General features: G+C 60.6%; 51 protein-coding genes and 2 pseudogenes (1 of these 53 running past the window's edge). 29 read left to right on the top strand and 24 right to left on the bottom strand.

Annotation, left to right across the window (positions count from 1 at the left end):
- Window positions 1–129: 129 nt before the first annotated feature.
- The 3 genes from ssuD to F3H58_RS07430 form a co-directional block, all read right to left on the bottom strand.
- The gene (ssuD, locus tag F3H58_RS07440) at window positions 130–1299 is read right to left on the bottom strand and encodes an FMNH2-dependent alkanesulfonate monooxygenase (protein WP_020808882.1); all 1170 of its coding nucleotides are present in this window, start codon (window positions 1297–1299) and stop codon (window positions 130–132) included.
- A gap of 167 nt (window positions 1300–1466) precedes the next feature.
- A complete protein-coding gene (locus F3H58_RS27160) occupies window positions 1467–1664 on the bottom strand; it encodes a hypothetical protein (RefSeq protein ID WP_188128813.1) in 198 nt (65 codons plus the stop codon).
- Between the two features lie 187 nt (window positions 1665–1851).
- The gene (locus F3H58_RS07430; RefSeq protein WP_149741744.1) at window positions 1852–2454 is read right to left on the bottom strand and encodes an alpha/beta hydrolase; all 603 of its coding nucleotides are present in this window, start codon (window positions 2452–2454) and stop codon (window positions 1852–1854) included.
- A 399-nt stretch (window positions 2455–2853) separates the two neighbouring features.
- Between F3H58_RS07430 and F3H58_RS07425 the strand changes: the two genes are divergently transcribed.
- Window positions 2854–3924 carry an LLM class flavin-dependent oxidoreductase gene (locus F3H58_RS07425; protein ID WP_149741743.1) on the top strand — a complete coding sequence of 357 codons (1071 nt, stop codon included), beginning with the start codon at window positions 2854–2856 and terminating at the stop codon, window positions 3922–3924.
- A 60-nt stretch (window positions 3925–3984) separates the two neighbouring features.
- Here the strand turns inward: F3H58_RS07425 and F3H58_RS07420 are convergent, their stop codons facing one another.
- Window positions 3985–5160 carry an acyl-CoA dehydrogenase family protein gene (locus tag F3H58_RS07420; protein ID WP_149741742.1) on the bottom strand — a complete coding sequence of 392 codons (1176 nt, stop codon included), beginning with the start codon at window positions 5158–5160 and terminating at the stop codon, window positions 3985–3987.
- A pseudogene (locus F3H58_RS07415) lies at window positions 5157–5870 on the bottom strand (ABC transporter substrate-binding protein); the annotation flags it as partial. The pseudogene F3H58_RS07415 and the gene F3H58_RS07420, both read right to left, overlap by 4 nt.
- On the opposite strand from F3H58_RS07415, the pseudogene F3H58_RS07410 reads away from it, so the two are divergent.
- Window positions 5864–7085, top strand: a pseudogene (locus F3H58_RS07410) (NtaA/DmoA family FMN-dependent monooxygenase); the annotation flags it as partial. The pseudogenes F3H58_RS07415 and F3H58_RS07410 overlap by 7 nt on opposite strands.
- Before the next feature lie 77 nt (window positions 7086–7162).
- Here F3H58_RS07410 and F3H58_RS07405 read toward each other — a convergent pair.
- Entirely contained in the window at window positions 7163–8191 is a 1029-nt protein-coding gene (locus F3H58_RS07405) for an LLM class flavin-dependent oxidoreductase (protein WP_149741741.1), read from the bottom strand.
- Window positions 8192–8626: 435 nt separating this feature from the next.
- On the opposite strand from F3H58_RS07405, the gene F3H58_RS07400 reads away from it, so the two are divergent.
- The 3 genes from F3H58_RS07400 (at window position 8627) to F3H58_RS07390 (ending at window position 12091) form a co-directional block, all read left to right on the top strand.
- Window positions 8627–9775 carry a mandelate racemase family protein gene (locus tag F3H58_RS07400; RefSeq protein WP_065657151.1) on the top strand — a complete coding sequence of 383 codons (1149 nt, stop codon included), beginning with the start codon at window positions 8627–8629 and terminating at the stop codon, window positions 9773–9775.
- Between the two features lie 6 nt (window positions 9776–9781).
- Window positions 9782–10411: an SGNH/GDSL hydrolase family protein gene (locus F3H58_RS07395; RefSeq protein WP_149741740.1), complete on the top strand. Its 630-nt coding sequence runs from the start codon at window positions 9782–9784 to the stop codon at window positions 10409–10411.
- Window positions 10412–10492: 81 nt separating this feature from the next.
- Entirely contained in the window at window positions 10493–12091 is a 1599-nt protein-coding gene (locus F3H58_RS07390; protein WP_149741739.1) for an ABC transporter substrate-binding protein, read from the top strand.
- 384 nt (window positions 12092–12475) lie between these two features.
- On the opposite strand, the gene F3H58_RS07385 is transcribed toward F3H58_RS07390, so the two are convergent.
- The 4 genes from F3H58_RS07385 to F3H58_RS07370 are packed head-to-tail and all read right to left on the bottom strand — an operon-like array spanning window position 12476 to window position 15984.
- Window positions 12476–13234: an ABC transporter ATP-binding protein gene (locus tag F3H58_RS07385; RefSeq protein ID WP_149741738.1), complete on the bottom strand. Its 759-nt coding sequence runs from the start codon at window positions 13232–13234 to the stop codon at window positions 12476–12478.
- Window positions 13234–14070 carry an ABC transporter ATP-binding protein gene (locus tag F3H58_RS07380; protein ID WP_149741737.1) on the bottom strand — a complete coding sequence of 279 codons (837 nt, stop codon included), beginning with the start codon at window positions 14068–14070 and terminating at the stop codon, window positions 13234–13236. The genes F3H58_RS07385 and F3H58_RS07380 overlap by 1 nt, the downstream gene beginning before the upstream one ends.
- Window positions 14071–14074: 4 nt before the next feature.
- Window positions 14075–14962, bottom strand: coding sequence for an ABC transporter permease (locus F3H58_RS07375; protein ID WP_003524723.1), 888 nt, complete (start codon window positions 14960–14962; stop codon window positions 14075–14077).
- Entirely contained in the window at window positions 14962–15984 is a 1023-nt protein-coding gene (locus F3H58_RS07370) for an ABC transporter permease (RefSeq protein ID WP_020813122.1), read from the bottom strand. The genes F3H58_RS07375 and F3H58_RS07370 overlap by 1 nt, the downstream gene beginning before the upstream one ends.
- Window positions 15985–16300: 316 nt before the next feature.
- Here F3H58_RS07370 and F3H58_RS07365 point away from each other — a divergent pair, with 316 nt between their 5' ends.
- Window positions 16301–16936: a LysE family translocator gene (locus tag F3H58_RS07365; protein ID WP_149741736.1), complete on the top strand. Its 636-nt coding sequence runs from the start codon at window positions 16301–16303 to the stop codon at window positions 16934–16936.
- 27 nt (window positions 16937–16963) lie between these two features.
- Here the strand turns inward: F3H58_RS07365 and F3H58_RS07360 are convergent, their stop codons facing one another.
- Together F3H58_RS07360 and F3H58_RS07355 are read right to left on the bottom strand one after the other, a co-directional pair.
- Complete coding sequence (locus F3H58_RS07360; RefSeq protein WP_149741735.1) at window positions 16964–17695, bottom strand: FadR/GntR family transcriptional regulator; 732 nt, start codon at window positions 17693–17695, stop codon at window positions 16964–16966.
- 96 nt (window positions 17696–17791) lie between these two features.
- On the bottom strand, window positions 17792–18778 hold the full coding sequence (locus F3H58_RS07355; RefSeq protein ID WP_149741734.1) for a GlxA family transcriptional regulator: 987 nt from the start codon (window positions 18776–18778) through the stop codon (window positions 17792–17794).
- Window positions 18779–18907: 129 nt separating this feature from the next.
- Here F3H58_RS07355 and F3H58_RS07350 point away from each other — a divergent pair, with 129 nt between their 5' ends.
- From F3H58_RS07350 to F3H58_RS07320, 7 genes are all read left to right on the top strand, one after another.
- Window positions 18908–19735 carry an alpha/beta fold hydrolase gene (locus tag F3H58_RS07350; protein WP_003524728.1) on the top strand — a complete coding sequence of 276 codons (828 nt, stop codon included), beginning with the start codon at window positions 18908–18910 and terminating at the stop codon, window positions 19733–19735.
- 26 nt (window positions 19736–19761) lie between these two features.
- Entirely contained in the window at window positions 19762–20553 is a 792-nt protein-coding gene (locus F3H58_RS07345) for an SDR family NAD(P)-dependent oxidoreductase (protein WP_149741733.1), read from the top strand.
- A gap of 13 nt (window positions 20554–20566) precedes the next feature.
- The gene (locus F3H58_RS07340; protein ID WP_149741732.1) at window positions 20567–21052 is read left to right on the top strand and encodes a hypothetical protein; all 486 of its coding nucleotides are present in this window, start codon (window positions 20567–20569) and stop codon (window positions 21050–21052) included.
- Between the two features lie 265 nt (window positions 21053–21317).
- On the top strand, window positions 21318–22613 hold the full coding sequence (gene blh, locus F3H58_RS07335) for a bifunctional sulfur transferase/dioxygenase Blh (RefSeq protein WP_149741731.1): 1296 nt from the start codon (window positions 21318–21320) through the stop codon (window positions 22611–22613).
- On the top strand, window positions 22607–22963 hold the full coding sequence (gene bigR / locus F3H58_RS07330) for a sulfite-sensing transcriptional repressor BigR (RefSeq protein WP_149741730.1): 357 nt from the start codon (window positions 22607–22609) through the stop codon (window positions 22961–22963). The genes blh and bigR overlap by 7 nt, the downstream gene beginning before the upstream one ends.
- Entirely contained in the window at window positions 22960–23367 is a 408-nt protein-coding gene (locus F3H58_RS07325) for a YeeE/YedE family protein (RefSeq protein ID WP_149741729.1), read from the top strand. The genes bigR and F3H58_RS07325 overlap by 4 nt, the downstream gene beginning before the upstream one ends.
- Window positions 23364–23801 (top strand): YeeE/YedE family protein, encoded by a 438-nt coding sequence (locus tag F3H58_RS07320; RefSeq protein ID WP_149741728.1) that lies wholly within the window; start codon window positions 23364–23366, stop codon window positions 23799–23801. Before F3H58_RS07325 ends, F3H58_RS07320 begins: the two co-directional genes overlap by 4 nt.
- 55 nt (window positions 23802–23856) lie before the next feature.
- Here the strand turns inward: F3H58_RS07320 and gpmI are convergent, their stop codons facing one another.
- From gpmI to F3H58_RS07285, 6 genes are all read right to left on the bottom strand, one after another.
- Complete coding sequence (gene gpmI, locus F3H58_RS07315; protein ID WP_149741727.1) at window positions 23857–25374, bottom strand: 2,3-bisphosphoglycerate-independent phosphoglycerate mutase; 1518 nt, start codon at window positions 25372–25374, stop codon at window positions 23857–23859.
- A 209-nt stretch (window positions 25375–25583) separates the two neighbouring features.
- Window positions 25584–26855 (bottom strand): dihydrolipoamide acetyltransferase family protein, encoded by a 1272-nt coding sequence (locus F3H58_RS07305; protein WP_149741725.1) that lies wholly within the window; start codon window positions 26853–26855, stop codon window positions 25584–25586.
- 2 nt (window positions 26856–26857) lie between these two features.
- A complete protein-coding gene (locus F3H58_RS07300) occupies window positions 26858–27871 on the bottom strand; it encodes an alpha-ketoacid dehydrogenase subunit beta (protein WP_059753514.1) in 1014 nt (337 codons plus the stop codon).
- 2 nt (window positions 27872–27873) lie between these two features.
- A complete protein-coding gene (locus F3H58_RS07295; protein WP_149741724.1) occupies window positions 27874–29112 on the bottom strand; it encodes a 3-methyl-2-oxobutanoate dehydrogenase (2-methylpropanoyl-transferring) subunit alpha in 1239 nt (412 codons plus the stop codon).
- Between the two features lie 44 nt (window positions 29113–29156).
- Window positions 29157–30284: an acyl-CoA dehydrogenase family protein gene (locus tag F3H58_RS07290; protein ID WP_149741723.1), complete on the bottom strand. Its 1128-nt coding sequence runs from the start codon at window positions 30282–30284 to the stop codon at window positions 29157–29159.
- A gap of 12 nt (window positions 30285–30296) precedes the next feature.
- Complete coding sequence (locus F3H58_RS07285) at window positions 30297–31412, bottom strand: acetyl-CoA C-acyltransferase (RefSeq protein ID WP_502706415.1); 1116 nt, start codon at window positions 31410–31412, stop codon at window positions 30297–30299.
- A 231-nt stretch (window positions 31413–31643) separates the two neighbouring features.
- Between F3H58_RS07285 and F3H58_RS07280 the strand changes: the two genes are divergently transcribed.
- The 8 genes from F3H58_RS07280 (at window position 31644) to panB (ending at window position 40529) form a co-directional block, all read left to right on the top strand.
- Window positions 31644–32117: an Lrp/AsnC family transcriptional regulator gene (locus F3H58_RS07280; protein ID WP_035221263.1), complete on the top strand. Its 474-nt coding sequence runs from the start codon at window positions 31644–31646 to the stop codon at window positions 32115–32117.
- A gap of 80 nt (window positions 32118–32197) precedes the next feature.
- The gene (locus F3H58_RS07275; RefSeq protein WP_149741721.1) at window positions 32198–33370 is read left to right on the top strand and encodes an isovaleryl-CoA dehydrogenase; all 1173 of its coding nucleotides are present in this window, start codon (window positions 32198–32200) and stop codon (window positions 33368–33370) included.
- A 7-nt stretch (window positions 33371–33377) separates the two neighbouring features.
- A complete protein-coding gene (locus F3H58_RS07270) occupies window positions 33378–34979 on the top strand; it encodes a carboxyl transferase domain-containing protein (RefSeq protein WP_149741720.1) in 1602 nt (533 codons plus the stop codon).
- Window positions 34980–34986: 7 nt separating this feature from the next.
- Entirely contained in the window at window positions 34987–36978 is a 1992-nt protein-coding gene (locus F3H58_RS07265; RefSeq protein WP_149741719.1) for an acetyl/propionyl/methylcrotonyl-CoA carboxylase subunit alpha, read from the top strand.
- Between the two features lies 1 nt (window position 36979).
- Window positions 36980–37906, top strand: a complete 927-nt coding sequence (locus F3H58_RS07260; protein WP_149741718.1) for a hydroxymethylglutaryl-CoA lyase — start codon at window positions 36980–36982, stop codon at window positions 37904–37906.
- Window positions 37896–38666, top strand: coding sequence for an enoyl-CoA hydratase-related protein (locus tag F3H58_RS07255; protein WP_149741717.1), 771 nt, complete (start codon window positions 37896–37898; stop codon window positions 38664–38666). The genes F3H58_RS07260 and F3H58_RS07255 overlap by 11 nt, the downstream gene beginning before the upstream one ends.
- Window positions 38667–38814: 148 nt before the next feature.
- Window positions 38815–39693 (top strand): pantoate--beta-alanine ligase, encoded by an 879-nt coding sequence (gene panC, locus F3H58_RS07250; RefSeq protein ID WP_149741716.1) that lies wholly within the window; start codon window positions 38815–38817, stop codon window positions 39691–39693.
- Complete coding sequence (gene panB, locus F3H58_RS07245; RefSeq protein ID WP_149741715.1) at window positions 39690–40529, top strand: 3-methyl-2-oxobutanoate hydroxymethyltransferase; 840 nt, start codon at window positions 39690–39692, stop codon at window positions 40527–40529. Before panC ends, panB begins: the two co-directional genes overlap by 4 nt.
- Window positions 40530–40667: 138 nt before the next feature.
- On the opposite strand, the gene rhaI is transcribed toward panB, so the two are convergent.
- Window positions 40668–41960: an L-rhamnose catabolism isomerase gene (gene rhaI, locus F3H58_RS07240; RefSeq protein WP_149741714.1), complete on the bottom strand. Its 1293-nt coding sequence runs from the start codon at window positions 41958–41960 to the stop codon at window positions 40668–40670.
- 150 nt (window positions 41961–42110) lie between these two features.
- Complete coding sequence (locus F3H58_RS07235) at window positions 42111–44207, bottom strand: bifunctional rhamnulose-1-phosphate aldolase/short-chain dehydrogenase (protein WP_149741713.1); 2097 nt, start codon at window positions 44205–44207, stop codon at window positions 42111–42113.
- Window positions 44208–44407: 200 nt separating this feature from the next.
- Here F3H58_RS07235 and F3H58_RS07230 point away from each other — a divergent pair, with 200 nt between their 5' ends.
- The 7 genes from F3H58_RS07230 (at window position 44408) to F3H58_RS07195 (ending at window position 51772) form a co-directional block, all read left to right on the top strand.
- A complete protein-coding gene (locus F3H58_RS07230; protein WP_149741712.1) occupies window positions 44408–45238 on the top strand; it encodes a DeoR/GlpR family DNA-binding transcription regulator in 831 nt (276 codons plus the stop codon).
- 47 nt (window positions 45239–45285) lie between these two features.
- A complete protein-coding gene (gene rhaS, locus F3H58_RS07225; RefSeq protein ID WP_149741711.1) occupies window positions 45286–46296 on the top strand; it encodes a rhamnose ABC transporter substrate-binding protein in 1011 nt (336 codons plus the stop codon).
- Between the two features lie 215 nt (window positions 46297–46511).
- Entirely contained in the window at window positions 46512–48044 is a 1533-nt protein-coding gene (locus F3H58_RS07215; protein ID WP_149741710.1) for a sugar ABC transporter ATP-binding protein, read from the top strand.
- A gap of 13 nt (window positions 48045–48057) precedes the next feature.
- Window positions 48058–49059 (top strand): ABC transporter permease, encoded by a 1002-nt coding sequence (locus tag F3H58_RS07210; RefSeq protein WP_149741709.1) that lies wholly within the window; start codon window positions 48058–48060, stop codon window positions 49057–49059.
- The gene (locus tag F3H58_RS07205; protein WP_149741708.1) at window positions 49056–50066 is read left to right on the top strand and encodes an ABC transporter permease; all 1011 of its coding nucleotides are present in this window, start codon (window positions 49056–49058) and stop codon (window positions 50064–50066) included. The genes F3H58_RS07210 and F3H58_RS07205 overlap by 4 nt, the downstream gene beginning before the upstream one ends.
- A 3-nt stretch (window positions 50067–50069) precedes the next feature.
- Window positions 50070–50393, top strand: coding sequence for an L-rhamnose mutarotase (gene rhaM / locus F3H58_RS07200; RefSeq protein WP_149741707.1), 324 nt, complete (start codon window positions 50070–50072; stop codon window positions 50391–50393).
- Entirely contained in the window at window positions 50390–51772 is a 1383-nt protein-coding gene (locus F3H58_RS07195) for an FGGY-family carbohydrate kinase (protein WP_149741706.1), read from the top strand. The genes rhaM and F3H58_RS07195 overlap by 4 nt, the downstream gene beginning before the upstream one ends.
- 55 nt (window positions 51773–51827) lie before the next feature.
- Here the strand turns inward: F3H58_RS07195 and F3H58_RS07190 are convergent, their stop codons facing one another.
- The 4 genes from F3H58_RS07190 to F3H58_RS07175 form a co-directional block, all read right to left on the bottom strand.
- Window positions 51828–52664 carry an alpha/beta fold hydrolase gene (locus tag F3H58_RS07190; RefSeq protein WP_149741705.1) on the bottom strand — a complete coding sequence of 279 codons (837 nt, stop codon included), beginning with the start codon at window positions 52662–52664 and terminating at the stop codon, window positions 51828–51830.
- 247 nt (window positions 52665–52911) lie between these two features.
- A complete protein-coding gene (locus F3H58_RS07185; RefSeq protein ID WP_149741704.1) occupies window positions 52912–53607 on the bottom strand; it encodes an FkbM family methyltransferase in 696 nt (231 codons plus the stop codon).
- Between the two features lie 161 nt (window positions 53608–53768).
- A complete protein-coding gene (locus tag F3H58_RS07180) occupies window positions 53769–55703 on the bottom strand; it encodes a putative bifunctional diguanylate cyclase/phosphodiesterase (RefSeq protein ID WP_149741703.1) in 1935 nt (644 codons plus the stop codon).
- A gap of 9 nt (window positions 55704–55712) precedes the next feature.
- Complete coding sequence (locus F3H58_RS07175) at window positions 55713–56219, bottom strand: putative pterin-binding protein (protein WP_003522565.1); 507 nt, start codon at window positions 56217–56219, stop codon at window positions 55713–55715.
- Window positions 56220–56836: 617 nt separating this feature from the next.
- On the opposite strand from F3H58_RS07175, the gene F3H58_RS07170 reads away from it, so the two are divergent.
- A protein-coding gene (locus tag F3H58_RS07170) for an NAD-dependent succinate-semialdehyde dehydrogenase (RefSeq protein ID WP_149741702.1) crosses the window boundary here: on the top strand, window positions 56837–57671 show its 5' portion. It continues 602 nt past the right edge of the window; 835 of the gene's 1437 nt are visible here — the first part of the coding sequence; it begins with the start codon at window positions 56837–56839; its stop codon lies off the right edge, out of view.

The raw sequence follows: 57671 nt of genomic DNA, 5'->3' as shown, positions 1-57671 counted from the left end.
ATAGACATCGTTTTCCATAATGATAATATTCTATAGAAATAATGTTTTATGTGCCGCCGTCCGATTTCGTCCCACTCCAAGGTTATCTGCCGAAAAGTTGGGAGGCACAGGTCGCCTCCCGTCGAGGGATCAGGATCCGGACACCAGCTTGACGTTGCCGCCATGACCGCCGCCACCGAAAACCTGTTTCGCGCCGAAAGAAGATCGGATCTGGTTGCGGGGCCCGCCAAGCCCGATTTCCGGAAACAGCAGTTCGGATAGCCGATAGGCTTCCTCCAGATGCGGATAACCCGAGGCGATGACGGTATCGATGCCCAGCGCCTGATATTCCCTGAGCCGCGCCGCCACCGTCTTCGGCGAACCGACCAGTGCCGTGCCCGCACCCGAACGGACGAGACCGATGCCCGCCCACAAATTCGGAGAGACTTCGAGCCGGTCGCGCCGGCCATTGTGCAGCGCCTGCATTCTCGCCTGTCCGACGGAATCCGAAGCCCTGGAGAAGACCTCCTGAGCGGATGCGATGGTTTCGTCGGAGAGCTTCGAGATCAGCCGCTCGGCATCTGCCCATGCTTCCTCGTCGGTTTCACGAACGATGAAATGCAGACGGATGCCGAAGGTAACCTTGCGCCCCTTTTTGGCGGCGGCGGCGCGCACCTTGGCGATTTTTTCCGCCACCTGCGCCGGCGGTTCGCCCCAGGTGAGATATTTGTCGGTGATACCGGCGGAAAACTCGATGCCGGCATCGGAAGAACCGCCAAAATAAAGCGGCGGGCGCGGTTCCTGCACCGGCGGCAGCCCGAGTTTCGCGTCCACCGCCTTGATATATTTGCCGTCGAGGCTTCCCTTGCCGGTTTCGATCAGCGAATTGAACACCTGGAAGAACTCATCGGCGTGATCGTAACGCTCGTCATGCGGCAGGAAAATGCCGTCACCGGCCAATTCCTGCGCGCTGCCGCCAACCACAATGTTAAGAAGCAACCGGCCATGGGAAACGCGATCGAGCGTCGAAGCAAGCCGCGCATAATAGGCGGGCGAAGCGACGCCCGGACGGATGGCGACGAGGAATTTCAGCTTCTCGGTATAGGCAGCGAGATTGGCCGCAAGGATGAAGGACTCTTCGCAGGCGACGCCGGTGGGGATGAGCACGCCTGAATAACCGAGCCGATCGGCAGCCTGGGCTATTTCCCGGAAATAGCCGGGATCGGCAGGACGCGAAAGATCATCCGAGCCGAGATAGCTGCCATCGCCTGAGGTGGGTATGAACCATAGAAAATCGAGTGGTTTATCGGATGTGCTCATCGGCAGGTCCTTTGCAATCTGCCCTTGGGCAATGCGCTTGATGATAAAAGGGTAGTCAATTCCCCGGCGCGTTTAAGAAATTTTGTTCCAATTTCCATCCGGCGAGGAGAGTTTCTCTCCCGGATAAACGGCGCTTCGAAGGGAAAAGGAACCCTCGCTGGTGGTCGTCAGAAGACCGGATAAAGGCCGAGCATCGCAAAGTTCATTTCGCAGATCTCTTCCCGTTCGAGTTCGAGATCGCTTTTCTCCTGCCTGACGCGTCCGGAATGATCCAGAGGATGAAGGCTGACCTGTTCCTCTTCCCGCGGCTGACGCCGGGTCAAACCGAACAGATCGAAAGTAAACGCATGAAGTCCCTGCGGCATGTGCGCCTCCTTTGCTCAACTCCCCTTATCCTCAGGCGACCGTCCGAAATCGTCAATATTTTCCATAAAATTACTATTCTATAATTGGAGGATCGCCGGCAAATGCGGACTAAGGTTGCGGCGGCGGGAAAAAATCCGTTTCCGGCTGCTAATAATCGGGCACGGAACCGAACGATCAGTCATTTCCTCAAAAATGTGCTTCGCCCAGGGCAGTCAATCTACGCAATCTCGATCCGGACACCGCCTTTGCCGATGCGCCATCTGCCTTCAACCGTTCGAAAAGAGCATAACCTTCAGGCCATCGTCCGTAGCCGCTGGCAATATTGATATGTCCAACGGCGCCGAGATTGATGAGATCGCTCCCCCACAGGCTCGCACTGCGCGCAAGCTCTTCGGCATCCATGTAGGGATCGTTCATGCTGCCCACGACGAGGCTGGGGAAAGCAAGCGGTTGCTGCGGAAACGCGCCGAACCGGACGATACAGGGATGCATCGCCTCCACGCGGTCGAGATGGGCGGGTGCGACCAGAAGCGCGCCCCTGATTTTGGCGGCGAAGGGGCGAGACGCCATATTCGCCACCAGCAGGCAACCGAGGCTGTGGGCGACGATATAAGCGCTTTCGACTGTCGCCAGCGCGGCCTCGAGACGATCGAGCCAGTCCTCGAGAACCGGGCATTGCCAATTGTCCTGATCGACGAGCTTCGAGTCGGGATCATCCAGCAACCAGTGCCGCTGCCAATGTCCTTCATCCGAACCATTCAGGCCAGGGACAATCAAGGTGGTACACATGCCTGCTCCATGGGTTGTGGGCGGTATGCCGCAAGCATGGTGAATTTCGCGATTTCCGTCGACTATTGACTTGCTCACCTTTCGTGGCCTCACGAAAAATCGATCCAGACAATTTCGATCATGCAGAAAATGCGTTCTCCAAGGCGGAAATAATTTCGTCCGGAGGGAATCATTTCCTCAAATTTATTATATAGAAAATATGTGCAATATAGTCTTTCCAGACGGAAAGCTTTTCCTCCGCCGCATGACAAAAAAAACGTCGCTGCTTCGCCGGGCCGCCGCCGCTTTGCCATTCTCGCACCTGCGGAGGCTTGCGCCTCCCGTAGGCCCAAGCGGTGAAGGCCAAACGTCAGCAGGGCCATTCCACTGCAAGATAAAACGAAAATTCAGGCGGATAATGTGAGCAGCACGAGCGAATTTCTCTGGTACATCCCCAATGACGTCAAACCGGGCCACCGAGGCGACGCCGTCAGCGAAAACCACAATAGTCTCGACACATTGACGAGCCATGCCAAAGCGCTTGAAACCCATGGCTGGAAAGGCGCGCTGATCGGCACCGGCTGGGGACGTCCGGATACATTTACGGTGGCGGCGGCGCTTGCGGCCCGCACCACGGCATTCGAGCCCCTGATCGCTATCCGTCCCGGCTACTGGAAGCCTGCCAACCTCGCATCGGCCGCCACCACGCTCGACCAGCTTTCCGGCGATCGAGTTCGGATCAACATCGTTTCCGGCAGGGATGAGCTTGCCGCCTATGGCGATGAAGAAGGCGATCAGGCGCAGCGTTATGCCCGCACGAAAGAATTCATGCGGCTGGTGCGGCGGCTCTGGACCGAGGAAAACGTCACTTTTAACGGCGATCATTTCCGGGTCACGAACTCCACGGTTTCGCCGCGCATCGCCGCACGCGAAGGCCGGCCGCATCCCAAACTCTATTTCGGCGGCGCTTCGGAAGCAGCCGAGCAGGTTGCAGCAACCGAGGCCGACGTGCAGCTTTTCTGGGGAGAACCGCTCGCCGGCGTGCGCGAAAGGATCGAGCGGCTGAGAAACTTCAGCGAAAAGCTCGGCCGCGATCTGCCGCCGCTGCAATTCGGCCTGCGGATCACCACGCTGGTGCGAAAAACCACAGCCGAGGCATGGCGGGATGCGGAAGCGAAAGTTGCCGAAATGGCCGCAAACAATGGGGTACGCTGGAACGACCATCTTCAGGCCGTGGCGGTCGGCCAGCGCCGCCTGCTAGATTTGCACCGTCAGAGCGACGTGCTGGACGACAATCTCTATACCGCCCCGGGCAAATTCGGCGGCGGCGGGGCGGGAACCACATGGCTTGTCGGCTCGGCGGAAGATGTCGCCGCGTCACTGCGCAAATACCGCGCGCTGGGCATCAGCCATTTCGTGCTTTCCGACACGCCCTATCTCAAGGAAATCGAGCGGCAGGGCGAGAGCTTGCTGCCGCTGCTGCGGGATTGATGGGCGTGACCTGAAAATGGGCGGCCCGCCTCGGACAGGGCCGCCCTTTTGCTTCATCGGTCAACCACCCGCCGCCTTGATGCTCCGACGACCGAGAATCGTTCGGATCATATGGCTCTGCGGCGCATGCGCCCTTGCCGTAATGGCGTCGCGGTGATGGCGCTCAAGATCGTAATCCCGGCGCAGGCCGCGATTGCCGCCAAGCTCCAGCGCCAGATCCGTCACCGCCACGGCATTGTCGATGACCACATGACGAACGGCCAGTGCATCGGTTCCCACCCTCTCCCCCGCATCGACATCGCGGGCGACGGAGAGAAGGAGGCGTAGGTTCGCCGCCAGCAGCACTTCGATCTGGCCGAGACCTTCCTGAATGCGGGGGATGGAGGACAGCGATGCGCCAAGACTTGCCGGAACATGGCCATTCAGATGGCGCAACAGATCGTCCCGCGCCGAAAGCGCGACACCGTGATAGACGGAAGCCAGCAGAACGAAGAAATTATACCCGTCCGCTTCATCGCGCCGCAGCGGCTCCGCCGGCTGCTCGGCGACGATATCGGCAAGCGGCACCTTCACGTCTTCCAGCACCAGATCATGGCTGGCTGTGGCGTACATGCCGGTCGCCTCCCATGCTTTTTTCTGGGCGATGCCAGCCGCATCGAGAGGAACAAGAAGCTGGATAAGGCGCGGCGTCTCTTCCGCCGTCACGGCAAGCACGATCGCCCATTTCAGGCCCGGCAGGCCGGTGACGAAGCTCTTGCGGCCATTGACTACCCAGAAATCGCCCTCGATCCGCGCCGTCGTTTTCGGCAGGCCGCCATGGGCGGGCGAACCGACACCCGGCTCCGCCTGCGCATTGTTCAGGAGCGCCGGTTCCCTGCTATTGGCGGCCAGTACCTTTGCAGCAAGTGCTGCCGGCCACTTGCTGCGCCGGATCGCGGCATGAACGCTGTAATGCATGGCGAGGATGAGGGCGGTCGACGGATCGCCCCTGGCAATGGCCGTAATGACGGCATGTGCCGTTTCCATGCCCTCGCCCCAGCCGCCATCCTTTTCAGCCGTGACGAGACCCAGCAGACCGGACTTGAAAAGCGCCTCGAAATTACCGGCGGCGAATTCGCCGCTTTTATCATGGTCCGCTGCGGTCAGGCTGAAATCCCTGACCAGCGCGGTTGCAACGGCGACCGGATCTGGCCGCTGCGCCGGCGCGGTCGCAACGGCGGAAAGTGCAACGCTCATGCCACCGCCCTTTCATTTGCCGGGACGAAACGGTCGTCGATCCAGTCGCCCAGATCGAAGTCGTTTTCAAGGAAGCCCCATTGGTGCAGGAAGTCCTTGTAATGGCGCACAGCGCCGACAAGGTCGGCATCGAGGCCGAGACCGAGATGGCGGTGAACCTCAGCGCCATTGGCGGCCAGAACCTGTTCCTCCGTCGCGCCAGCCTCGCGCGCGATGAAACGGCGCGTCTCGTCCGGGTGCTGTTCCGCCCAGAGCGAGGCCCGGGCGATGGCGTCAACCAGCCGCTGCACCAGATCGGGGCGCTCATCGGCAAGCCGTCCATCAACCGTCAGCACCCGCGGCGAACCGGAATTGATGCGGATCGTCGGGTCGGGGTGAAAACCGAACTCGGCCACCTGCACCGCACCGATCAGGTTCGCGGCGGCAATACCGGCCGTTCCCTTGACGAACATCGCATCGACCTCGCCCCGCAGCAGCGCGATGATTTCCTTACCGAAGGACTGCCGGCGCTTCAGGCCGAACAGCGACGGCCCTTCCTGCGAGGCCAGTACCGAATCCTTGATGACAATGTGCTTGAGTTCGACATCCTCAACCTTCAGCCCTTCCAGCGAAAGCGCCGAAACGATGCCCTTCAGCGCCGTCGCGCGCATGAAACCGACAATGCCTTCCGGCCGGCGCGGCACACCGAAACGGCGGCCGACGAGATCGGCACGACATCAACGACATAGGCTATTATCGCCGGCTGACGGAACTGGCCCACAAAGGCCGGTTCGACGCGGTTTTCCTTTCCGACCACCCGGCACTGCTGACCGACCCCACAAGCCGCCCGTTTCACACCATCGATCCACTCATTCTCTCGACATCGCTTGCGGCACAGGTGCCGGATATCGGTTTTGTGGCAACGGTATCCTCCACCTATAATTCGCCCTATAATTTCGCCAGACGGACCCAATCCATCGACCTCGTCACCGGCGGCAGGCTGATCGTCAACATCGTCTCTTCCTTCAATCCCAATGTCGCCGCCAATTTCGGCAACGATCCGCTGCCGCCGCGCAGCGAGAGATATGCCAAGGCCACCGAATTTCTCGATGTGGCGAAAAAAACTCTGGTCGAGCTGGGATCCGCGCCGCGAAGGCGAGGTGCCGGAAGAGCGTTTCTGGGATGCGGCGACCGCCGAAACCATCGATCACGAGGGGCAATATTTCCATGTCAAAGGCCCGCTCAACGTTCCGCGTGGGCCGCAGGGGCATCCGGTCATCGCGCAGGCCGGCGCCTCCGAAGGCGGCATCGATCTGGCGGCACGCCATGGCGAGATCATCTATTGCAACATCCTGTCCCGACCGGCGGGCCAGGCCTTCGGCAAGAAGGTCCGGGATCGCGCCGTCTCCCTCGGTCGCGATCCCTCCGGCATCCGCATCGTTCCGGGCCTCGTTGTCATTCTCGGCGAGACCCGTGAGGAAGCATTGCGCAAACACGAACTGTATAGCGGAACAGGCTCCGAAGACGGTCTGCTGGCGCGCTTCGCCAGGGAAAACGGCATCGATCCCCGCGATTTCAATCCCGATGTGAAACTCGATGCGGAACGTTTCGTCCCGGACCAGAACCGGCAATGGGCGGTGGGCATGGGGCTTGGCCTTTCCGACCTGCTGAGCCATGAAAAACTCACCGCCCGCGAGGCCGTTCGCCGCTCGGAGGGACATCACCGGCTGCTGCTCGGTACGCCGGAAGAGGTGGCGGATGGCATTATCGACCTCTGGCAGGACGGCACGGTGGATGGTTACACCCTGCAGCCGCCGCGCGCGCCCGACGACATTGCTGAATTCGTCGAAAAGGTCGTGCCGGTGCTGCAGGATCGGGGTGTTTACCCGCGCCAACATGAAGGCGTGACGATCCGCGACCGCTATGGCCTGCCTTATCCAGATTAACAGCAGCGGTAGCGCTATCGCAAATGTCGATCTCCCGCCCCTCCCGCAGGAGGCGGGAATGGCGGGAACGGAACATATTATTGGCCCGTCGCCACTTTCAAAACCGGCTGCCCGCCTGAAAGCTGCGGCAGGACGGAGGCGAAATCCGTGACGATTTGGCGATAATCGTCCGGCTGGAATTCATAGGGCAGTTCGAGACGGAATTCCGAGACGTGCGGCAGAACGGGATCGCGCGACAATCTCTCCAGAATTTCGTCCGTCGTTCCAACGATATCGGGCAGGAAAAGCGTGCGCCGCGCCCCATGCGGCGTGGTCGTGCGCTTGTCACGCTCGGCGGCGAATTCCTTGTAACGGCGGCGGGTCGCGGGGCTCGCGCTATCGGTCGGCAGGATCACGCGGCCAAGAGCGACACGCGGCTGGCGCTCATGCGCCCATTCCTGCCGGAAGCGGCTGACCAGCGCCGCCTGCGCGGTCAGAAAATCATCGGTATTTTCGCCGCTGACAATATTGCCCGTCAGAAGATTGAAGCCCGCCTTCCCCGCCCAAAGCGCGGAATTCTGCGATCCGCCGCCATACCATAGCCGGTCCGTCAGCCCCTCGGCGACTGGACGCAGGCGCGGCACCTGCGCGCCGGCCGCATTGCCCGCTTCCGTCTCGCTGGATAGCGGTTCCGACCGCAGGGCCCTTGCCAGCTTTTCGGCGCGGGCATGGCTGTAGTCCGCATCCGGAACCGTATCGACATAATCCGAAATAAGATGGGCGAAGGGCGGCGCGCCCACCGAAACCCCGACATTCAACCGCCCGCGCGACAGGACATCCACGGTGGCCAGATCTTCCGCCAGCCTGAAGGGATTTTCGTAACCAAGCTGAATGACGGCGGTGCCGAGGCCGATTCGTTTCGTGCGCTGCGATGCCGCCGCGAGGAAAGTGGCCGCCGATGAAACGCCCCGTTCCAGATGGCGCTGGCGAACCCAGGCGCTGTGATAACCCAGCGCCTCTCCGGCTTCGAAAAGCTGCAGGGTTTCTTCCAGCCCCTCAGCAGGATCATCATCTTGATAATTGCCGGGAACCAGAAATGCGAAGTGGGAGATATGGGAAAGAGGCATGGCTGTACATCCGGAAATGACTGTTGAAGCTCAGCAGCGCAGATGCAGCCATCCCTGTTCCAGACAGCCGTTCAATGCGGCGCATTCCCACGCAGAATGCATGATGACAGGCACGGCTGGCACGGCATGTTCGTTTATAGTCCCGGCCTTTGTTGAAAGATCATTGCGCGATTCAATAGTCTACTAAAATCATGGATTACATCCCATTCGGCATAGGTCGCGCTCATGCCTCCCGTCAGATTTTCTTCCGCCAAGACGCAAAATTTCACTCAGGAGCCCGGTCTCACCGATGAGCTGTGCAACACCGTGCGCAAATGGCCTTGATTTTTGGCACCAACATGTAATACAGATTATCATACATGTTGACAAATAACGCATACATGTATGACATTACAGCAATCGCAAACGCTGCCATACCTGCATGAGGGAGGAATTATGATCATCACCGACGTCGAGGTCCGTGTTTTCCGCACGACGACCCGTCGGCACTCGGACAGTGCCGGTCACGCGCATCCGGGTCCGGCGCATCAGGTGGAACAGGCCATGCTGACAATCCGCACCGAGGACGGTCAGGAAGGCCATTCTTTCACCGCGCCGGAGATCGTTCGCCCGCATGTCATCGAAAAATTCGTCAAGAAAGTCCTGATCGGTGAAGACCATCGCGACCGCGAACGGCTATGGCAGGACCTTGCTCACTGGCAGCGTGGTTCGGCCGCGCAGCTGACCGACCGCACATTGGCGGTGGTGGACTGCGCATTATGGGACCTTGCCGGCCGCTCGCTCAATCAACCTGTATACAAGTTGATTGGCGGTTATCGCGACAAGGTGCTCGCTTATGGCTCCATCATGTGCGGCGATGAGCTGGAAGGCGGGCTTGCGACACCTGAGGACTACGGCCGCTTTGCCGAAACACTGGTGAAGCGCGGCTACAAGGGCATCAAGCTGCACACCTGGATGCCGCCCGTCAGCTGGGCACCGGATGTGAAGATGGACCTCAAGGCCTGCGCGGCCGTGCGCGAGGCAGTCGGACCCGATATTCGCCTGATGATCGACGCCTTCCACTGGTATTCCCGCACCGATGCGCTGGCGCTGGGCCGTGGTCTCGAAAAACTCGGTTTCGACTGGATCGAGGAGCCGATGGATGAGCAGTCGCTGTCTTCCTACAAATGGCTTTCCGACAATCTCGATATTCCGGTCGTCGGCCCCGAAAGTGCGGCCGGCAAACATTGGCACCGGGCCGAATGGATCAAATCCGGCGCCTGCGATATTCTGCGCACCGGCGTCAACGATGTCGGCGGCATCACCCCGGCGCTGAAGACCATGCATCTGGCTGAAGCCTTCGGCATGGAATGCGAGGTGCATGGCAACACGGCCATGAACCTTCATGTTGTCGCCGCCACCAAGAATTGCCGCTGGTATGAGCGCGGCCTGTTGCACCCCTTCCTCGAATATGATGACGGCCACGATTATCTGAAATCGCTGTCCGACCCGATGGACCGCGACGGCTTCGTCCACGTCCCTGACCGGCCGGGTCTTGGCGAGGACATCGATTTTACCTTCATCGACAATAACCGGGTGAGGTAAGGGGCGATGAAAACGGTGCTCGCCTTCGGAGACAGCCTCACCTGGGGCGCGGACCCGGCAACGGGTCTGCGGCACCCCGCCGAACACCGCTGGCCGGAGGTTCTGGAGGCCGCGCTTGCCGGAAAGGCAAAGGTTCACCCGGAAGGGCTTGGCGGGCGCACGACCTGTTACGACGACCATGCCGGCCCGGCCTGCCGCAATGGCGCGCGGGCGCTTGAAGTCGCGCTGTCCTGCCACATGCCACTCGATCTCGTCATCATCATGCTGGGCACCAACGATATCAAGCCGGTGCATGGCGGGCGGGCAGAAGCCGCCGTTTCCGGCATGCGGCGGCTGGCGCAGATTGTCGAGACCTTCATTTACAAACCGCGAGAGGCCGTGCCGAAACTGCTGATCGTCTCCCCGCCGCCCTGCGTCGCAGGCCCCGGCGGCGAACCTGCCGGCGGGCGGGATATCGGGCAATCGCTCAGGCTTGCGCCGCTTTACCGCAAACTCGCCGCCGAACTCGGACATGCCTTTTTCGATGCCGGATCGGTGGCCAGCGCCTCACCGGTGGATGGCGTGCATCTGGATGCGCCGGCAACGGCGGCAATCGGCCGGGCGCTAGTAGCTCCGGTCAGAGAGATTCTTGGCTGATCCTGCGACACCCGAGGAGGAACCGGGCGTGTGGATCAAAACGTGGAAAGGCCGTATGAACCGGCCGTATTGGGAGGAAAGATGAAACATTTTCTTGCAACCGCAGCACTTGGCGCCCTGCTGATCGGCGCCATGCCGCTCAGCGCCTTTGCCGAAACGCCGAAAGACCAGCTCATCGTCGCCACGACCATGAGCAATATCCTCACCCTCGATCCCGCCGCCATTACCGGCCGCGAGACCGTGCAGGTGCTGAACAATGTCTATGACACACTGGTCGTGCTTTCCCCGAAAGATCGCAGCGTTCAGCCTCGCCTTGCCGAACGCTGGGAGATTGCCGAAGACCGGAAATCCATCCGTTTCCATCTGCGTGCCGATGCCAAATTCGCTTCCGGCAACGCCGTGACGGCCAAGGACGTGGCGTGGAGCCTGAAGCGGCTACTCGCCCGCAACCTGGCGCAATCCTCCTTCCTGAAAACCCGCGGTTTCAAGCTGGAAGAGGCCGACAAGCTGTTCGTTGCCGAAAACGACCAGACCTTCGTGCTGAATATCCCGAAGCCTGACGACCCCAACCTTCTGCTGATGATCCTTGCGCAGAACGGCCCCGGCTCGATCATCGACAGCAAGACCGCGCTTGAGAATGAAAAGGACGGCGATCTGGGCGGCGCATGGCTGACGCTGAATTCAGCCGGCTCCGGCCCCTTCAAGCTGACGCAGTGGAAATCCAACGAATATATCATCCTCACCCGCAACGACGATTATTGGGGTGAGAAGGCAAAAATGAAGCGCATCCTGATGCGCCATCTGCCGGAATCGCAATCTCAGCGGCTGATGCTGGAAAAAGGCGATATCGACGTTGCCTATTCCCTTCAGGCCCCGGACCTGAAATCGCTCGAGGCCGACAAGGCTGTCACCATCGAATCCACACCCGGTTCCGGTTTTTATTACCTCAGCGTTTCGATGAAGGATGAGCGGTTCGCGAACAAGAAGGTGCGCGAGGCCCTGCGTTACCTGATCGACTACGACGGTCTCGACAAGGCGGTCATGCCCTACTACGGCAAGCTGCATCAGCGCTCCCTCAGCACTGGCGTCATGGGCGCGCTGCCGGATCAGGGCTACAAGCTCGACATCGAAAAAGCCAAGGCGCTTCTGGCTGAGGCCGGTTATCCGAACGGTTTCAAGACCACGCTGCGCGTGCTTTCGGAAGACCCCTTCATGAAGGCGGCGACGGCGATCCAGAACACGCTGGCGCAGGCCGGCATTCAGGCCGAGCTGATCAGCGGCTCCGGCGACCAGATCTATGGCGCCATGCGCGAGCGGAATTTCGAACTGCTGCTCGGCCGCGGCGGCGGCGGCCAGCAGCCGCATCCGGACAACAACCTGCGCTCCATCGCCTATAATCCCAACAATGCCGATGACGCCAAGCTCACCAATTACCAGAGCTGGCGAACCAGCTTCTTCGATGAGAAGCTGAACAAGATGATCGAGGCAGCGCTGGTCGAGCGCGACGTGGCGAAACAGACGAAGCTTTATGAGGAGCTGCAGGGTTATATGGACGAGATTGTCATGTCCATTCAGCCCTTCTCCGAAGTCATCGACACCGCCGCCTTCCGCAGCGATGTCAAGGGCATGATCGTCAGCCCCTGGCTTTCGCGCTTTGAAGAGGTGAGCAAGGAGCGGTAATTCGCCGCCTATTCTCGAATAAGAAAAGGCGTGGCTAACCCCGCGCCTTTTTGCTGTAACAAAGCCCCACGCACCCAATATGTTAGGCACAAGCGAAGCCTCCGCACTCCGTCACCCCGGACTAGATCCGGGGTCTAGTGCGATCAAGTCCTTGATCGCGATAGAGTCCATTCACGGCGCAGACGCGCCATGGCTGGATGCCGGATCTAGTCCGGCATGACGGAAGGCGGGTCTCGCACTATGTCAGTAGCCTACGCGTAATTGGCGGCCCGCCATCCCCGCCGTAGCCATTCCAAAAAAATGCCCGGCAGGGAGGCCGGGCAAGGAAGGAGGATGTTATTATCCGTGACGCCCCGGAGGAGGACGGTCACGGTCTTGGAGCCGTCACGCGCCTTCATATTCCAGCGAGGCGCCGATCAGTTCGCGCGCATAGGGATGCGTCGCGCCATTGCCGGCGATAGCCTCGCGCGGCAGGATTTCGGTGATTTCACCACGCAGCATCACCGCGAAGCGGTCGCACATGTGATCGACGACGGCGAGATCGTGGGTCACCATGATATAGGTGAAGCCACGCTCTTTCCGCAGGCGCTGGAGGAGGTTGAGGATTTCCGCCTGCACCGAGACATCGAGCGCAGACGTCGGCTCGTCTAGCAGCAGCAGCGACGGTTCGAGGATCAGCGCCCGGGCAATCGCCACGCGCTGCCGCTGACCGCCGGAAAGCTGGTGCGGGAAGCGGTCGAGAAAAGAGATGGGCAGTCCGACATCCGTGATGACCTTGCGCATCCGCTCTTCACGATCGCCGAGCTTGTGGATCGCAAGCGATTCCGAAAGCACGGTGCGCACCGACTGGCGAGGATGCAGCGATCCATAGGGGTCCTGAAACACCATTTGCAGCATGCGGCACCGTTCGATCAACGGCATATCGCGCACCGACCTGCCGTCGATGAGGATATCGCCGGTCCAGAAATCGTTGAGCATGGAGACGCAGCGAAGCACGGTGGATTTGCCCGATCCGCTTTCGCCGACCAGCCCGAAGCACTCGCCCGGCTCGACGCGGAAGGATACGGAAGGCAGCACTTTCAGCGCCGTATGGCCGCTGCCGAAGGTGATGGAGAGATCGCGGGTTTCAACGGAAACGGCCATTATACGTTCTCCTCCAGCCATTCGGGGCGGCGATCCAGCACCGCAAGCGGCGCGCGCGTGCCGCCGATGCGCGGCTGCGCCGCCAGCAGGCCGCGCGTATAGGGGTGCTGCGCCTGATCGAGATCGCGTGCGGCAAGCGTTTCCACCACCCGGCCGGAATACATGATGAGCACACGGTCGCAGAAATTGCGCACGAGATTGAGGTCGTGGCTGATCATGATGAGGCCGATGCCGCGATCACGCACCAGCCCGTCGAGAATATTCAGCACCTGCAGCCGCACCGTCACATCAAGCGCCGAGGTCGGCTCATCGGCGATGACGAGATCGGGATCGGCAAGCAGCATCATGGCGATCATGACACGCTGGCCCATGCCGCCGGAAATCTCATGCGGATATTGTTCGTAAACACGGGCGGCATCGCGGATTTTCACCGCATCGAGCATGGCCAGCGCCTTTTCCCGGGCCTCGGCTTTCGAAGCCTTGAAGTGGCGCAGATAAGTCTCCGTCACCTGGTCGCCGACCCGGCGGATGGGGTTGAGGGAGAATTTCGGATCCTGAAGGATCATCGACATGCGCCGGCCGCGAACCTTCAACATCTCTTTCTCATCGAGCGAAAGAAGATCGAGGCCATCGAAATCCAGCCTGTCGGCGGTGATTGTCGCCGACGGCAGAAGGCGCAGCAGGGCGCGGCCGACGGTGGATTTGCCCGAGCCGCTTTCGCCGACGATGCCGAGCCGTTCACGCCCGAGTGTGAAGGAGATACCGCGCACCGCCGCAGTCGGCGAGCCGCCATAGCGAATGCGGAGATTTTCGACGTCGAGGATTGGTTTTTCCATGGCCCTATCTCCGGTTCATCTGCTTCGGATCGAGCGCATCCCGCAGGCCATCACCCAGAAGATTGAAGGCGAGGCTGACGGAGAGGATCGCAATGCCGGGGAAGGTGACGAGCCACCAGCTATCCAGCATGTAACGCCGGCCGGTGGCGATCATCGCCCCCCATTCCGGCAGCGGCGGCTGCGCGCCGAGGCCGAGGAAGCCGAGGCCGGCGGCGGTGAGGATGACGGTCGCCATGTTCAGCGTCAGGCGGATGAGGACCGAAGGCAGGCACATGGGCATGATCGACTTGACGATGATGCGCAGCGGCGATGCGCCCTGAAGCCGCGCGGCGGCAATATAATCCGCCTTGCGAAAGGTCATGGCTTCGGCACGGGCAAGGCGCGCAATCGGCGGCCAGGAGGTGAGCGCAATGGCGATGATCGCATTGTTGAGGCTCGGGCCGAGTGCTGCGACGAAGGCGAGCGACAGGATGAGGCTCGGGAAGGACAGGAAGATATCCGTGATGCGCATCATCACCGTATCGAACTTGCCGCCGAGATAACCGGAAGCCGTGCCGACCAGAAGGCCAACGGGACCGACGATGATCGAGACCAGCGAGATGATGGTGAGTGTGATGCGTGCGCCCCAGAGAAGGCGGCTGTAGATATCGCGCCCCAACTCGTCCGTGCCGAAGACGTGGCCATTACCCGGCGCCTTCAGCGTATTGGCGAGATCCTGTGCGTAGGGGTCATGCGTCGCAAGCCAGGGCGCGAAAATCGCGGCGATGACCAGAAGCAGCAACACAGCTAGGCCGAAGGCCGATGTCGGGCTTTTCAGGAGGAAAACCACGATGTTCTTCAGCGCATTCAAGGGCACCGGAAGGCGGAAGGAGGTTTCTGTACGGGCCGTCATCAGCGGGTCCTCGGATCGAAAAAGCGGTAAAGAATGTCGGACAGGAGATTGAGCCCGATGAAGATGACGCCAACGATAAGCACGCAGGTCATCACGGCATTCATGTCGCCGATGATAAGATTGCTGGTGAGATATTGCCCGAAGCCCGGCCAGGCGAAGACGGTTTCAATGAGAACCGCCCCTTCCAGCAGCGAACCGTAAGCAAGCGCAATAATGGTGACGAGCTGCACGCGAATATTACCGAAAGCATGCAGCCACACCGTCTGCCGCTGCGACAGGCCCTTGACGCGGGCGGTCGTCACATATTCCTGGCCCAGCTGGTCCAGCATGAAGCTGCGCGTCATGCGGGTGATATAGGCCGACGAGGAATAACCGAGCAAAGCGGCGGGAAGGATGAGGTGGTTGATGGCCGACCAGAAGACCTCCATATCGCCCGCAAGCAGGCTGTCGATGAGCAGAAAGCCCGTCCGCTCCTCGACCAGACCGATATAGAACTGGTCCATGCGTCCACCGCCGCCGACAAGGCCGAGATGGGCGTAAAAAACGATCAACGCGATCATGCCGGTCCAGAAGATCGGCATGGAATGGCCGAACAGGCTGAGCACCCGCACCAGATGATCCTGCCAGCGGTCTTTATTGACGGCGGCATAAACGCCCATGGGAATGCCGAGGCCGGCGCCGATCAGGATCGCGAAGGTCGCCAGCTCCATCGTCGCCGGCATGACCCTGATGATGTCTTCGATGACCGGACGCCCGGTGCGGATCGAGGTTCCGAAATCGCCGGTGAACACGTCTCCCAGATAATAGAAGAACTGTTGCCACAGCGGACGGTCGAAACCGAGCGCGTGATAGACCTGTTCATAGGTTTCGCGCGTCGCATCCTCGCCCACGATCGCCCGCACGGGATCGGCGGGCATCAGGCGGCCGATAAAAAAGGTCAGCAGCAGCAATCCAAGCAGCGTAACCGCAATACTTCCGATCTGGCCGGACAGGCCATATAGCGAAAGGCGTCTTTTTGACATGATTCCTCCCTTGCCAGAGATCGACCGCGCAAGTGACCAGGGCGCAATCCTGTCTGACAACTATCCGCAAGTTGTCACAGGTGTTGGAGGCTGTCAAGCGCATGCCAGCGAAATCCGTATTGGTCAAGGTTCCGAAATATGTGTCCGGGGTGGAAATTTCAGACCGGGCTCACCCAGCTTTCGTTTTTGTTTTTGGGGAAAGGTGCCTGCGTTGCCGCAACCGCAAATGCCTGTATTCTCCGCCTTACGGAATGCGCGGATACCTGTCCCCCGGCTATGATGCCGATGACGTCCGTGCCTTCAAGGGGAGGAAGATATGGCTGACATGACGCTTCTGGCATTTGCCGTCGTCGCCTTTATCGGCATTGCGACGCCCGGCCCCACCGTTTTGCTGGCGCTTGCCAATGGCTCGAGATTCGGAATACGCCGCGCGATGATCGGCATGGCTGGTGCTGTCCTCTCGGATTTCGTCCTGATCGGCGCGGCTGCGCTGGGACTAGGCGCCCTACTCACGGCCTCCGAATTCTGGTTCAGCGTCGTCAAATGGGTGGGCGTCTGTTATCTTGCGTTTCTTGGCCTCATGCTTTTGCGCTCCAAAGGCACGCTTGATGGCGTCCTTCAACCGGCAGAGGCCAGCGGTGCCGCCTCCACCCGCTCGATTTTCCTCAAGAGCTTTCTCGTGGCGGCGACCAACCCCAAGGGATATCTGTTCTTTTCGGCTTTCCTGCCGCAATTCATCGATCCAGCAGCGCCGCAACTCCAGCAATATGCGGCGCTTGCGCTGATCTTCGCCGGCATCGATTTTATCGTGATGTTCGGATATGCCCTGCTCGGCTCGCAGGCCGTCCGGCTGTTGCGGAAATCCGGAGCCCTGTGGCTCGACCGGGTTTGCGGCGGCGCGCTTCTCACACTCGCCGCCTCGCTGGCCTTCTATCGGCGAGCGAGCGCGTAACCCATTGGCCTATAGGCCATTTCGGGATCACTCCGTGGCAGTGCGGGAGCGCAGAAGCACCTTGTAGCGCTCAAGGCTGCCGCGCAGATGCGCCGCCATATATTGGCGGGCGGCATCGGCATCGCCTTCGATGATGGCGTCGACAATCCTCGCATGCTCCTCCTGGAGATGCAGGTTGTAGTCCTTCGGACGCGACCCGGGCGCCGCACCCTGCAATTCGCCGCGGGGAATGATGCCGGAGCGAATGAGCTGAAGAAACTCTGGAAACCGCCGGTTCTGCGTCGCCTGTGCAATGGCCAGATGGAACTCGAAATCGGCGTCCCGCGTCGGCAGGCCGGCGGCGAGACAATCACCAACGCGCCGATGCGCATCCACAATCGCCTCCACCTGCACGGCGGAACGGCGCGATGCCGCAAGCCCGGCGGATTCGACCTCGAAAACGGTGCGCAATTCCAGCAATTCGATCACCGAGGAAATTCGCCCGACGGCCAGATCGTTAAAGGGCAGCTCCTTGGCCGGTTTTACTTCGACAGCAAAAACGCCCGCACCCTTGCGGGCTTCAACAAGGCCATCGGCGCGCAGAATGGCGATGGCCTCGCGCACCACGGTTCGGCTGACGGAATATTCACGCGTCAGTTCGCTTTCGCTTGGAAGACGGTCGCCGGGGCGGAACACACCCTCCGACAGATCCCGCCGTAATGCCGAACTGATTTTCGCCGCGAGCGATACCCCCTGCTTCGTGCTGCTCTCAACGTCCATTCCGGCCCACCTGTTTTAAACTTGTCTGGCATGTTAGCAAACGCCCGCCACATTGCAAGGGCCGGGCCTCCGCACCGCCGGCACGGTTGGCCGCCCTCACGCCGCAGCCATGGCCGCACTGCTGGAAAAGCGGCTTCTATATTCACCCGGTGAGAGACCGAGAATGCGGTGAAACACCCGACGAAAGGCGGCTGAATCTTCATAACCCACCGACCATGCGATCTGATCGACCGAACGGCGGGTGAATTCCAGCAATTCCCGCGCCTTGCCGACCCGCAGATGCTGGACATATTCGATGGGCTTCATGCCGGTCGCCGCCTTGAAGCGACGCAGGAAGGTCCGCTCCTCCAGACCGGCATGGCCGGCCATGTCGGTAACGCTCGTCGCCCGCCCGGCGCGGGTCTGCAGCCAGTGCTGCACTTTCAGGATCGGCTCATCGCCATGCGTCAGCCTTGGAGCAAAGCTGCTATAATGACGCTGTTCGCGCCCCGAAGGATCAATCAGCAGGAATTTGCCGGTCTCGATCATCACCGAAGGTCCGAGCAGTCGGTCGACGATGCGCAGGCCAAGATCGGTCCACGCCATCAATCCGCCAGCCGTGATGATATCGCCGTCCTCGATGACGATCTTGTCTATCTCCAGCCGGACATCAGGAAATCGGTCCCGAAAACGTTCCGCAAACAGCCAGTGGGTCGTCGCCGGGCGGCCAGCCAGAAGCCCGGTGGCCGCGAGCATGAAGGACCCACCGCAACTGGCAGCCAGCGTCGCGCCCTGGGCGTGCCGGTTCAGCAGCCAGCGGGCGTAAGGCTCGGCTTCCTCGATTTCAGCCGGCCCGGTCAACCGGCCCGGCACAACGAAGATATCGGGATGCCCCGGCCCGCCGGGTTCCGTGTCATAGGAGCGGGAAAAATCACCGCCTTCGCCCATGCTCCAATGGCTAACCCGCAATTTAGGCCCGCCGCGATCCTGTGAAAATACCGACGCGATGGCGAAAAGATCGGTGATGCCATGCACCATGGCGATCTGACAGTCCCGATAGAGGACCAGCCCCACTTCCAGCGCGCTTCCCGTTACACCTGCCATGCGCCCACACCCCGTTTTGTCAGTTTCGGCTCGTTTTCTGTCAGAAGCGCCAATCCAGCCCCGGCACCCTCCAGAGTATCTCTATTCCCACGGGACGCAAGCAAGCTCCCTGCAACAGGAGAGAGAGCCATGACAACGATCACCACCAGAGACGGAACGCATATTTTCTACAAGGACTGGGGCCGCAAAGACGGCCAGCCCATCATCTTCTCCCATGGCTGGCCGCTCAGCGCCGATACATGGGATGCGCAGATGGTGTTCTTCGCTAACAACGGTTTCCGCACCATCGCCCATGACCGCCGCAGCCACGGCCGCTCCGATCAGGTCTGGCATAACAATACCATGGATCAATATGCCGACGATCTGGCCGAGCTGATCGAACAGCTCGATCTTCACGACATCATTCTGGTCGGCCATTCCACCGGCGGCGGCGAGGTCACCCGCTATATCGGCCGCCACGGCACGGCCCGCGTCGCGAAAATCGCCCTCATCGGCGCGGTGCCGCCGCTGATGCTGAAGACGGAAAGCAATGCCATCGGCCTGCCGATCGATGTTTTCGACGGTATCCGCAAGGGCACCTATGACAATCGCAGCCAGTTCTTCAAGGATCTGACCATTCCCTTCTACGGCTACAACCGCGAAGGCGCCGTGATATCCGAAGGCATCCGCGACGAATTCTGGCGGCAGGGCATGATGGGTGGCCTGAAAGGCCAGCTCGACAGCATTCGCGCCTTTTCGGAAAGCGATTTCCATCAGGACCTGAAGGCCTTCGACAAACCGACACTGGTTCTGCACGGCGATGACGACCAGATCGTGCCGGTCGGCGCATCCGCGCTTTCCACGGTCAAAATCGTCAAACACGCGGTCCTCAAAATCTATGAAGGCGCCGACCATGGCCTGACGCAGACCCATCAGGACCGGTTCAACGCCGACCTTCTCGCCTTCATCAACGCCTGAAACCGCCGCACAAAGGAGACACGGACATGACACAGAATACATTTCTCATCACCGGCGCATCCGACGGCATCGGCGCGGTCTATGCCGAACGTCTGGCAAAACGCGGCCATGATCTCATTCTCGTGGCGCGGCGCGCCGAAAAGCTGAAGGCGCTCGCCGCACAGCTGGAAAAGGATCATCGCATCGCGGTCGAGGTTCTCTCCGCCGATCTTTCCAGGGCGGAAGACCTCGAAAAGGTGGAGGCGCGGCTGCGTGACGACCGGCGGATTACCGGCCTCGTTAACAATGCCGGCATTGCCGGCGAGGGCGCAATCACGGCGCTCGACCCGGCCTATGTGACGACGATGATCAACCTCAACATTCTTGCCGTCACCCGGCTTGCGGCAGCCATCGCACCGCGCCTTGCCGCCGATGGCAAGGGTACGATCATCAACATCACCTCGGTCACGGCCCTGATGCCGGCGGCCTTCACCGCTGTCTACCCGGCCACCAAGGCCTTCGTGCTTGCCTTCACCGAGGCGCTGCAGGCGCAGCTTTCGCCCTCCGGTGTGCGGGTTCAGGCCGTCCTGCCGGGCATCACCCGCACGGCGATCTGGGAAGAGGAACGGCTCGAAGCCATTCCGGCCGCCATGGTCATGGATGTTTACGAGATGGTGGATGCGGCCCTTGCCGGCCTCGACCTCGGCGAAACGCTTACCATTCCTTCCCTGCCGGATACGGCCGATCTCGAAAATTTCCTTGCAGCGCGCGCGGCGTTAAGGCCCAATCTGTCGCATGCACTTGCCGCCAGCCGGTATCGTGCAGCCAAAACCGAATAGAGGGAGACGTATCATGATCCTCGGACTGACCATTCCCCAATTCACGGCATTGCATGTGGGCTTAAGCTTCATCGGCATTGCCACTGGACTGATCGCCCTGCCAGCTTATGCGGCGGGGCGGTGGATGCCCCGCATGATGGCGTTTTTCCTCGTCACCACGCTCGCCACCACACTTACCGGCTTCCTGTTTCCAATCGGAAATTTCACACCGGCACTCGGCGTCGGCATCATCTCGACCCTCGTTCTGGCAATCGCACTGGTTGCGCTTTATGGATACGGTCTGAATGGCAGGGCGCGCATCATTTATACGATCACCGCCACGATCAGCCTTTATCTCAATATGTTCGTGTTGATCGTTCAGGCTTTTCTGAAGGTCGAAACACTGAACAACCTGGCGCCGAACGGCAATGAACCACCCTTCGTGGTCGCCCAGACGGTTCTGCTTGTTGCAGCCATCTGTCTTGGCTGGAAGGCGACACGCCGCAGGCTCGCGGTCTGAAGCGAGCCTGAATTCGAACCGGTTTTCGCGAACATGCCTTGTGCCCCAATATTTCGGGCACAAGGCATGTTTTTGCATGTCAGATACAGGCAATCTCCGCCCACCCGTCACAAAACGAAGAAATCCCGTCTCTAGGATTTCCTTCCGAACCTTTCCTGAAAATACGGCAGGGGACATTCGGAAACGAGGGCAGTCCGCGCCCTTGCAAACATACAATATACATTATATAATAATATATATTAAATTATTACAACAGGAGGTGCCGATGGATGCCGTGAAGATCAACGAGCGTCTGACAGTTGCGGGCCAGCCGATGATCGGCGATTTCCCATCGCTCTCCGCCCAGGGTTATAAAAGCATCATCAACGCCCGGCCTGATGGTGAAGAGCCCGGCCAGCCGGGCAATGCGCAGGAAAAAAGCGCCGCCAGCGCGGCGGGCATGGATTATGGTTTCATCCCGGTCAGCGGCCCTACTATTACCGAAGCCGATATCCGCGCCTTCCAGCAGAAAATGGCGGAAGCGGAGGGCCCCGTTTTTGCCCATTGCAAGGGCGGCACCCGCGCGCTCACGCTTCATGTTCTCGGGGAAGCGTTGGATGGGCGCATCGAAAGGGACGATATCGAGGCTTTTGGCAAGGCGCATGGCTTTGACCTTTCCGGCGCCACCCGCTGGCTGGAACGGCGCGCTGCGGCGGTTCCGCACGTCAAGGCATTCTTCGATCCGCGCACATGGAGCGTGCAATATGTCGTTTCCGATCCGGCGACCAAGCGTTGCGCCATTATCGACCCGGTCTATGATTTCGATGAGAAATCCGGCGCAACCGGAACGATGAATGCCGACGCCATTCTGGATTATGTGGAGAGCAAGGGCCTGTCGGTGGAATGGATTCTCGATACCCACCCGCATGCCGACCATTTTTCCGCCGCCCATTATCTGAAGCAGAAGACCGGCGCGCAGACGGCGATCGGCGCGAAAGTCACCGGCGTGCAGAAGCTCTGGCAGGAGAAATATAACTGGCCGGATTTCAAAACCGACGGCTCGGAATGGGACCGGCTGTTCGAGGCGGGCGACAGGTTCAATATCGGCTCCCTTGAAGCGCGCGTGCTGTTTTCGCCCGGCCACACGCTCGCTTCCGTGACCTATGTGGTGGGTGATGCCGCCTTTGTGCACGATACGCTTTTCATGCCCGATTCCGGCACCGCGCGCGCCGATTTCCCCGGCGGCAGCGCCAGGGAACTCTGGGCGTCGATCCAGGACATTCTCGCCCTTCCCGATGAAACACGGCTTTTCACCGGCCACGATTATCAGCCCGGTGGCCGCGCGCCTAAATGGGAAAGCACGGTCGGCGAACAGAAACGCAGCAATCCGCATCTTGCCGGCATGACGGAGGAGGGTTTCATCCGCCTCAGAGAAGCGCGGGATCGCACATTGCCGATGCCGAAGCTCATTCTTCACGCCTTGCAGGTCAATATTCGCGGCGGCCGCCTCCCGGAGCCGGAAGCGAATGGCAAACGTTACCTGAAATTTCCGCTCGACGTGCTGGAGGGCAGCATATGGTAAAGGAAACCGCGCTGGAAAAGCCCCGGCATATTGCAGAAATCCCTCTCCCCGCCATGGAAGAGCGGGCTGTCGAGGTCGCGCTGCTTCTGAAAACGCTTGCCCATCCCGCGCGGCTGATGCTCGCCTGCACGCTGGCGCAGGGGGAGTTTTCCGTTGGTGAGCTGGAGGTCAAGCTGGATATTCGCCAGCCGACGCTTTCCCAGCAGCTGGGCGTCCTGCGGGAAGCCGGTGTGGTCGAAACCCGGCGCGACGCCAAGCAAATCTTCTACCAACTGAGCGAAGCGAAAGCGGCGCAACTGATCGAGGCCCTTTACACCATATTCTGCGCGCCGGAGGAGGAGACCCCGTGAGCCCCTACTGGCCCTCTCTTTTCGGCGGCATGCTGCTCGGTCTTGCCAGCATTCTGCTGTTTCTTTTCAACGGCCGCATCGCCGGCATCAGCGGGATCATGGGCAAGATGCTCGGCAGGGAACGGCGTCTTGCCGATCTCACCTTCGTCGCCGGCTTGCTGGCCGGGCCATATATCCATGCCGCCGCATTCGGCCGGCTGCCTGCCGTCACCATAGTTTCACCATGGCCGCTCATCCTCATTGCAGGACTGCTGGTGGGTTTTGGCACACGCATGGGCTCCGGCTGTACGTCCGGCCATGGCATCATGGGGCTGGCGCGATTTTCCCGGCGCTCCGTCGCCGCGACCGCCACCTTCCTGATTACCGGTATTTGCGCCGCGACGATAAAGGGAGCCCTGTCATGAAAAATCCAGCCTTGGCGCGTGTTGTCCTGGCATTAGCCGCAGGAGCGCTGTTCGGCTTTGGCCTCTCGCTCTCCGGCATGGTCGATCCGGCCCGTGTTTCCGGTTTTCTAGATGTGGCGAGCGGCCATTGGGACCCGAGCCTGATGTTCGTTCTCGGCGGCGCAGTGATGGTCGCCGTGCCGGGTGTGCTGCTCAGCCGACGTCTCGCCAAACCGGCCCTAGCAGAGGATTTCAGTCTTCCGGCAAAAACCCGCATCGACCGGCCGCTCATAACAGGCTCGGCCATTTTCGGCGTCGGTTGGGGGCTTGCCGGTTTCTGCCCCGGCCCGGCACTATCGGCTCTCGCCCTCGGGCTGATGCCGGTCGTTCTTTTCGTCGGCGCCATGATTGCCGGCATGCTGGTTCACGACCGCCTCTACGCAAAGCAGCCATAACGCAAACGCTCGTTCGGCGCGCGGGGCTGGAACCCTCCCGCGCGACGGCGTGTGATTAGAGGTCGATCAGGCTTTTGCCCGTCATTTCCGGCGGCAGCGGCACATTCATCAGTTGCAGCAGGGTAGGCGCGACATCGGCAAGAATGCCGTCATGCAGCTTCGCACCTTCCGGGCCACCGAAAAGGATCACCGGCACCGGATTGGTGGTGTGCGCCGTATGCGGGCCGCCAGTCACCGGGTCGACCATGGTTTCGCAATTGCCGTGGTCGGCAATGACAAGCATCGCGCCACCCACTTTTTCGAGGGCGGCAACGACCGCACCAAGCCCACGATCCACGGCTTCACAGGCCTTGATTGCGGCCTGAAGGTCGCCGGTATGGCCGACCATATCGGGGTTGGCGTAATTGGTGACGATCAGATCGTAACCCTTGCCGATTGCCTCGACGAATTTTTCCGTCACTTCCGGCGCGCTCATCTCCGGCTGCAGATCGTAGGTCGCAACCTTAGGGGATTTCGGCATGAAACGGTCTTCGCCGACCTCCGGCTCTTCCTTGCCGCCATTCAGGAAGAAGGTGACATGCGGATATTTTTCCGTCTCGGCAAGGCGGAACTGCGTGAGCCCCTGCTTCGCCACCCATGCGCCCAGCGTATTGACGATATCGCGCTTCGGGTAAGCCGTCGTCATGAAATCATTATGGCGAGTGGAATATTCCACCATGCCCAGCAGTGCTGAAAGCACAGGCTTTTCGCGCGCAAAACCGTCGAAATCATTCGCACCGATGGCGAGGAGAATTTCACGGGCGCGGTCAGCGCGGAAATTCAGGCAGAACAGGCCGTCGCCGGCTTTGAAACCTTCATAACCATCGATCACCGTCGGCAGGATGAATTCATCCGTGACGTTGTTTTTGTAGCTCTGGGCAACAGCGCTCACCGCATCCCGCGCATGTTCTCCCTTGCCGAGAACCATCGCGTCATAGGCTTTCTCGACGCGCTCCCAGCGATTGTCGCGATCCATCGCATAATAGCGGCCGATTACCGTGCCGATGCTTGCCCCCTGCGGCAGGCTTGCCACCAGCGCCGCCACAAAATCTTCAGCCGATTGCGGCGCGACATCGCGGCCGTCGGTGATGGCATGTACCACCACCTTCAGACCGTGGCTGATCATCAGCCTCACCGCCGCCTGACCGTGGAGGATATGGCCATGGACGCCGCCATCGGAGACGACGCACATCAGATGCGCCACACCACCCGCGGCCTTCACCGTGGCGGCGAAATCAAGCATCGCCGCATTGCGGAAAAAGCTGCCATCCTCAATCGCCAGATCGATCTGGCCGAGATCCATGGCGACGATGCGGCCAGCGCCGATATTGGTGTGGCCGACTTCCGAATTGCCCATCTGCCCGGTGGGCAGACCGACATTCGGGCCGAAGGTGGTAAGCCTCGCATTCGGGCAGCTGGCGAAAAGCCGGTCCATGGTGGGCGTATTCGCCAGCACCGGCGCATTGCTGGATGTGTCCTCGTTCAGCCCCCAGCCATCGAGAATAGTCAGGACAACGGGTTTGGGAGTGCGCATGGGAGGACCTTCTTCTTCATTCGGTTGCCGGCGGAGGGCGGACCGCCGGGCACCGGAGCGCCCTCTTCCGCCACTATGATCATGATGAGAAAACATGCTTCTCGTTCTTCTCTTCTATACCCGAAGATGACGAACGCAAGCCTATACCGACAGCGAAACAGTTCCATGAAGCCGGAGTGCTTCACGGAAAAAAGCCTTTGGATGAAACCTCAGCCGTCGATGAATATCAGTGCCGGCTTTTCCAGGAGCGCCTTTACGGCCTGGATGAAGACCGCCGCATCCCAGCCGTCGACGACCCGGTGATCGAAGCTCGAGGAGAGGTTCATCATCTTGCGCGGTACAAACCGGTTCCCGTCCCAGAGCGGCCGCGTCACGATCTTGTTGACGCCGATGATCGCCACTTCAGGATGGTTGATGATGGGCGTCGAAACAAGGCCGCCCAAGCTCCCCAGGGAACTGATGGTGATGGTGGACCCCATAAGCTCTTCCCGATGCGCCGTGCCGGTGCGGGCGGCTTCCGCGACGCGCGCAACTTCTTCGGCGCATTCCCAAAGGCCAAGCGTTTCCGTGTGGCGCACGACTGGAACCGTCAGGCCCGCCGGCGTTTGCGTGGCGATGCCGATATGAACCGCCTCGTAGTGGCTGACGACCCCTTGTTCGTCATCAAAAGTGGCATTCATGCCGGGATGATCGGCCACGGCTTTCACCAGCGCACGCATCAGAAACGGCAGGATCGTCAGTTTCGGCTGCCCGGAACGGCGGTTGCCGTTCATCGTAGCGCGAAGATCCTCCAGATCGGTCACGTCGACTTCTTCGACATAGGTGATGTGGGGAATGCGGGAGGCTGACAGCACCATTTTCTCGGCAATCTTGCGCCGCAGTCCAGTTATCTTCACTTCCTCGACGGCGCTGTCGTGCGGCGCTACAGGTTCAGGGCGTTCCGGCCGACCCCGTACCGTTAAAAACCCATCGAGATCGGCATGGGTGATATGCCCGTCCGGCCCCGTGCCCTTGACCTTGGTGAGATCGATATCGAGATCGTCGGCGCGCTGGCGAACGGCGGGAGACGCCAGCGGTTTATGATGCGGTTCGGCGGTGGGCGGCGGCGCCTCCTCGGGCTCTCGCGCCGTCGGCTGGGCTTCAACGGGTGGCGGCGTGTCCGTCATGTCGGCAGGCGCTTCCGTCAATTGGGTCGGTACTTCCGCTTCCGGCACGCTGCCATTGGGAGCGGCGGCGGCGACATCGGTTTCGATGCGCAGGAGCGGTGCCTTCACCGGCACAGTATTTCCGACCGTCACGGCGAGCCAGGTAACGACGCCCGCCACCGGGGACGGGATTTCCACCGTCGCCTTGTCCGTCATGACAGCGGCCAGCACCATGTCCTCATGGACGATATCGCCCGGTTTGACATTCCATTCCACCAGTTCGGCTTCCGCCACACCTTCACCGACATCAGGCATTGTGAGAACGAATTCCGCCATAATCAGGCCTCCATGACTTCGACAAGGGCGCGCCCGACACGGGCCGGTCCCGGAAAGTAGTCCCATTCCTGCGCATGGGGGTAAGGCGTATCCCAGCCCGCGACGCGGACGACAGGAGCCTCGAGGTGATAAAAACAATGTTCCTGCACCAGGGACACGACTTCGGCCCCGAAGCCGGAGGTCAGCGTCGCTTCATGCACCATGACACAGCGGCCGGTCTTGGAGACGGACTTCACGATGGTATCGAGATCGAGCGGCAGCAGGCTGCGCAGATCGATGATCTCGGCATCCACGCCCGTCTCTTCCGCCGCCGCCAGCGCCACATGCACCATGGTGCCATAAGCGATGACGGTGACAGCGTTTCCGGGACGGCGTATCTCCGCCTTGCCGATGGGAATGGTGTAGTGCCCTTCCGGCACTTCCCCCATCTCGTGCTTGGACCAAGGCGTTACCGGCCGGTCATGGTGCCCGTCGAAGGGACCGTTATAAAGCCGCTTCGGCTCCAGAAACATCACCGGGTCGGGGTCTTCGATGGATGCGATCAGCAGTCCCTTGGCGTCATAGGGATTGGAGGGAACAACAACCTTCAACCCGCAGACATGGGTAAAAAGCGCTTCCGGGCTCTGGCTGTGCGTCTGCCCGCCAAAAATGCCCCCGCCTGTCGGCATTCTGAGAACGATGGGGCAGGTGAAATCGCCATTGGAGCGATAGCGGATACGCGCCGCCTCCTGGGTAATCTGATCATAGGCGGGATACATGTAATCCGCGAACTGGATTTCGACACAGGGCCGCAGGCCATAAGCGGCCATGCCGATGGCGGTGCCGACAATGCCGGATTCACTGATCGGCGCATCGAAACAGCGGGTCTTGCCGTATTTTCCCTGCAGCCCCTGCGTGGCGCGGAAGACCCCACCGAAATAGCCCACATCCTCGCCGAACACCACGACATCGTCGCTGCGCTCCATGGACACATCCATGGCGCTGCGGACGGCTTCGATCATCGTCATTCTTGCCATGGTCACCACCCTGCCTTCTGGCGCTGGCGGGCGAGATGCGGCGGCATCTCGGCGTAAACGCCTTCGAAAATATCCTTTTTCGGCGGTTTGCCACCCTCATGCAGCGTGCCGTGGCTTTCTGCCTCGCGCTGCGCCTCAAGCACCTCATCGGCAATTTCCGCCTCCGTCTGTCGGTGCCTTTCCTCCGACCAGACGCCGCGCAGGACGAGGTGTTTTTTGAGCCTCAGAACCGGGTCGCCCAGCGGCCATGCTTCGGACTCCGTCTTGGGGCGGTAAGCGCTCGGATCATCGGAGGTGGAATGGGCGCCGACACGATAGGTCACGTATTCGATCAGCGTCGGGCCGAGATTACGGCGCGCCCGTTCCACCGCCCAGCGCGCCACGGCATAAACGGCAAGATAATCATTGCCATCGACCCTGAGTGCGGGAATGCCGAAGCCCAGCCCGCGCGCCGCAAAGGTTCCGGAGCCGCCGCGCGCGATGCCCTGAAAGGTGGAAATCGCCCATTGGTTATTGACGATATTAAGGACCACCGGAGCCTTGTAGGTGGAGGCAAAGACCATCGCCGAGTGAAAATCCGACTCCGCCGTCGAGCCGTCGCCGATCCAGGCGGCTGCGATCTTCGTATCGCCCTTGATGGCCGACGCCATCGCCCAGCCGACCGCCTGCACATATTGCGTGGCGAGATTGCCGGAGACGGTGAAGAAACCATGCTCCTTCGAGGAATAAAGCACCGGCAACTGCCGCCCATGCAGCGGATCCAGTTCGTTGGAATAGATCTGGTTCATCATGGTGACGAGCGGATAGTCATCGGCGATCAGCAACCCTGCCTGCCGATAGGTCGGGAAATTCATGTCGCCTTTGGAAAGCGCCTTGCGGAAGGCGCAGCTCACCGCCTCTTCACCCAGATGCTGCATGTAGAAGGACGTCTTGCCCTGCCGCTGCGCCATCAGCATGCGGGCATCGAAAGCCCGCAGCCGCATCATGTTTTTGAGGCCCACCAGCAATTCCTCGTCCGAGAGCAGCCCGGCCCACGGCCCGACGGCCTCACCCTGATGATTGAGGACACGGATGATCGAATAGGCGAGATCGCGCATGCTTTCAGGGGCGGCATCCACCTCCGGGCGTGGCACGGAGCCGGCCTTGGGTATTTTCACATTGGAGAAATCCGGCTGGTCACCGGGCCGCACCGCTGGCTCCGGCACATGCAGGCTGAGATGCGTGGTTTCGGTAATATCCATTCTACTCCTCCCATCGCCATCTCCTTTAGACGACGAAACAATTTTCAGAGGTTGCGCGCGATGACCATCCGCTGGACATCGCTGGTTCCCTCGTAAATCTGGCAGATGCGCACATCGCGATAGATCCGCTCCACCGGATAATCCGCCATGTAGCCGTAACCGCCGTGAATCTGGATGGCGTCCGAGCAGACACGCTCGGCCATTTCGGACGCGAAGAGCTTGGCCATCGAAGCTTCCGAAAGACAGGGCTCACCCGCCTCCTTCAGCGCCGCCGCATGCAACACCAGTTGCCGCGCCGCCGTAATCCGCGTCGCCATGTCCGCGAGGCGAAACGCCACCGCCTGATGCTCGATGATTGCCTGTCCGAAGGCCTTGCGCTCGCGGGCATAATCCCGCGCGGCCTCGAAGGCGGCCTGCGCCATGCCGACCGCCTGCGCGGCGATGCCGATGCGCCCGCCTTCCAGATTGGCAAGCGCGATGCGATACCCCTGCCCCTCTTCGCCCAACCGAAATTCGGCTGGGACCGCCATCTCGGTGAAGGCGATCTGGCAGGTATCGGATGAATGCAGGCCGAGTTTTTCCTCGACCCGGATGACCTCGTAACCCGGCGTATCGGTCGGCACGATGAACGCGCTGATGCCCTTCTTGCCCGCCTCCGCATCGGTAACGGCAAAGACGATGACGACATCGCCATTTTTGCCCGAAGTAATGAATTGCTTCGCGCCATCGAGAATATATCGGTCGCCATCGCGCCGGGCGCGGGTCTTCAGGTTGGACGCATCGGAACCGGCCTGCGGTTCGGTCAGCGCAAAACCACCGATCCATTCGCCGGAGGCCAGTTTCGGCAGGAAACGCTGCTTCTGGTCTTCAGTGCCGAATTTCAGGATCGGCACGCAGCCGACCGAATTGTGCACGCTCATGATGGTGGAACACGCCCCGTCACCGGCAGCGATTTCCTCCAGCGCAAGGGCATAGGCAACGGCACCGGTTTCCGACCCACCATAGTCTTCTGAGACCAGCATTCCGAGGAAGCCGAGCGCACCCATTTCTTTCAGCTCGTCTTTCGGGAACCGGCTTTCCCGGTCACGTGAAGCAGCCCCAGGGGCAAGCCGCTCGCGGGCGAAATCGCGGGCCATGTCCCTGATCTGCTGCTGGGCTTCGTTCAGGATCATCGCCGCCTCCCCTTAATGTCGCTCTATGCCGAGCGCGGTTGCTTCGCCGCCGCCGATGCAGACGGCGGCCACGCCCCGTTTCAGCCCGTGGCGCTGCAAAGCGGCCAGCAGGGTGACGACGATCCTCGCGCCGGAAGCGCCGATCGGATGGCCGAGAGCGCAGGCTCCGCCATGCACATTCACCTTGTCATGCGGCAAATCGAGATCGCGCATTGCCGCCATCGCCACCACGGCAAAGGCCTCGTTGATTTCGAACAGATCGAGATTCTTCGCCGCCCAGCCGGTTTTTTCGAACAGCTTTTTCATCGCGCCGATGGGAGCCGTTGGATATCCGGCGGGTGCATCCGCATAAGAGGTTTGGCCGATAATGGTCGCCAGCGGTGAAAGGCCCCGCCTTTCCGCTTCGGAGCGACGCATGAGAACGAGAGCGGCAGCGCCATCGGAAATCGAACTGGAATTGGCCGCCGTCACCGTTCCGCCATCGCGGAAGACGGGCTTCAGTTGCGGGATTTTTTCCGGCTTCGCCTTGCCTGGCTGCTCGTCCACCGAGATATCCCCGACGGGCGCTATTTCCGCTTCGAAAGCCCCTTCAGCGATGGCACGCCGGGCGCGCTCCAGCGAGGTCAGCGCATAGTCATCCTGCATGGCACGGGTGAATTGGTAGGCTTCAGCACAATCTTCAGCGAAAGTGCCCATCAGCCGACCCTTGTCATAGGCATCCTCGAGACCATCCAGAAACATGTGGTCGGTGAGCTTGCCATGGCCGAGACGATAGCCGTTGCGGGCGCGGTCCAAGAGATAGGGCGCGTTGCTCATGCTTTCCATACCGCCCGCAAGCACGATGGAAGAGCTTCCCGCCGCAAGCTGGTCATGCGCCAGCATGATCGCCCTCATGCCAGAGCCGCACATCTTGTTGATGGTCGTCGCACCAACCGAGTTGGGGATTCCGGCGGCAATGGCCGCCTGTCTGGCCGGAGCCTGCCCTTGCCCCGCCGTAAGCACACAACCCATCAGCACATCGTCAATATCAGAAGGTGGAACCGCAGCCCGCTCAACAGCCGCACGGATCGCCGCCGCACCGAGATCGGGCGCGGCCACCGATTTGAATTCGCCCTGGAACCCACCCATAGCAGTACGGGCGGCCCCGACGATCACGACAGGGTCATGCAAAGCCAAATTCACCTCCCTTGGCCATCCTCCCGCTTGAGAGAACGACCGTCATCGCAATCTCCTCCAGACCGCGACTGAGGTGAACGCTATCACTATCTCGAATTCATTTCAAAGCTATTTTGATTGACAGTTTTTTGATTGGCGATATCTTTGATCCAACAATTAGTCATATCATAGAGCAAATGATCCATGATTGAGCTCGACAGTTTCGACCGGAAGATTCTGCATGTGCTCGGCGATGACGGGCGGGTGAGCTGGCGCGATCTTGCAGCGCGGATAGGTCTTTCCTTCACGCCGACGCTGCGACGCGTGCGCAAGCTGGAAGAGGAAGGGATCATTCGTGGCTATACCGCCGTGTTCGATGAGAACCGGCTGCTCGGCAATATGGGTGTCTTCATCTCCGTCACGCTGGAGCGGCAGATCAAGGAAGCGCTGACGACCTTCGAACACCATGTCGCTTCCATTCCCGAAGTCGTGGGCGGTTACCAGACCAGCGGAAGTTCGGATTATCTGATCCACGCCATGGTGCGGGATTTGCCGCATTATCAGGAGCTTCTGGATTTCCTGACCACGGTTCCCGGCGTGTCGCGCATCCAGTCCAATTTCGCCATCAAGACATTCGTGCGCCGTTCCGCCGCCTTCACCGGGGGTGACGCGCCGTAATCGAGGGCTGCCGGCGCGGAGGAGGTGCCGGCTGCTGATAAAAGGGACGGCGGCAAGGGCCGTCCGGAGGAGGAGACGCGATGAGTTTGAACCTCGCCGCCATTTTCGATGCCGATCTCGGCCCGGAAATCGCAGCATTGCGCGACAGCGCAAGCGCATTCGCAGATGATAAAATTGCCCCTTTGGCGGCGGAGATCGACCGCGACGACCGTTTTCCACGTGAACTCTGGCCGCAAATGGGTGAGCTCGGCCTGCACGGCATCACCGTTTCGGAAGAATTCGGTGGTGCCGACATGGGCTATCTCGCCCATTGCGTGGCGATGGAGGAGATAAGCCGGGCTTCCGCTTCCATCGGCCTTTCCTACGGCGCCCATTCCAACCTCTGCATCAACCAGATTCACCGCTGGGGAACGCAAGAGCAGAAGCACAGATATCTGCCGAAGCTCGTCTCCGGTGAACATGTCGGTTCACTCGCCATGAGCGAGACTGAGGCCGGTTCGGATGTCGTCTCAATGCGGCTGAAGGCGGAGCGCAAAGGTGATCACTATGTGCTGAACGGCGCGAAAATGTGGATCACCAACGGCCATGAGGCCGATACGCTGGTGGTGTACGCCAAGACGGATATGTCGGCCGGCCCACGTGGCATCACCGCTTTTCTGATTGAAAAAGGCTTCAAGGGGTTTCGTCCTGCCCAGAAACTCGACAAGCTTGGCATGCGCGGCTCGCCCACGTCAGAACTGGTGTTTGAGGATTGCGAGGTGCCGGAAGAGAACATTCTCGGCCGCCTCAATGACGGCGTGACGGTGCTGATGAGTGGGCTGGATTACGAGCGCGCCGTGCTGGCCGCCGGCCCCGTCGGTATCATGCAGGCGGCCATCGATCTGGTGCTGCCCTATGCGCGTGAGCGTAAGCAGTTCGGCAAACCCATCGGCGAATTCCAGCTGGTGCAGGGCAAGCTTGCCGATATCTATTCGGCCATGAATGCGTCGCGCGCCTATGTCTATGCCGTGGCGCGGGCCTGCGACAATGGCCGCATCACACGGCAGGATGCGGCGGGCGCGATCCTCTTCGCCGCCGAGCGGGCGACGCAGGTGGCGCTGGATGCCATCCAGCTTCTCGGCGGTTCCGGCTATGTCAATGAAAGCCCGGCCGGACGGCTGCTGCGCGACGCCAAGCTTTATGAGATCGGCGCAGGCACCAGCGAAATTCGCCGGATGCTGATCGGCCGCGAACTGGTCAAGGGCAACGGGTGAGGACACGATGAAGCTTACTTCCCGTCTGAACCGCGACCCCGCCTTCGCTGCCAATGTCGATTTCATGTCGGGTCTGGTGGATGACCTGCGCCAACACGTCGAAAAAATCTCCAGAGGCGGCGGTGACAAGGTCCGTGAACGGCATCTTTCCCGCGGCAAATTGCTGGCGCGCGACCGGATCGAAACACTTCTCGATCCCGGCAGCCCATTTCTCGAATTCTCGCAATTCGCAGCTTACGAGGTCTATGAAGAACCCGTTCCCGCCGCTGGCATCGTCACCGGCATCGGCCGGGTCTCGGGCCGCGAATGTGTGATCGTCGCCAATGACGCGACGGTAAAAGGCGGCACCTATTATCCGCTGACGGTGAAGAAACATCTGCGCGCGCAGGAAATCGCCACGGAGAACCGCCTGCCCTGCATCTATCTGGTGGATTCCGGCGGCGCGAACCTGCCCAATCAGGACGAGGTATTTCCCGACCGCGATCATTTCGGCCGCATCTTCTACAATCAGGCCAACATGTCGGCGCAAGGCATCGCCCAGATTGCCGTGGTGATGGGCAGCTGCACGGCGGGCGGGGCCTATGTGCCTGCCATGAGTGACCAGTCCGTCATCGTCAAAAATCAGGGCACGATCTTTCTCGGCGGCCCGCCGCTGGTAAAGGCCGCGACCGGCGAGGTGGTGAGTGCGGAAGAGCTGGGCGGCGCGGATGTGCATTCCCGGCAATCCGGCGTCACCGATCATTATGCCCATGACGACCGCCACGCACTGGCGCTGACCCGGCGGATCGTCTCCACCCTCAACCGCCGCAAACAGGTGGAGCTGGATATTCGCGAGCCGGCGGAGCCGCTTTATCCGGCTGAAGAGCTTTATGGCATCGTTCCCGCCGATACGAGAAAACCCTTCGAGGTGCGCGAGATCATCGCGCGTCTGGTGGACGGTTCCGAATTCGATGAGTTCAAGGCGCTTTACGGTACCACGCTGGTCTGCGGTTTTGCCCATATCCATGGTTATCCTGTTGGCATCATCGCCAATAACGGCATTCTGTTTTCGGAATCGGCGCTGAAGGGCGCGCATTTCATCGAACTCTGCTGCCAGCGCGGTATTCCCCTCGTTTTCCTGCAAAACATCACCGGTTTCATGGTCGGCAAGGCCTATGAGGCGGGCGGCATCGCCAAGGATGGCGCCAAGCTCGTTACCGCTGTCGCATCGGCTAAAGTGCCGAAATTCACCGTCATCATCGGCGGCTCGTTCGGGGCCGGCAATTACGGCATGTGCGGGCGGGCCTATTCACCGCGCTTTTTGTGGATGTGGCCCAATGCCCGCATTTCCGTGATGGGCGGCGAACAGGCGGCGTCCGTTCTAGCGCAAATCCGCCGCGACGGCATCGAGGCCGATGGCCGCCACTGGTCGAAGGAAGGAGAAGAGGCGTTCAAACAGCCGATCCGGGAAAAATACGAGCGGGAGGGCCATCCCTATTATGCCAGCGCGCGACTTTGGGACGATGGCATCATCGACCCGAAGGATACCCGTCTGGTACTCGGCCTCGGGCTTTCCGCCGCGCTCAACGCGCCGATAGAACCCACCCGTTTTGGCATATTCAGGATGTGAGGCGGCGATGTTCTCGAAAATACTGATCGCCAATCGCGGCGAAATCGCCTGCCGCATCATCCGCACCGCCGCCAGGATGGGCATCCGCACCGTCGCGGTCTATTCGGAGGCCGACCGCAATTCCATGCATGTGGCGTTGGCCGATGAGGCCATTGCCATCGGCCCGGCACCGGCGCGCGCCTCCTATCTCGATGGCGAAAAAATCATCGCCGCCGCCAGGGCAAGCGGCGCGGAAGCGATCCATCCGGGTTACGGCTTTCTCTCCGAAAATGCCGGATTTGCCGAGGCCTGTGCCGCCGCAGGGCTCGTTTTCATCGGCCCGCCTCCGCAAGCAATCCACGCCATGGGCGGGAAGAGCGAGGCGAAGGCGTTGATGGCGAAGGCTGGCGTTCCCGTCGTGCCGGGTTATCACGGCGATGAACAGGCGGAGAAACGGCTGGCAAGCGAGGCCGACAAGGTCGGTTATCCGGTGCTGCTCAAGGCCTCGGCCGGCGGCGGCGGCAAGGGCATGCGCATCGTCCGGCAAAAGCGCGACTTCGCAGCGGAGCTTGCCGGTGCAAAACGCGAAGCGGTGGCCGCGTTCGGAAATGACCGCATGCTGATCGAAAAATATCTCGAGCAGCCGCGCCATGTGGAAGTGCAGGTCTTTGCCGATGGCCACGGCAATTGTGTTTCGCTTTTCGAGCGCGATTGCTCGATCCAGCGCCGGCACCAGAAGGTCATAGAGGAAGCTCCTGCCCCCGGCCTGCCCGATGCACTTCGGCAGCGCATGTATGAAGCGGCGGTCGCCGCCGCCCGCGCCATCGATTATCGCGGCGCGGGAACGGTGGAATTCCTGCTCGACCCTTCCGGCGACTTCTATTTCATGGAAATGAATACGAGGCTTCAGGTCGAACATCCGGTGACGGAATATATTACCGGTCTCGATCTCGTCGAATGGCAGATCCGCGTCGCCAACGGAGAGGCCCTGCCGGAAGACCGGGCGAATCTGAGCATAAACGGCCACGCCATCGAGGCGCGGATTTATGCCGAAGACCCGGCACATGATTTCCTGCCGTCGATCGGCACGGTCAGCCATCTGGTTTTTCCCGATCAGGGCCCTCACGTCAGGATCGACAGCGGCATCCGCGCCGGCGACGCCATCACCGTGCATTACGATCCGATGATCGCCAAGCTGATCGTCTGGGACCGAGATCGCCCATCGGCGGTCCGGCGTCTGCGGTTGGCGCTCGAAAATCTGGCGATCTGTGGCGTCACCAGCAATGCCGCCTTTCTGAAGCGGCTTGCGGGACTGGCGGCCTTCGCGAACGCCGATCTCGATACCGGTTTCATCGCCCGTAACGAAGCGGCGCTGTTTGCTCCGGTAGCAACGGACGGGAACGAGATAGCCATGGCTGCGCTTGGCCTGCTGCTTGCGCGGCAGAAAAACGGAAAGCCGGGTTCGCAGGCCGATCCCCATAGCCCATGGAACATGACGGCCGCCTTCCGCCTCAACGCGCCGGCAAGGGAAACGCTTTATTTCGTGTTTGACAACCAGCCGCTGAGTGTGGGCGTCACGCATGCGGCGGAGGGTTTTTCGCTGGAGATCGACGGACGGGCGATCAGCGCCTATGGCAACCTTTTCGAGGACGGTAAATTCCGTGCGACGGTGGAAGGCAGGAAAAGGCAGGGCCATTTCTTTGCAGAGGATGGCCGTTACGCGCTTTTTCTGGGTGGCGAACATTATCGCATCAGCCAGCCGGATCCTGTCGATATCGCGGATTCCGCTCCCCATACCGGCGGTCTGGAAGCACCTATGCCCGGCGTCATCCGCGCCTTGCTGAGCAGCAACGGTGCCGCGGTTGAAGCGGGCGAGGCGCTTGTGGTGATGGAGGCGATGAAAATGGAGCACACGATCCGCGCGCCGGCGAAAGGCACCGTCACGGCCATCAATTGCAACGAGGGCGATATGGTCGCAGCCGGTGCGGTGCTAGTGGATTTCGAGCCGGAGGGCAGCTGAGATGAGCTGGCCTCAAACCGTCAAAATCGTCGAAGTGGCCGCGCGTGACGGCTTGCAGAACGAAAGCGCCGAGGTTCCAGCCGCCATCAAGATCGAGCTGATCGAACGGCTGGCTGCAGCCGGATTGGAGGCGGTGGAAGCGGGTGCTTTCGTCTCACCCAAAAAAGTGCCGCAAATGGCGGGTTCGAAAGAGGTGTTCCAGGGCCTCGAAAGGCGACCCGGCACCGCCTATCCGGCGCTCGTTCCCAATATGAAAGGTTTCGAGGCCGCCCTTGATGCCGGCGTGACGGAAATCGCCGTTTTCGTCTCCGCATCCGAAGGGTTCAGCCAGCACAATATCGGCTGCTCGCGCGCCGAAAGCCTCGAGCGCCTGCGCGATGTCGCATCAGCCGCGGCCGGCCGGAATATCCTAATGCGCGGTTACGTCTCCTGCATAGCCGGCTGCCCCTATGACGGTACGGTTGCACAAGATGACGTAGCGGCGATGGCCGAAGCGCTCATCGCGCTCGGCTGTTACGAAATCTCGCTCGGCGATACGATCGGCATTGGCACGGCGGACCAGATTCGCAATCTCATCAAGCGGGTGTCTGCCCGCATCCCGCGTGAAAAACTTGCCATGCATTTCCACGATACATATGGGCAGGGCGTCGCCAATGTGCTGGCCTCGCTGGATGAAGGTATCTCCGTCTTCGACGGTTCCGTCGCCGGGCTGGGCGGCTGCCCCTTTGCACCGGGGGCGAGCGGCAATGTCGCCACCGAAGACGTCCTTTATCTGCTGCAGGGGCTTGGCATTAAAACCGGTATCGACCTGATGGCGGTGGCAAAAACCGGAGACTGGATCAGCCGGCATCTCGGCAGACCGAATGCGGCCCGCGCCGGCAAGGCGCTGCTTGCAGCAAGACAGGAGGGTGACGCGCATGGCGGATGAGTTGTTGAGCGAAAGGCGCAAGGACGTTCTCTGGCTGACGCTCAACCGGCCGGAGGTGCACAATGCCTTGAATGCCGCGATGACGGACGCCCTGACGACGGCCATCCGCACTGCATCCGGTGATGGCGGCCTGCGCGCCGTGGTGATAACGGCTGCGGGAGACCGCAGCTTCTGCTCCGGGGCCGATCTGAAAGAAAGCGCCGGCGGCATGTTCCTCTCGCGGGATGGAACCAACCCTATTGCCGATGTGATGCGTGCCATCGAGGGCTGCGACAGGCCCGTCATCGCCCGCATCAACGGTCGGGTTCTGGCCGGCGGACTTGGCCTCGTCGCCGCTTGCGATCTCGCCTATGCCGCCGACCATGCCGAATTCGGCCTGCCGGAAGTCCGTGTCGGGCTTTTCCCGGCCATGGTGGCGGCAAAGCTTCTGGCGAAGATACCCCTGAGCCAGCTTCAGGAAATGGCCTATCTTGGAGCCGCGATAAACGCCGCTGATGCGGAGCGTCTTGGCCTCGTCAATCGGGCCATCCCGTCGGCCGAACTCGATGGCGTAGTCGGGGATGTTCTCGCCCGGTTGCGGCAGAATGCGCCGGGCGCCATCGCGGCTGGAAAGGCGGCGTTGCTGAAGATGCGCGATATGCCCGCAGGCGACCGGCTCGCCTTTGCCGAAAGCGTCATCGCCACGATCAGCGGCAGCAACGAGGCGCGGGAGGGGCGATTGGCCTTTGCCGAAAAAAGGAAACCGCTCTGGGTGGAGTGATCGCCGCCATCTGTCCTGGCACCGGTTTTCTTAAAAGTCGTCATAGGGTTAATCGATAATCCCGATGCGTCCGTTGACCCCGTTCGGCAAATCGAGTTCTATCCAGCACCTTTCGCCGGGCAGCGATTGGGGAAGCCGGAGGAGACCCATGCAGCTTGTAAAAACCGTCGCCGAATTGCGGGATGCCACCGCCGCCTTTCGCCGTGCGGGTAAAACCATCGGCTTCGTGCCGACCATGGGCTTTCTCCATATCGGCCATCTGACGCTCGTTGCCCAATCCAAGGCGGAAAACGACGTGACGGTGGTTTCGATCTTCGTTAACCCGCTGCAATTCGGTGCGAATGAGGATCTCGCCCGTTACCCCCGCGATCTCGCCCGGGACAGCGCATTGCTGGAAGAGGCGGGCATCGACATTCTTTTCGCACCGGAAGTCTCCGAGATGTATCCGCGCCCGATGCAGACCGTGGTGGATGTACCCGAACTGGGAAGCCAGCTGGAAGGCGCGGTTCGGCCGGGGCATTTTGCCGGTGTCGCGACCGTCGTGACCAAGCTTTTTAATCTCGTTCAGCCGGACGCGGCCTATTTCGGCGAGAAGGATTATCAGCAGGTAACGCTGATCCGCCGCATGGTCGAGGACCTTGCCCAACCTGTCAGGGTCGTTCCCGTCGCCACTGTGCGCGAGGCGGACGGGCTGGCCTGCTCCTCCCGGAATGTCTATCTTAACCCCGTAGAACGCGCCGCGGCCGTGATCGTGCCGCGCGCGCTGGACGAAGCGGAACGGCTTTATGGCGAGGGTTTTGACGACCCCGCAGCATTCGAAGCCGCGATAGAAAAATTCATCGCCGCCGAGCCGCTGGCCTCGCCGGAAGTCGTCGCAGTGCGCGATCCCGATACGCTCGCCCCCGTCGCTTCATTGCAGGCGGGGCCGGTGTTGGTGGCGCTGTTCGTCAGGCTTGGCAGCACGAGGCTCCTCGACAACCGCGTCGTCGGGCGCGACAGGATCAATCAACGGGAGGCGGCCGAATGAGCGCCCATGGAAAACACAAGCGGCTGACGACGGCCTCCATCCGGCAGATGAAGGGCGAGGCGCGCATCGTTTGCCTGACCGCCTATACCACGCCGATTGCCCGCCTTCTCGATCCGCATTGCGATCTGCTTCTGGTCGGCGATTCCCTCGGTATGGTGCTTTACGGCATGGACACGACGGTCGGCGTCACGCTGGACATGATGATCGCCCATGGCCGCGCCGTCATGCGCGGCGTCGAACATGCCTGCGTCATCGTCGATCTTCCCTTCGGTACCTATCAGGAATCCAAGGAACAGGCGTTCCGCAATGCCGTGCGATTGATGCAGGAAACCGGCTGCGACGGCGTGAAGCTGGAAGGCGGCGAGGAAATTGCCGAGACCATCGCCTTTCTGGTGGCGCGCGGCATTCCGGTGTTCGGCCATGTCGGGCTGATGCCGCAGCTGGTGCACACCGCCGGCGGCTTCCGCTCGCTCGGGCATTCGGATGCGGAAACGCAAAAAATCTGGCGCGATGCGATTGCGGTGGATCAGGCGGGCGCCTTCGCCATCGTCGTTGAAGGCACCGTCGAGCCGCTCGCCCGCGAACTGACCGAAAAACTCGCCGCGCCCACGGTTGGCATCGGCGCATCGCCGGCCTGCGATGGGCAGGTGCTCGTTTCCGACGACATGCTTGGCCTTTTCACCGATTTCAAACCGAAATTCGTCAAGCGTTTCGCCGATCTGGGCCCGGCGGTCTCGGAAGCAGCGGCCGCCTATGCCGATGAGGTTCGCTCGGGGGCGTTTCCCGGGCCGGAGCACACGTTTCAGGTGCGCCGGCAATCGCCTTCGGGAAAGTGACACTATTTCCGTCATGCCGGGCTCGATCCGGCATCCAAGCCACGGCGCGTCTGCGCCGTGAAAGACTCTTGCCCGATCAAGGACTTGATCGCACTGGACCCCGGATCAAGTCCGGGGTGACGGGTGTGAGGGACGTCCCTATACAATCCCGCCGCTGCCGCCAACCGAAGCCGGGCGCTTCGCCGCAACATGGCTGCGATAGCCGCTCGCACGATAAGTCGCGACCGGATCGATAGCGCCGCCCGCCAATTGCCGCGCCTGAGCAAGAATCGGTTCCACATCGGTGCGATAGGCCCGCTTCAGCATATCGGAAGCCATCAGCGCATCATTATCCTGCTGGTAGCCGTCGAGGGCCGCGCGATCCACCAGCAATGCCTGCGCATAGGCACGGCGGATTTCATTGGCGCTGGAGATCAGGCTTTCGATCGGGTCCGTCACATTGTGCGACTGGTCGATCATATGGGCGGGATGGAAACCCTTCACGCCGCGATATTCGGCATCCACCAGCTCGTTGAAGACGAGGAACAGGCGGTATGGCTCGATTGAACCGGCATCCAGATCGTCATCGCCATATTTGCTGTCGTTGAAATGGAAACCGCCGAGCTTGCCGAACTGGATGAGCCGGGCGACGATCATCTCGATATTGGTGTTCGGCGCATGATGGCCGAGATCGACGAGGCAGAAGGCCTTTTCGCCGAGCGTATTGGCAATGAGGTAATTGGTGCCCCAGTCCTGCACGACGGTCGAATAGAAGGCCGGCTCGTACATCTTGTGTTCGGAAAAGATGCGCCAGTCATCCGGCAGCGCCTTGTAGATATCGGCCATGGCGGCGAGATAACGCTCGAAACTTCTGGTGAAATTGCTCTGGCCGGGAAAGTTCGAACCATCGCCCACCCACACCGTCAGCGCCTTCGAGCCGATGGCATTGCCGATTTCGATGCATTCGATGTTGTGCTCGACGGCCTGCCGGCGCGTGGCGGCATCCGTGTGGCTGAGCGAACCGTATTTGTAGGAATGGCTCTGGCCGGGCGCATCCGAAAACGTGTTGGAATTCATGGCGTCGAAGCCGAGACCCAGCGCATCGGCATGGGCTTTCAATCGCTTCGGGTCTTCCTTATCCCACGGAATATGCAGGGAAACGTTGGGCGTCGCCCGTGTCAGCTGGTTGATGACGGCGCAATCATCCAGCTTGTCGAAAATGCCGCGCGGCTCGCCCGTGCCGGGAAAACGGGCAAAACGGGTGCCGCCGGTGCCAACGCCCCAGGAGGGCACGGCGACGAAAAATTCCGCGACCTTGGCCGTAACGGCCTCGATATCGATATTGCGGCGAGCAAGCTGGTTGCCCAGCGCCTGATAATCGTCCTTCAGCGCGTGAGCACGCTTGTCGTTTTCCGCCGCGATCACATCGGCGGCGATTTTTGTCTCGGTCATCTCTTCCTCCCAGGCAATGAACACAACAGGTGCTTCGGCCCGCGACGCCACCACCCCATCATTCCGGCCTTGAGCCGGAATGACGAAGGTGGGACTTTCGCCACTTCTCAAAGCATCGTGTCTTTTTATATGTCGATATCCACCGACACCCTATCGCGTAAAACTCTGCGCATTACCGGCATCCACATTGATGATGTTGCCCGTCGACTTGGCGGAGGCATCGGACGCCAGGAAGTAGATCGCCTCGGCGATATCTTCCGGAAAGACATTGAGCTTCAGCATCGAGCGCTTGCGGTAATGTTCCTCCAGATCGGTCACTTCGATCTTCGAGGAAGCCGCGCGCTGTTCGCGCCACTCGCCGCTCCAGATTTTCGAACCGCGCAGCACGGCATCGGGATTGACGGTATTGACGCGAATGCCGGCTTCCGCTCCTTCGAGGGCGAGGCAACGGGCCAGATGAATTTCCGCAGCCTTCGCCGTGCAATAGGCGGAGGCATTGGGCGAGGAAGCGAGACCGTTTTTCGAGGCGACGAACACCACGTTGCCGCCGAGATTCTGACGCCGCAGCAGCCGGAACGCTTCCCGCGAAACGAGGAAATAGCCGGTGGCGAGAATGTCGATATTCTTGTTCCACATGGCAAGCGTCGTGTCTTCCACCGGCGCGGAGGAAGCGATGCCAGCATTGGAGACGAGAATATCCACGCCGCCGAATTCCACGCTCGCTTCCGCGAAGGCTGCGATGACGGCATCCTCTTTCGTCACGTCAAGCTTGACGGTACGCACCGCGTCAGTGCTGTAGCGCTTGACGAAATCGCCCTTGGCGGCTTCCAGCGCCGCCTCGTCAATATCTGCCAAAACCACACAGGCGCCCTCGCCCGCCAACCTTTCCGCCGTCGCCCGGCCGATACCGCCAGCACCGCCGGTGACGAAGGCCACCCGGCCAGCAAGGCTCTTCGGCTTCGGCATGCGCTGCAGCTTCGCCTCTTCCAGCAGCCAATATTCGATATCGAAGGCTTCCTGTTCGGGAAGGCCCTGATATTCGGACACGGTGGATGCACCACGCATGACGTTGATAGCGTTGACGTAAAATTCGCCGGCAATGCGGGCGGTGGCCTTGTCCTTGGCGAAGGACAACATGCCAACGCCGGGGATCAGGAAAATCACCGGATTCGGATCGCGCATCTTCGGCGAATTGTCGTGGCGGCAGGCCTCGTAGTAGCGGGTATAATCGGCGCGGTAAGCTTCAAGCGCCTTGTCGAGACCCGCCGTCAGCGCGTCCACATCCGGCTTCGCCGTATCGAGATCGAGGATCAGCGGGCGGATTTTCGTGCGCAGGAAGTGATCCGGGCAGGATGTGCCGAGTGCGCCGAGCGGCTTCAGGTCTTTCGAGTTGACGAATTCGAGAACCGCGTCCTGATCGTCGAAATGGCCGAGCTTGCGTTCCTCACGGCCGATGCGGCCACGGATTTCCGGCATCAGCCGGGCGGCGATGGCGCGGCGTTCGGCAAGGGGCAGGCTCTTCGCCACCGCGCCGCCAAAAATCGTCTTGCCTTCGGTCTTGGCCGCAAACCATTCGATCGCCTTGTTGATGATGGCAAGCGTCAGTTCATAACACGCCTTGGCGTCGTTATCCCATGTGAAGAGACCATGGCTTTCCAGCACGACGCCCTTGGCCTTCGGGTTGGCCTTGACGAAAGCTTCCAGATCGAGACCGAGCTGGAAACCGGGGCGACGCCAGGGCAGCCAGCCGATATCGTCACCGAAAATCTGCTGCGTCAGCTCTTTCGAATTCTTCGAGGCGGCGATGGCAATGATCGCGTCCGGATGCATATGGTCGACATGATCGTAAGGCACGAAACCGTGCAGCGGCGTATCGATGGAAGCCGCGCGCGGATTGAGGTTGAAGGTGCAATGCGGCAGGAAGCCGACCATGCGGTCCTCATCCTCGACACCCTTGTAAATGCCCTTCAGCGCTTCCAGCTTGTCCAGATAAAGCGTTGCAAAACCATCGAGCTTGATGGTGCCGACATCACCGCCGGAGCCCTTCACCCACATGACGCGGACCTTCTCGCCCGTCAGCGGATCGGTCTCAAGCACCTTCGCGGATGTGTTGCCGCCGCCATAATTGGTGATGCGCTTGTCGGCACCGAGCAGATTGGAGCGATAAAGCAGCTTGCCCGGCTCATCGAGCGTTCTGGCATAGGCATCATCCCAACGGCTTTCGAGAAGGCGGGATTTTCCCGTCATGTCTTCCTCCCAATATCTGTCTGCATTCGCGGAGCCGATACCGGCCCGCCTCCTTTGATGGCAGATATCGCGCATCCAAAAGCACAATGTCAATCAAAAACGATCATAAATTTTCATGTTGCAGCGCGATATTGATTAATTTGATCGTTCTTGATTGACAACGTAAAGAGATTGCGAATAATCACGATCAGGAGGACCCCATGCACGAACGCGAACGCCATCGCATCATCTTGAGCGCCACACAGGAAAAAGCTGTCGTGACGGTGCAGGATATTGCTGAACTGACGGATGCGTCGGAAGCAACAATCCGCCGGGATATCGCCTCGCTGCATGTTCAGGGCAAATTGCGCCGCGTGCGCGGCGGGGCGGAAGCGGTGCATCCGCCGCAGCTCGGCAATCTGGCCGCCCGGCCGTTCCGGGTGTCCGAATCGGTCAACATCGACAAGAAACGCGCAATTGCGCGCAAGGCGGTCGATCTGTGCCACGATGGCGATGCGATCATCCTGAATGGCGGCACGACGACATTCCAGATGGTGCACTACATGGCGGCGCGCCGCCTGCAGGTGATGACCAATTCCTTCGCGATTGCCGAGCATCTGGTCAAACATTCCAAATGCAATGTCAGCGTGCCGGGCGGCGCGATCTATCGCGACCAGAGCCTTATCCTGTCGCCTTTCGAGAATGATGCGATTCGCAATTTTTATGCGCGGCGGATTTTTCTCGGTGCGCAGGGCGTGGGTGCGCTCGGCATCATGGAATCCGACGCGCTGGTTATCCAGAGCGAGCAGAAGCTGATGCGGCAGGCGGAAGAGCTGATCGTGATGGTCGATTCTTCGAAATTCAGAAAACGTTCCAGCCTCATTTTATGCCCGCTCGAAAATGTCTCGACCATCATCACCGATGACGGGATTTCCGACGAGGCGGCGAGGATGGTGGAAGATGCCGGCGTCGAATTGTTGATCGTCGGCGCGGTGAGGGATGGCAAGACAGCCGCCCCACCGGATGAAGAGGATTCTTCTTCGGTCGCCTGAGGAGCACCGGAGGGAGGAAAAAGGTTCAAAACGGGAGGAAAAGGGACATGAAACTTACACGCAGAACATTGACGAGCGCTCTTGCGCTCAGCTCGGCGCTCTCCGTCGCAGGGCTGGGCGGCGTTGCCCAGGCCGCCGATGTGAAGATCGCACTGGTGGTCAAATCGCTCGGCAACGGCTTTTTCGAAGCCGCCAACAAGGGCGCGCAGGAGGCCGCAAAGGACCTCGGCGGCGTCGAGATCATCTATACCGGCCCGACCAGCACCACGGCCGAAGGCCAGATCGAAGTCATCAATTCGCTGATCGCGCAGGGCGTCGACGCCATCGCCATTTCCGCCAATGACCCCGATGCCGTTGTTCCGGCGCTGAAAAAGGCGGCCCAGCGCGGCATCAAGGTCATCTCCTGGGATTCCGGCGTTGCGCCGGAAGGCCGCATTCTTCAGCTCAACCCCTCGTCCAACGCGCTGATCGGCAAGATGTGCCTGCAGCTCGCCGCATCGCATCTGGAAGGCGGCAAGGGCGATTTCGCCATTCTTTCGGCCACCACCACCTCCACGAACCAGAATATCTGGATCGACGAGATGAAAAAGCAGCTGAAGGATTTCCCCGGCCTCAACCTTGTCACCACGGTTTACGGTGACGATCTGGCCGACAAGAGCTACCGCGAAGCGCAGGGCCTGCTCTCCTCGCAGCCGAATGTGAAGGTCATCGTCGCGCCGACAACGGTTGGCGTACTCGCCGCCTCGCAGGCGGTGAAGGATGCGGGCAAGATCGGTCAGGTCTATGTGACGGGCCTTGGCCTGCCGTCTGAAATGGCCGGCGCCATCAAGTCGGGCGCCACCAAGGAATTCGCCATCTGGAACCCGATCGACCTCGGCTACTCCGCCACCCAGATCGCCTATCGCCTGGTGAAGGGCGAAACCGATGGCAAGCCGGGTTCGGAAATTGAAGCCGGCCGCATGGGCAAGATCAAGGTTGGCGAAAACAGCGAAGCGGCGATGGCCGATCCGTTTGTTTATGATGCGAAGAATATCGATCAGTTCTCGAAGATTTTCTGATCTGAGTAGTTGCTGACGGCGGGTGGAGGGTTACCCCGCTCTGCCCTGCCGGGCATCTCCCCCTCAAGGGGGGAGATCGATATGCCGCACCCGCTCGATCCATAAGGCTTGGTGCTATCCGCTTGCCGATCTCCCCCCTTGAGGGGGAGATGCCCGGCAGGGCAGAGGGGGGTGCCCCTCGCCGCTTCATCAAAACCGACCGGTAAGACCTGATAATGCGTGCTGAAACCCAAACCATCAACATGACAGAGGCTTTGAGCGCCACGCCCATTCTGGAAATGCGCGGCATCAGCCAGATATTCCCCGGCGTCAAAGCGCTGGATGGCGTCGATATCGCGCTTTATCCCGGCAAGGTCACCGCGCTGATCGGCGAGAACGGTGCTGGTAAATCCACGCTCGTCAAAATCCTCACCGGCATTTACCGCCCGAACGAGGGCGAAATCCTTCTCGATGGTCAGCCTGTCCATTTTCACAGCGCACAGGACGCCATCGACGCCGGCGTAACCGCCATTCATCAGGAAACCGTGCTGTTCGACGAGCTTTCCGTCGGTGAAAACATCTTCCTCGGCCATGCGCCGAAGGGTCGTTTCGGTCTGATCGACTGGAAGACCATCAACACGCGCGCCAGAACCCTGCTAGAACAACTGGAAAGCACCATCGATCCGACGATCCGGCTGAAGGACCTGTCCATCGCCCAGCGCCATCTCGTCGCCATCGCCCGCGCGCTTTCGGTCGAGGCGCGCATCGTCATCATGGACGAACCGACGGCCGCCCTTTCCCGCAAGGAAATCGACGATCTCTTCCGCATCGTCGAGAACCTCAAGCGGCAGGGCAAGGCGATCCTCTTCATCAGCCACAAGTTCGACGAGCTCTATGAGATCGCCGAGAACTACGCCGTGTTCCGGGATGGCAGGATGGTCGGTGCGGGCAATCTTGCGGCCACGCCGCAGGACGAGATCGTGCGGCTGATGGTCGGCCGTGACGTGACGAACGCCTTTCCCAAGCAGGCCGTTACCCTTGGTCCGACGGTTCTTTCGGTGCGCGATTATTCGCATCAGACGGAATTCCGCGATATTTCACTCGAGCTGCGGAAGGGCGAGATTCTCGGCCTTTACGGGCTGATCGGCGCCGGCCGCTCCGAGCTTTGCCAGTCGTTGTTCGGCATTACCCGGCCGGCTTCAGGACAGGTATCGCTGGAAGGCCAGCCGCTTTCCATCCGCTCGCCGGAAGACGCGATCCGCGCCGGGATCGTTTATGTGCCGGAAGAGCGCGGCCGCCACGGGCTGGCGCTCGACATGCCGATCTACCAGAACATGTCGCTGCCATCGCTCACGCGCACCTCGCGCAAGGGCTTTCTGGCCGCCGCCAATGAATTCGCGCTGGCGCGCAAATATGCCTCGCGGCTCGATCTGCGCGCCGCCGCCCTTTCGGTGCCGGTCGGCACGCTTTCAGGCGGCAACCAGCAGAAGGTGGTGATCGGCAAGTGGCTCGCCACCCAGCCCAAGGTCATCATTCTGGATGAACCCACCAAGGGCATCGATATCGGCTCCAAGGCCGCCGTGCACGGTTTCATCAGCGAGCTTGCGGCGGAAGGGCTTTCCATCATCATGATTTCATCCGAACTTCCCGAAATCCTCGGCATGTCCGACCGCGCCATCGTCATGCGCGAAGGTCTGATGGCGGGCCAGTTCGAACGCGCCGATTTTTCTCCGGAAAAGCTGGTGCGCGCCGCCACCGGCAATGCCTGAGAGGGGCAAAACCATGCAACGTCTACTTAAAAATCGCGAATGGCTACTGGCAGGCATCATCGTCATCATGATCGCCGGTTTTGCGCTGCGCGCGCCCGGCTTCAGCCGGCCCGGCAATCTCGTCAATATCTTCAACGATACCTCCATCCTCATTATTCTGGCGCTAGGCCAGATGGCGGTCATTCTCACCAAATCCATCGATCTTTCGGTCGCGGCCAATCTCGCCTTCACCGGCATGGCGGTGGCGATGACCAATGCCGCCTTTCCGGGAATTCCCCTGCCGCTTCTCATCGTCATGGCGGTCGGCATCGGCGCGTTTCTCGGCTCGCTCAACGGCGTGCTGGTCTGGTGGCTCGGCATTCCGCCCATCGTTGTCACGCTTGGCACGCTCACCATCTATCGTGGTATGGCCTTCGTGCTGTCCGGCGGCGGCTGGGTGAATGCGCACCAGCTTTCCCCCACCTTCCTCAACGTGCCGCGCACCATGATCCTCGGCATGCCGGTGCTTTCATGGGTGGCGATCCTCATCATCGCCGGCGCGTGGCTGGTGCTCAGCCGCACCTCCTTCGGCCGTTCCGCCTATGCGTCGGGCGGTAATCCGAGTGCGGCCGTCTATGCGGGCATCGATGTCGGCCGCACGCGCTTCTTCGCCTTCGTGCTGTCAGGCGCACTTGCCGGTCTCGCCAGCTATCTCTGGGTATCGCGTTATGCGGTTGCCTATGTCGACATCGCCGCCGGTTTCGAACTGGACAGCGTGGCGGCGAATGTGATCGGCGGCATCTCGATTGCCGGCGGCATCGGCTCGGTGGCGGGTGCAGTGCTTGGCGCGCTGTTCCTCGGCGTCATCAAGAATGCCCTGCCCGTCATCGGCATTTCGCCCTTCGCGCAGATGGCGATTTCCGGCGTGGTGATCGTGCTCGCCGTCGTCTTCAATGCCCGTGCCGAAGCTCGAAAAGGCCGTATCATCCTGCGCGACCGGGCCGCAGCCGATCAGGCCAGGGAGGCCGCAGCATGAGCACGCCATCTCAACCGGCACAGAGCCCACGTATTATTCCAGACAAACTCGGCACGCCGCTACGCCGCATCATGGCCAGTTGGGAAGTGCTGCTGCTTGGCGTTGCGATCCTCATCTTCATCGCCAATTCGCTGGCCTCACCCTATTTCCTCAATGCCTGGAACCTGTCGGACGCGACCTTCAACTTCACGGAAAAGGCGATCATCGCCTTCGCCATGGCGCTGTTGATCATCGCCGGTGAAATCGATCTTTCCGTCGCCGCAATCATCGCGCTCGCTTCCACCGCCATGGGTGCGGCAGTGCAGATGGGGATCGGCACGCCCGGCCTCGTCGCCATCGGCATCGGCACCGGGCTTTTGTGCGGGGCCTTCAACGGCTTTCTGGTCGCAGGGCTGAAGCTGCCGTCCATCGTCGTCACCATCGGCACGATGAGCCTGTTTCGCGGCATTTCCTACATGGTGCTGGGGGATCAGGCCTATGGCAAATATCCCGCCGATTTTGCCTATTTCGGTCAGGGTTACGTTTTCTGGGTGATTTCTTTCGAATTCGTGCTGTTCATCGCCATGGCCATCCTCTTCGCCATTCTGCTGCACGCGACCAATTTCGGCCGGCAGGTCTATGTGATCGGCAACAACCCCTTCGCCGCCCGTTTCTCCGGCATACCCGTCGAGCGGGTGAAGTTCATCCTGTTCCTGCTCACCGGCCTGATGAGCGGCATCGCCGCCGTCTGCCTCACATCGCGGCTCGGCTCCACCCGCCCGTCTATCGCTCAAGGGTGGGAGCTTGAGGTGGTGACCATGGTGGTGCTGGGCGGCGTCTCCATTCTCGGCGGCTCCGGCACCATCGCAGGCGTCGTCATCGCAGCTTTCGTCATGGGCCTCGTCACCTTCGGGCTCGGTCTTCTGAATGTGCCGGGTATCGTCATGTCGATCTTCGTCGGTCTGCTGCTCATCGTCACCATCGCCATCCCCATCGTTGTCCGTCGCCTTCGCGCCATGAGAAGTTAAGCCATGCCGGAACTGGAAAAACACGCCTTCAAGATGAAACTCTTTGCCGGAAAAGAGGCCGAATATAAAAAGCGCCATGACGAGATATGGCCCGAACTGGTGGCGCTGCTGCATGATGCGGGTGTGAGCGATTACTCCATCCATCTCGACCCGGAAACCAACATCCTGTTCGGCGTGCTGATGCGCCCGAAGAACCACGGCATGGCGGCCTTGCCTGACCATCCCGTGATGAAGAAGTGGTGGGCGCATATGGCCGATATCATGGAGAGCAATCCCGATAATTCGCCGGTCGCAAAAGATCTGGTGACGGTGTTCCATCTGCCATGAGCGAAAGCATCAAACCGGGCCGCGTCGCGGTCATCGATATCGGCAAGACCAATGCCAAGGTCGTCGTCATCGACACCGGCAGCGGCGAGGAGATTGTCGCTGAGAAACAGGCGAACCCTGTCCTCCGCGATGGAATTTATCCGCATTACGATGTGGAGATGCTTTGGCGCTTCATTCTCTCCGCGCTTCAGCGTTTCGGCCAGAAGCCCGGTTTCGATGCGATTTCGATCACCACCCATGGCGCTTCTGCAGCGCTTCTCGATGCGAACGGCGATCTCGCCATGCCGGTGCTCGATTACGAACACGGCTATCCCGCCGCCACTGAAGAAGCCTATCGCGGCATCAGGCCCGATTTTGCCGAGACCGGCTCGCCGCAGCTTCCCGTCGGGCTGAACCTCGGCGCGCAAATCCATTTCCAGAAAACGGCCTTTCCGGACGATTTCTCCAGAGTGCGCAGCATCGTCACCTATGCGCAATATTGGGCGGGACGGCTGACGGGCATTCAGGCGACGGAAACGACCTCGCTCGGCTGCCATACGGATCTCTGGAACCCGCGGCGGAAGAGTTTCTCCTCACTCGCCGCGCGTCTCGGTATCGAACATTTGATGGCGCCGGTCCGCTCCGCTTTCGATGTGCTGGGAACAATCCGCCCGTCGCTGGCGCTGGAAACCGGTCTTTCGCCGCATATGCCGGTCTATTGTGGCATCCACGATTCCAACGCATCGCTCCTGCCGCATCTTCTGCGCCGGGATGGTAATTTTTCGGTCGTCTCCACCGGCACCTGGGTGGTGAATTTCGCCATCGGCGGCGCGGCGGGCGCGCTCGATCCCACCCGGGACACACTCCTGAATGTCGATGCTTTCGGCCGTCCCGTTCCCTCGTCCCGCTTCATGGGCGGCAGGGAGTACGAAATGCTGGCGCAGCAATTCGGGGCAGTGGAAGACGAAGCGATGGACGCGGCTCTCGGCGGCGTGATTGCCAATGGCATGATGCTGCTGCCGAGCGTCGTTAGCGGCTCCGGCCCATTTCCGGACAAGGCGGCGCGCTGGATCGGCGATGAAAATGCCACGGCCGCGGAACGGCACGCGGCGACGTCGCTTTATCTCGCCCTGATGACGGAATGCAGCCTCTCGCTCATCGGGCGGAAAGGCCCGATCCTTGTGGAAGGCCCCTTCGCCAGCAACACCCTTTATCTGAAGGCGCTGGCCGGCTTTGCAGAGACCGAAGTAACGGCGGTCGAAGGGTCCACGGGCACCAGCGCCGGTGCGGCCTTGCTCACCGGCATCAAGCCGCTTGCCGGTCGCGAGCGCCATTTCACGCCACACGACATTCCCGGCCTCGCCTCTTACCGCAATGCCTGGCGAGGCCACATGGCTTGATGCGAAATGCAAAATGCGGCCGAACGCTCGGCCGCATTGCGATTTTGCATAAGGATCAGCCCTTGATGAAGGCCAGGAGATCGGCGTTCAGCACATCGGCATTGACGGTGAGCATGCCGTGCGAGAAGCCGGGATAGGTCTTCAGCGTGCCGTTTTTCAACAGCTTCACCGATTTCAGCGCGGAGTCGGCAATCGGCACGATCTGGTCGTCTTCGCCATGCAGCACCAGCGTCGGAACGCTGATATTCTTCAGGTCTTCGGTCTGGTCGGTTTCCGAGAAGGCCTTGATGCCGTCATAATGGGCCTTTGCGCCGCCCATCATGCCCTGCCGCCACCAGTTCTGGATAACGCCTTCATGAACGGTCGCGCCATCGCGGTTGAAGCCATAGAACGGGCCGGCCGGCACATCGCGGAAGAACTGTGCGCGGTTTGCGGCGAGCGACGAGCGGAAGCCGTCAAAAACCTCCATCGGCAGGCCTTCCGGATTGGCCTCGGTCTTGAGCATCAGCGGCGGCACGGCGGAAACGAGAACCGCCTTGGCGACACGGCCGGCGGGTTCGCCATGTTTTGCGACATAACGGGCGACTTCGCCGCCACCGGTGGAGTGGCCGATATGGACGGCGTTCTTCAGATCGAGGGCCTCAACGACGGCAAAGGCGTCGGCGGCGTAGTGATCCATGTCATGACCGTCGGCGACCTGGGCGGAACGGCCGTGGCCACGGCGGTCATGGGCGACGACGCGAAAACCCTTGGAAACGAAGAACAGCATCTGCGCATCCCAGTCATCGGACGAGAGCGGCCAGCCATGGTGGAACATGATCGGCTGGGCATCTTTCGAGCCCCAGTCCTTGTAGAAAATTTCGGTTCCGTCTGTCGTCTTAACAAAGCCCATGATCGTTACTCCTTCGGTTGCGTTGGCATCTCCGGCGCAGCCTGTTGTGCGCCGGTTTGATGGAGGGATGATGACGCAGGATAACGGTTGCAACAATTGCAACAATTATTGGGAATGAATTGCTGTTTATGAAATTATCTTCTCGACCCGCATACCATTGCGGCACACGTCTCGACCCGCTCCGCGCCCTCATGCAAATGTGAGAACGGGAATGACCGGCGGACGGTTCCGTGAATTCGGCGCGGCCTCAGTCTACCTCGGGATCGTATTCCCTCGGGCTCTCGTCCTTCGAGAACAGGACACATGGCCCGCGTGAACCGCGCGGATCATAGGCATATCCCTTGGCGGTCAGCGCCTGCATGATATCGCGAACCCCGGCGAGACCGTAAAGATGGTCATGCAGCTCCACGAATATCCGCTCCACGCCGGTCAGATCGGCCCTGCCGAGCAGATCGCGTTCCGCACCCTCGATATCCATCACGAGCGCGGTAATGCCCCGGCTGGCGATAAATTCATCGATATTGGCGGAGGAAATTTCGATGCGTTTTTCATAGGGGCCCTGATTTTCGTCCATGGACGACATCCAGAGATCCCTGCGGACGTAAAAAGGATAGGAGCTCGGCGCATCGGCAGTGAGAAGCCCCTGTGAAAACACGACATTGTCGCGGCAATTGGCCTTGATAACCCGCTCTGCCAGCGCGGCCGTGGAGGGGTTGGCCTCGAAGGCCCAGACGGAAACATCCTCGATGCCGGCGATGATCGAGGTGATGATCCCGATACCGGAACCCAGCTCCAGCACGCGATCGCCGGGCTTGATGGCTTTCAGGACGCTGCGGGCCTCTTTCGCCTCATAGCTGCCGTCGGTCAGCGCCTGCCAGATGACCGGCGACACCTCATCGGAAGAGAGGGGAAGGGCAACTCCATGCACGTCCAGTATTTCCATGTCTCAAGCCTTTTCGCAAAACCCGGCCGCTTTGTCGCAATGATCCCATATCGACCGGGAATGCTCTACAGCATCGTTGCGGCAACCGGTATCGGTTTTCGCAAGCAACAACATGACGTGGTAAAAATTCAAGATACGGCCGGCGCCAAAACAGGCGCCTCTCAGACGGAACTCCAGGCCACGAGCTCCTTGGCCGGCAACGGTCTGCTGATCAGATATCCCTGAACCTGATCGCAGCCGAGACGCCTGACGCATTCATATTGCTCTTCCGTTTCGATACCTTCCGCAATCGTCGTCATCCGTAGACTGCGGCCGACACCGACCACGAATTCCACGATCGCCAGCGCGTCGCGGTCGCTGGTGATATCGCGCAGGAACGAGCGGTCGATCTTGATCTTGTCGAAAGGCACACCGCGCAGATTGGCGAGCGATGAATAACCTGTCCCGAAATCATCCATGGCGATCTGGATGCCGACGGCTTTCAGCCGTGAAAGCGTGTTGATCGTCTGGTCGCTCTTGTTGAGCAGGATCGATTCAGTGATTTCAAGTTCGAGCCGGCTGGGTTCCAGCCCGCTTTTCTCAAGCGCGCCCATGACGTTCTGGATGAGGCTGGTGCTGTGAAACTGAACCGGCGACAGATTGACCGCCACCTTCATGTCCTCGTCCCAGCCCATCGCCTCGCGGCAGGCGGTCTCCATCACCCATTTTCCGAGCGAATGGATGAGACCGGTTCTTTCCGCGACAGGAATGAACACGCTGGGCGGCACATCGCCACGCACGGGATGTTTCCAGCGCAGCAACGCCTCGAAGCCGCAAAGCTTGCGTGTCTGCGTCGCCACCTGCGGCTGGTAATAGACTTCCATCTCGTCGTTCTGCAACGCGGTCTGCAGATCGGCCTCGAAGGACTTTTTCTCGGTCAGCTGCTTTTGCATGCGGACTTTGAAAACGCTCGCCCGGCCGGGGCCGATGGCTTTCGCCTCATAAAGCGCCAGATCCGCGCGCTTGAACAATTCATCCGCGTCGACGGCGCCGTGCGATATGGCGATGCCAATGCAGGTGCCGATTTTGACCTCCTGCTCGCCCAGCTGGTAGGTGCGGCTGATCTGGTCGATGAGCTTGGTGGCAAGACGGCGGGCGGCATCCTCGTTCAGATCGTCGGAGACGACGGCAAATTCGTCTCCGCCCAGACGGCAGACCATGTCATAATCGCCGCCGATGCCCGAGAGACGCTGCGCCACGGCCTGAAGCAGCGCATCGCCGGCATCGTGGCCGAGCGTGTCGTTGACGTCCTTGAACCCGTCGAGATCGAGCAGGAGGATGGCTGTCGTTCCCGTCCCGCCGAAGGATCGGCGCAACCTCTCGATCAGTTCCTGCCGGAACAGTGCGCGGTTCGGCAGTCCCGTCAGCGCGTCGTGATAGGCGTCGTGTTCGAGCCGAACATTTTTAGCCTGCAATTCCAGCGTAGCGGCACGCAGATCGTCTGTCAGGCCGCGCATGCTTTTCTGCGCGCGGTTCAGGAGATCGTTCTGGCGAAGCAGCAATATGACAAGCGCGATACCGCACAGGATCAGGCCGCCCGCCAGCGCGGTATAAACGATATGCAGCTTGCGCACATCCTCATGGGCCGTATCGATCAGATTGACGTCATAAGCGACGGAAGACGAGGCAAGCGTCGTCATCGGCGCGTCGAGCGCGCTCATCGTCGCCAGCAGATCCGGAACCTCGGCCGGATCGAGGGTGTTCACCCGCTGCTCGAGACGGGCCAGAACGGCATCGAGGCGGGTTACGAGATCCCGCCACTGCTGTTTTTCATTGATGAAGGCCCCGAGGTTGCCCTGCTTCAAAAGCTCAAGGCGGCTCAGCATGATGTCCAGGCGCAGTTGCAGCTCATCCCGGTCGATCTTGCCGGGATTGAGCGCGAACACGGCCAACTTGTTCTGGAGGCGCAGATATTCGGCTACGGTCTGGCTGACGGCCCAGGAATCATTGTAGCGGGCGAATTTCTGCAGAGCGGTCTGCCGCTCGGCAATGACGAAAGCGATATAGCCCGTTGCCAGGACGAAGCAACAGATGATCACCGCCACAAGTTTTCGCAAACGGCACCTTTATTCCACTATCAGTTTGGCAACTTGCCATGCGGACCGCGAATAATAGGTCTGCTTCTGCAGCTCCGGATCGCTGTCATAGGGATAGATGACGAACAACGGGCCCTTTTCGCGAACTGTCATATAATTGCCATCCAGCTTGATCGCCAGAATAACGTTAAATTTCTTAAAATCCTCAATCGGTATCGTGCTGACATAATCGTTGAGAGCAACTGCCGTGACGCTGGTGCCCTTTGCGCCGACGACATCCATCAATTTCGCCAGCGAAACACCATCGAAACGGACGCGGCCATCATGCCAGGGCGTCGTCGTCTCCACCGTGACCATGCCGAGCGCTTCCAGCATGTCACGATCAAATACCGCGGCACCCTCGCCATTCGTATTGGCGATGTTTCCGGATATGGTTAATATCGGTTTTCCTTGCGGTTTGGCAATTTCGCCGGCTTCGGCACAGGAAAGCCACGCGAGCGACAAGAACGCACTGAGAAGTACCCGGGCGAAACTCATACTTTTTCTCCATCGATAACGTTCAGGTCGAGGGTTTTCACCAACCTTTGAAGGTCAAGGGAACCGACGCTAGCAATATATATCAGGAATGGATGTTATATCCTTAGTGAGATTTTATCCGTATTTTCTCTAGGTTTTGAGTAAACCCTTTGGATAAGTTTTCCGTCTTATTGTATTTTTTCAGGCCACGCGTCCCATTATGACACAAGCGGCAAGCTCCGGAGACCCCTCCCGATAACTCGTCAGGTGCGACAAAGGCCGAATTGTGGCGAGAGCCTTTCCGTCGTCGCGCAGCTGCATCTGATTCGCCTGAGGCAGCCGGATAAGCGACGCCCCGTCCGCGTGCCGGGTTGAAATGACGAATGGCAAATTCCACGTCACGGAAAAATCATGGCGATTGCCGGAGCGCACGGTTGAAACGTACCGCCCGGACCTTAATATAAAGGCTGTCGTTTCCGTTTCCGACAATTCCAGAAGCCCCCGTCGGAAATATCCAGACACATGTTCCGCGCAGCGAAAGCCGCGATGCCGGATATCGTCCGGCCAGGAAAATTCTGTTCACGTCTCAGGGCCGGACGGCATTTCGCCGAATTGGCCGCATCATGAAGGTAGCCCCTATGCACACCTATCCCGACATCAAACTTCTCATTGATGGCGAATGGCGAGACGCCGTTTCCGGCAAGACGATCGCCGTGTCCGATCCGGCAACCGACGAGATCATCGGCGCGATTGCGCATGCCGAGAAGGAAGACCTCGATCTGGCGCTTGCCGCCGCCGAGCGCGGTTTCAGGGTGTGGCGCGACACCTCGCCCTTCGAGCGCTCGAAGATCATGCGCAGGGCGGCCGATCTCCTGCGCGAGCGCAAGGACAAGATCGCCTACATCATGACCCGCGAACAGGGCAAGCCGCTGGCGCAATCCGGTACTGAAATCATGGGCGCCGCCGATACCATCGACTGGTTCGCCGAAGAAGCCCGCCGCACCTATGGGCAGGTCATTCCGGCGCGCGCAACCGGCGTTTCGCAGCTTGCCATCAAGCTGCCGGTCGGTCCCGTCGCGGCGTTTACGCCGTGGAACTTCCCGATCAACCAGATCGTCCGCAAGCTTTCCGCAGCGCTTGCCACCGGCTGCTCCATCATCGTCAAGGCGCCGGAGGAAACACCGGCATCGCCGGCCGAACTGATCCGCGCCTTCGTGGATGCCGGCGTGCCGGCGGGCGTCATTGGCCTCGTTTACGGCGTTCCATCCGAGATTTCGGAATATCTGATCCCGCATCCGGTCATCCGCAAGATCTCCTTCACCGGCTCCACTCCCATTGGCAAACATCTGGCCGCGCTTGCCGGCAAGCACATGAAGCGCGCCACGATGGAGCTTGGCGGCCATGCGCCGGTGATGATCTTTGACGACGCCGATATCGACAAGGCAATCGAAGTCACCTCGCTTGCCAAGTTCC

This window comes from Rhizobium sp. NFACC06-2, assembly GCF_900101425.1.
GTDB lineage: Bacteria > Pseudomonadota > Alphaproteobacteria > Rhizobiales > Rhizobiaceae > Agrobacterium > Agrobacterium leguminum.
This window is presented reverse-complemented; position numbering and strand designations above follow the sequence as displayed.

Excerpts from the sequence above, each read along its gene's own strand:
- F3H58_RS07320 (WP_149741728.1), top strand. The coding sequence starts at position 23,364 with ATGAAAAATCCAGCCTTGGCGCGTGTTGTCCTGGCATTAGCCGCAGGA.
- F3H58_RS07210 (WP_149741709.1), top strand. The coding sequence starts at position 48,058 with ATGCAACGTCTACTTAAAAATCGCGAATGGCTACTGGCAGGCATCATC.
- F3H58_RS07205 (WP_149741708.1), top strand. The coding sequence starts at position 49,056 with ATGAGCACGCCATCTCAACCGGCACAGAGCCCACGTATTATTCCAGAC.
- F3H58_RS07385 (WP_149741738.1), bottom strand. The coding sequence starts at position 13,234 with ATGGCCGTTTCCGTTGAAACCCGCGATCTCTCCATCACCTTCGGCAGC.
- F3H58_RS07355 (WP_149741734.1), bottom strand. The coding sequence starts at position 18,778 with ATGGCAGGTGTAACGGGAAGCGCGCTGGAAGTGGGGCTGGTCCTCTAT.
- F3H58_RS07185 (WP_149741704.1), bottom strand. The coding sequence starts at position 53,607 with ATGGAAATACTGGACGTGCATGGAGTTGCCCTTCCCCTCTCTTCCGAT.
- rhaI (WP_149741714.1), bottom strand. The coding sequence starts at position 41,960 with ATGACCGAGACAAAAATCGCCGCCGATGTGATCGCGGCGGAAAACGAC.
- panB (WP_149741715.1), top strand. The coding sequence starts at position 39,690 with ATGAGCGCCCATGGAAAACACAAGCGGCTGACGACGGCCTCCATCCGG.
- F3H58_RS07265 (WP_149741719.1), top strand. The coding sequence starts at position 34,987 with ATGTTCTCGAAAATACTGATCGCCAATCGCGGCGAAATCGCCTGCCGC.
- gpmI (WP_149741727.1), bottom strand. The coding sequence starts at position 25,374 with ATGCGCACTCCCAAACCCGTTGTCCTGACTATTCTCGATGGCTGGGGG.
- F3H58_RS07190 (WP_149741705.1), bottom strand. The coding sequence starts at position 52,664 with ATGGGCTTTGTTAAGACGACAGACGGAACCGAAATTTTCTACAAGGAC.
- F3H58_RS07290 (WP_149741723.1), bottom strand. The coding sequence starts at position 30,284 with ATGATCCTGAACGAAGCCCAGCAGCAGATCAGGGACATGGCCCGCGAT.
- F3H58_RS07305 (WP_149741725.1), bottom strand. The coding sequence starts at position 26,855 with ATGGCGGAATTCGTTCTCACAATGCCTGATGTCGGTGAAGGTGTGGCG.
- F3H58_RS27160 (WP_188128813.1), bottom strand. The coding sequence starts at position 1,664 with ATGCCGCAGGGACTTCATGCGTTTACTTTCGATCTGTTCGGTTTGACC.
- rhaM (WP_149741707.1), top strand. The coding sequence starts at position 50,070 with ATGCCGGAACTGGAAAAACACGCCTTCAAGATGAAACTCTTTGCCGGA.
- F3H58_RS07260 (WP_149741718.1), top strand. The coding sequence starts at position 36,980 with ATGAGCTGGCCTCAAACCGTCAAAATCGTCGAAGTGGCCGCGCGTGAC.
- F3H58_RS07405 (WP_149741741.1), bottom strand. The coding sequence starts at position 8,191 with ATGCCTCTTTCCCATATCTCCCACTTCGCATTTCTGGTTCCCGGCAAT.
- ssuD (WP_020808882.1), bottom strand. The coding sequence starts at position 1,299 with ATGAGCACATCCGATAAACCACTCGATTTTCTATGGTTCATACCCACC.
- F3H58_RS07285 (WP_502706415.1), bottom strand. The coding sequence starts at position 31,412 with ATGGGTGGGTTCCAGGGCGAATTCAAATCGGTGGCCGCGCCCGATCTC.
- blh (WP_149741731.1), top strand. The coding sequence starts at position 21,318 with ATGGATGCCGTGAAGATCAACGAGCGTCTGACAGTTGCGGGCCAGCCG.
- F3H58_RS07375 (WP_003524723.1), bottom strand. The coding sequence starts at position 14,962 with ATGACGGCCCGTACAGAAACCTCCTTCCGCCTTCCGGTGCCCTTGAAT.
- F3H58_RS07340 (WP_149741732.1), top strand. The coding sequence starts at position 20,567 with ATGATCCTCGGACTGACCATTCCCCAATTCACGGCATTGCATGTGGGC.
- F3H58_RS07275 (WP_149741721.1), top strand. The coding sequence starts at position 32,198 with ATGAGTTTGAACCTCGCCGCCATTTTCGATGCCGATCTCGGCCCGGAA.
- bigR (WP_149741730.1), top strand. The coding sequence starts at position 22,607 with ATGGTAAAGGAAACCGCGCTGGAAAAGCCCCGGCATATTGCAGAAATC.
- rhaS (WP_149741711.1), top strand. The coding sequence starts at position 45,286 with ATGAAACTTACACGCAGAACATTGACGAGCGCTCTTGCGCTCAGCTCG.
- F3H58_RS07395 (WP_149741740.1), top strand. The coding sequence starts at position 9,782 with ATGAAAACGGTGCTCGCCTTCGGAGACAGCCTCACCTGGGGCGCGGAC.
- F3H58_RS07295 (WP_149741724.1), bottom strand. The coding sequence starts at position 29,112 with ATGGATATTACCGAAACCACGCATCTCAGCCTGCATGTGCCGGAGCCA.
- F3H58_RS07370 (WP_020813122.1), bottom strand. The coding sequence starts at position 15,984 with ATGTCAAAAAGACGCCTTTCGCTATATGGCCTGTCCGGCCAGATCGGA.
- F3H58_RS07235 (WP_149741713.1), bottom strand. The coding sequence starts at position 44,207 with ATGACGGGAAAATCCCGCCTTCTCGAAAGCCGTTGGGATGATGCCTAT.
- F3H58_RS07345 (WP_149741733.1), top strand. The coding sequence starts at position 19,762 with ATGACACAGAATACATTTCTCATCACCGGCGCATCCGACGGCATCGGC.
- F3H58_RS07360 (WP_149741735.1), bottom strand. The coding sequence starts at position 17,695 with ATGGACGTTGAGAGCAGCACGAAGCAGGGGGTATCGCTCGCGGCGAAA.
- F3H58_RS07300 (WP_059753514.1), bottom strand. The coding sequence starts at position 27,871 with ATGGCAAGAATGACGATGATCGAAGCCGTCCGCAGCGCCATGGATGTG.
- F3H58_RS07280 (WP_035221263.1), top strand. The coding sequence starts at position 31,644 with ATGATTGAGCTCGACAGTTTCGACCGGAAGATTCTGCATGTGCTCGGC.
- panC (WP_149741716.1), top strand. The coding sequence starts at position 38,815 with ATGCAGCTTGTAAAAACCGTCGCCGAATTGCGGGATGCCACCGCCGCC.
- F3H58_RS07215 (WP_149741710.1), top strand. The coding sequence starts at position 46,512 with ATGCGTGCTGAAACCCAAACCATCAACATGACAGAGGCTTTGAGCGCC.
- F3H58_RS07380 (WP_149741737.1), bottom strand. The coding sequence starts at position 14,070 with ATGGAAAAACCAATCCTCGACGTCGAAAATCTCCGCATTCGCTATGGC.
- F3H58_RS07430 (WP_149741744.1), bottom strand. The coding sequence starts at position 2,454 with ATGTGTACCACCTTGATTGTCCCTGGCCTGAATGGTTCGGATGAAGGA.
- F3H58_RS07175 (WP_003522565.1), bottom strand. The coding sequence starts at position 56,219 with ATGAGTTTCGCCCGGGTACTTCTCAGTGCGTTCTTGTCGCTCGCGTGG.
- F3H58_RS07390 (WP_149741739.1), top strand. The coding sequence starts at position 10,493 with ATGAAACATTTTCTTGCAACCGCAGCACTTGGCGCCCTGCTGATCGGC.
- F3H58_RS07255 (WP_149741717.1), top strand. The coding sequence starts at position 37,896 with ATGGCGGATGAGTTGTTGAGCGAAAGGCGCAAGGACGTTCTCTGGCTG.
- F3H58_RS07270 (WP_149741720.1), top strand. The coding sequence starts at position 33,378 with ATGAAGCTTACTTCCCGTCTGAACCGCGACCCCGCCTTCGCTGCCAAT.
- F3H58_RS07230 (WP_149741712.1), top strand. The coding sequence starts at position 44,408 with ATGCACGAACGCGAACGCCATCGCATCATCTTGAGCGCCACACAGGAA.
- F3H58_RS07420 (WP_149741742.1), bottom strand. The coding sequence starts at position 5,160 with ATGAGCGTTGCACTTTCCGCCGTTGCGACCGCGCCGGCGCAGCGGCCA.
- F3H58_RS07400 (WP_065657151.1), top strand. The coding sequence starts at position 8,627 with ATGATCATCACCGACGTCGAGGTCCGTGTTTTCCGCACGACGACCCGT.
- F3H58_RS07365 (WP_149741736.1), top strand. The coding sequence starts at position 16,301 with ATGGCTGACATGACGCTTCTGGCATTTGCCGTCGTCGCCTTTATCGGC.
- F3H58_RS07195 (WP_149741706.1), top strand. The coding sequence starts at position 50,390 with ATGAGCGAAAGCATCAAACCGGGCCGCGTCGCGGTCATCGATATCGGC.
- F3H58_RS07350 (WP_003524728.1), top strand. The coding sequence starts at position 18,908 with ATGACAACGATCACCACCAGAGACGGAACGCATATTTTCTACAAGGAC.